At 34.4% G+C, this 40,473-nt stretch carries 42 protein-coding genes, 1 tRNA gene and 2 pseudogenes; 26 read left to right on the top strand and 19 right to left on the bottom strand.

What is annotated here, in order from left to right; genetic code table 11:
* Positions 1 to 167: 167 nt before the first annotated feature.
* Positions 168 to 1,565: an IS1182 family transposase gene (locus HCJ50_RS14425; RefSeq protein WP_185349288.1), complete on the bottom strand. Its 1,398-nt coding sequence runs from the start codon at positions 1,563 to 1,565 to the stop codon at positions 168 to 170.
* 126 nt (positions 1,566 to 1,691) lie between these two features.
* Positions 1,692 to 2,618: a ribonuclease HIII gene (rnhC, locus tag HCJ50_RS14420; protein ID WP_185349314.1), complete on the bottom strand. Its 927-nt coding sequence runs from the start codon at positions 2,616 to 2,618 to the stop codon at positions 1,692 to 1,694.
* Between the two features lie 154 nt (positions 2,619 to 2,772).
* On the opposite strand from rnhC, the gene zapA reads away from it, so the two are divergent.
* The 7 genes from zapA (at position 2,773) to HCJ50_RS14385 (ending at position 11,407) form a co-directional block, all read left to right on the top strand.
* Positions 2,773 to 3,036, top strand: coding sequence for a cell division protein ZapA (gene zapA / locus HCJ50_RS14415; protein ID WP_003747168.1), 264 nt, complete (start codon positions 2,773 to 2,775; stop codon positions 3,034 to 3,036).
* Complete coding sequence (locus HCJ50_RS14410; protein ID WP_185349290.1) at positions 3,036 to 3,578, top strand: CvpA family protein; 543 nt, start codon at positions 3,036 to 3,038, stop codon at positions 3,576 to 3,578. Before zapA ends, HCJ50_RS14410 begins: the two co-directional genes overlap by 1 nt.
* A gap of 90 nt (positions 3,579 to 3,668) precedes the next feature.
* Positions 3,669 to 5,381, top strand: coding sequence for a DNA polymerase/3'-5' exonuclease PolX (gene polX / locus HCJ50_RS14405; RefSeq protein ID WP_185349292.1), 1,713 nt, complete (start codon positions 3,669 to 3,671; stop codon positions 5,379 to 5,381).
* Positions 5,382 to 5,403: 22 nt separating this feature from the next.
* On the top strand, positions 5,404 to 7,761 hold the full coding sequence (locus HCJ50_RS14400) for an endonuclease MutS2 (protein WP_185349294.1): 2,358 nt from the start codon (positions 5,404 to 5,406) through the stop codon (positions 7,759 to 7,761).
* Between the two features lie 78 nt (positions 7,762 to 7,839).
* Positions 7,840 to 8,151: a thioredoxin gene (gene trxA, locus HCJ50_RS14395; protein ID WP_185349296.1), complete on the top strand. Its 312-nt coding sequence runs from the start codon at positions 7,840 to 7,842 to the stop codon at positions 8,149 to 8,151.
* Positions 8,152 to 8,228: 77 nt separating this feature from the next.
* Positions 8,229 to 10,040 (top strand): excinuclease ABC subunit UvrC, encoded by a 1,812-nt coding sequence (gene uvrC / locus HCJ50_RS14390; protein ID WP_185349298.1) that lies wholly within the window; start codon positions 8,229 to 8,231, stop codon positions 10,038 to 10,040.
* A gap of 152 nt (positions 10,041 to 10,192) precedes the next feature.
* The gene (locus HCJ50_RS14385; protein WP_185349300.1) at positions 10,193 to 11,407 is read left to right on the top strand and encodes an aspartate kinase; all 1,215 of its coding nucleotides are present in this window, start codon (positions 10,193 to 10,195) and stop codon (positions 11,405 to 11,407) included.
* 65 nt (positions 11,408 to 11,472) lie between these two features.
* On the opposite strand, the pseudogene HCJ50_RS14380 reads toward HCJ50_RS14385, so the two are convergent.
* Positions 11,473 to 11,968, bottom strand: a pseudogene (locus HCJ50_RS14380) (YslB family protein).
* 147 nt (positions 11,969 to 12,115) lie between these two features.
* On the opposite strand from HCJ50_RS14380, the gene racE reads away from it, so the two are divergent.
* From racE to HCJ50_RS14330, 10 genes are all read left to right on the top strand, one after another.
* Positions 12,116 to 12,928, top strand: coding sequence for a glutamate racemase (racE, locus tag HCJ50_RS14375; protein ID WP_185349303.1), 813 nt, complete (start codon positions 12,116 to 12,118; stop codon positions 12,926 to 12,928).
* A complete protein-coding gene (gene rph, locus HCJ50_RS14370; protein WP_185349305.1) occupies positions 12,929 to 13,675 on the top strand; it encodes a ribonuclease PH in 747 nt (248 codons plus the stop codon).
* A 4-nt stretch (positions 13,676 to 13,679) separates the two neighbouring features.
* Complete coding sequence (locus HCJ50_RS14365; protein WP_185349307.1) at positions 13,680 to 14,291, top strand: XTP/dITP diphosphatase; 612 nt, start codon at positions 13,680 to 13,682, stop codon at positions 14,289 to 14,291.
* 41 nt (positions 14,292 to 14,332) lie between these two features.
* A complete protein-coding gene (locus HCJ50_RS14360) occupies positions 14,333 to 14,857 on the top strand; it encodes a metallophosphoesterase (protein WP_185349309.1) in 525 nt (174 codons plus the stop codon).
* A 110-nt stretch (positions 14,858 to 14,967) separates the two neighbouring features.
* Positions 14,968 to 15,041: transfer RNA gene (locus HCJ50_RS14355), tRNA-Arg, on the top strand.
* A 1,365-nt stretch (positions 15,042 to 16,406) separates the two neighbouring features.
* Positions 16,407 to 16,664: a DUF2599 domain-containing protein gene (locus tag HCJ50_RS14350; protein WP_185349311.1), complete on the top strand. Its 258-nt coding sequence runs from the start codon at positions 16,407 to 16,409 to the stop codon at positions 16,662 to 16,664.
* A gap of 24 nt (positions 16,665 to 16,688) precedes the next feature.
* Positions 16,689 to 17,021: a hypothetical protein gene (locus tag HCJ50_RS14345; RefSeq protein WP_185349313.1), complete on the top strand. Its 333-nt coding sequence runs from the start codon at positions 16,689 to 16,691 to the stop codon at positions 17,019 to 17,021.
* 718 nt (positions 17,022 to 17,739) lie between these two features.
* A complete protein-coding gene (locus HCJ50_RS14340) occupies positions 17,740 to 18,699 on the top strand; it encodes an acyltransferase family protein (RefSeq protein WP_185395759.1) in 960 nt (319 codons plus the stop codon).
* A 473-nt stretch (positions 18,700 to 19,172) separates the two neighbouring features.
* Positions 19,173 to 19,697, top strand: coding sequence for a matrixin family metalloprotease (locus HCJ50_RS14335; protein WP_185349518.1), 525 nt, complete (start codon positions 19,173 to 19,175; stop codon positions 19,695 to 19,697).
* A gap of 22 nt (positions 19,698 to 19,719) precedes the next feature.
* On the top strand, positions 19,720 to 20,340 hold the full coding sequence (locus HCJ50_RS14330) for a hypothetical protein (RefSeq protein WP_185349520.1): 621 nt from the start codon (positions 19,720 to 19,722) through the stop codon (positions 20,338 to 20,340).
* Between the two features lie 55 nt (positions 20,341 to 20,395).
* Here HCJ50_RS14330 and HCJ50_RS14325 read toward each other — a convergent pair whose 3' ends face one another.
* Together HCJ50_RS14325 and HCJ50_RS14320 are read right to left on the bottom strand one after the other, a co-directional pair.
* Positions 20,396 to 20,989 (bottom strand): YdeI/OmpD-associated family protein, encoded by a 594-nt coding sequence (locus HCJ50_RS14325; protein WP_185349522.1) that lies wholly within the window; start codon positions 20,987 to 20,989, stop codon positions 20,396 to 20,398.
* Positions 20,990 to 21,104: 115 nt separating this feature from the next.
* Entirely contained in the window at positions 21,105 to 21,512 is a 408-nt protein-coding gene (locus HCJ50_RS14320) for a VOC family protein (RefSeq protein ID WP_185349524.1), read from the bottom strand.
* A 164-nt stretch (positions 21,513 to 21,676) separates the two neighbouring features.
* On the opposite strand from HCJ50_RS14320, the gene HCJ50_RS14315 reads away from it, so the two are divergent.
* Positions 21,677 to 22,288 (top strand): histidine phosphatase family protein, encoded by a 612-nt coding sequence (locus HCJ50_RS14315; RefSeq protein ID WP_185349526.1) that lies wholly within the window; start codon positions 21,677 to 21,679, stop codon positions 22,286 to 22,288.
* Positions 22,289 to 22,332: 44 nt separating this feature from the next.
* Here HCJ50_RS14315 and HCJ50_RS14310 read toward each other — a convergent pair whose 3' ends face one another.
* Positions 22,333 to 22,593 (bottom strand): hypothetical protein, encoded by a 261-nt coding sequence (locus HCJ50_RS14310; RefSeq protein WP_185349528.1) that lies wholly within the window; start codon positions 22,591 to 22,593, stop codon positions 22,333 to 22,335.
* A gap of 124 nt (positions 22,594 to 22,717) precedes the next feature.
* On the opposite strand from HCJ50_RS14310, the gene HCJ50_RS14305 reads away from it, so the two are divergent.
* Positions 22,718 to 24,130 (top strand): DEAD/DEAH box helicase, encoded by a 1,413-nt coding sequence (locus HCJ50_RS14305; protein ID WP_185349530.1) that lies wholly within the window; start codon positions 22,718 to 22,720, stop codon positions 24,128 to 24,130.
* Between the two features lie 24 nt (positions 24,131 to 24,154).
* A complete protein-coding gene (locus HCJ50_RS14300) occupies positions 24,155 to 24,418 on the top strand; it encodes a DUF3116 family protein (protein WP_185349532.1) in 264 nt (87 codons plus the stop codon).
* A gap of 65 nt (positions 24,419 to 24,483) precedes the next feature.
* Here the strand turns inward: HCJ50_RS14300 and HCJ50_RS14295 are convergent, their stop codons facing one another.
* Positions 24,484 to 25,218, bottom strand: coding sequence for an SDR family oxidoreductase (locus HCJ50_RS14295; RefSeq protein WP_260443084.1), 735 nt, complete (start codon positions 25,216 to 25,218; stop codon positions 24,484 to 24,486).
* A gap of 94 nt (positions 25,219 to 25,312) precedes the next feature.
* Here HCJ50_RS14295 and HCJ50_RS14290 point away from each other — a divergent pair, with 94 nt between their 5' ends.
* Entirely contained in the window at positions 25,313 to 25,729 is a 417-nt protein-coding gene (locus tag HCJ50_RS14290) for a MerR family transcriptional regulator (RefSeq protein WP_185349534.1), read from the top strand.
* A 287-nt stretch (positions 25,730 to 26,016) separates the two neighbouring features.
* Here HCJ50_RS14290 and HCJ50_RS14285 read toward each other — a convergent pair whose 3' ends face one another.
* Positions 26,017 to 26,262 (bottom strand): hypothetical protein, encoded by a 246-nt coding sequence (locus tag HCJ50_RS14285; protein ID WP_185349536.1) that lies wholly within the window; start codon positions 26,260 to 26,262, stop codon positions 26,017 to 26,019.
* Positions 26,259 to 27,460 (bottom strand): annotated as a pseudogene (locus tag HCJ50_RS14280) (MFS transporter). The gene HCJ50_RS14285 and the pseudogene HCJ50_RS14280 overlap by 4 nt, the downstream one beginning before the upstream one ends.
* Positions 27,461 to 27,664: 204 nt before the next feature.
* Here HCJ50_RS14280 and HCJ50_RS14275 point away from each other — a divergent pair.
* Entirely contained in the window at positions 27,665 to 28,324 is a 660-nt protein-coding gene (locus HCJ50_RS14275) for a Crp/Fnr family transcriptional regulator (protein ID WP_185395757.1), read from the top strand.
* A gap of 44 nt (positions 28,325 to 28,368) precedes the next feature.
* Here HCJ50_RS14275 and HCJ50_RS14270 read toward each other — a convergent pair whose 3' ends face one another.
* The 3 genes from HCJ50_RS14270 to HCJ50_RS14260 all read right to left on the bottom strand — a co-directional run bounded on the left by HCJ50_RS14270 (position 28,369) and on the right by HCJ50_RS14260 (position 29,936).
* On the bottom strand, positions 28,369 to 28,560 hold the full coding sequence (locus tag HCJ50_RS14270) for a hypothetical protein (RefSeq protein WP_185349619.1): 192 nt from the start codon (positions 28,558 to 28,560) through the stop codon (positions 28,369 to 28,371).
* A gap of 64 nt (positions 28,561 to 28,624) precedes the next feature.
* A complete protein-coding gene (locus tag HCJ50_RS14265) occupies positions 28,625 to 29,470 on the bottom strand; it encodes a YitT family protein (RefSeq protein WP_185349617.1) in 846 nt (281 codons plus the stop codon).
* 328 nt (positions 29,471 to 29,798) lie between these two features.
* Entirely contained in the window at positions 29,799 to 29,936 is a 138-nt protein-coding gene (locus HCJ50_RS14260) for a hypothetical protein (RefSeq protein ID WP_185349514.1), read from the bottom strand.
* Between the two features lie 148 nt (positions 29,937 to 30,084).
* On the opposite strand from HCJ50_RS14260, the gene treR reads away from it, so the two are divergent.
* The gene (gene treR / locus HCJ50_RS14255) at positions 30,085 to 30,801 is read left to right on the top strand and encodes a trehalose operon repressor (RefSeq protein ID WP_185349512.1); all 717 of its coding nucleotides are present in this window, start codon (positions 30,085 to 30,087) and stop codon (positions 30,799 to 30,801) included.
* A gap of 29 nt (positions 30,802 to 30,830) precedes the next feature.
* Here treR and treC read toward each other — a convergent pair whose 3' ends face one another.
* Together treC and treP are read right to left on the bottom strand one after the other, a co-directional pair.
* A complete protein-coding gene (gene treC / locus HCJ50_RS14250) occupies positions 30,831 to 32,474 on the bottom strand; it encodes an alpha,alpha-phosphotrehalase (RefSeq protein WP_185349510.1) in 1,644 nt (547 codons plus the stop codon).
* Between the two features lie 18 nt (positions 32,475 to 32,492).
* Positions 32,493 to 33,977: a PTS system trehalose-specific EIIBC component gene (gene treP, locus HCJ50_RS14245; RefSeq protein ID WP_185395648.1), complete on the bottom strand. Its 1,485-nt coding sequence runs from the start codon at positions 33,975 to 33,977 to the stop codon at positions 32,493 to 32,495.
* Between the two features lie 116 nt (positions 33,978 to 34,093).
* Here treP and HCJ50_RS14240 point away from each other — a divergent pair, with 116 nt between their 5' ends.
* Positions 34,094 to 34,555: an NUDIX hydrolase gene (locus HCJ50_RS14240; protein ID WP_185349500.1), complete on the top strand. Its 462-nt coding sequence runs from the start codon at positions 34,094 to 34,096 to the stop codon at positions 34,553 to 34,555.
* 36 nt (positions 34,556 to 34,591) lie between these two features.
* Here the strand turns inward: HCJ50_RS14240 and HCJ50_RS14235 are convergent, their stop codons facing one another.
* Positions 34,592 to 35,056, bottom strand: coding sequence for a hypothetical protein (locus tag HCJ50_RS14235; RefSeq protein WP_185349498.1), 465 nt, complete (start codon positions 35,054 to 35,056; stop codon positions 34,592 to 34,594).
* Positions 35,057 to 35,244: 188 nt separating this feature from the next.
* Between HCJ50_RS14235 and HCJ50_RS14230 the strand changes: the two genes are divergently transcribed.
* Positions 35,245 to 36,192, top strand: coding sequence for an alpha/beta fold hydrolase (locus HCJ50_RS14230; protein WP_185349496.1), 948 nt, complete (start codon positions 35,245 to 35,247; stop codon positions 36,190 to 36,192).
* Between the two features lie 116 nt (positions 36,193 to 36,308).
* Here HCJ50_RS14230 and HCJ50_RS14225 read toward each other — a convergent pair whose 3' ends face one another.
* From HCJ50_RS14225 to HCJ50_RS14210, 4 genes are all read right to left on the bottom strand, one after another.
* Positions 36,309 to 37,556, bottom strand: coding sequence for a glutamate-5-semialdehyde dehydrogenase (locus tag HCJ50_RS14225; RefSeq protein ID WP_185395649.1), 1,248 nt, complete (start codon positions 37,554 to 37,556; stop codon positions 36,309 to 36,311).
* On the bottom strand, positions 37,549 to 38,370 hold the full coding sequence (gene proB, locus HCJ50_RS14220) for a glutamate 5-kinase (protein WP_185349492.1): 822 nt from the start codon (positions 38,368 to 38,370) through the stop codon (positions 37,549 to 37,551). The genes HCJ50_RS14225 and proB overlap by 8 nt, the downstream gene beginning before the upstream one ends.
* Positions 38,371 to 38,532: 162 nt before the next feature.
* The gene (locus tag HCJ50_RS14215; RefSeq protein WP_185349490.1) at positions 38,533 to 39,672 is read right to left on the bottom strand and encodes a PrsW family glutamic-type intramembrane protease; all 1,140 of its coding nucleotides are present in this window, start codon (positions 39,670 to 39,672) and stop codon (positions 38,533 to 38,535) included.
* A 78-nt stretch (positions 39,673 to 39,750) separates the two neighbouring features.
* The gene (locus HCJ50_RS14210) at positions 39,751 to 40,146 is read right to left on the bottom strand and encodes a helix-turn-helix domain-containing protein (protein ID WP_185349488.1); all 396 of its coding nucleotides are present in this window, start codon (positions 40,144 to 40,146) and stop codon (positions 39,751 to 39,753) included.
* Positions 40,147 to 40,296: 150 nt separating this feature from the next.
* Between HCJ50_RS14210 and HCJ50_RS14205 the strand changes: the two genes are divergently transcribed.
* On the top strand, positions 40,297 to 40,473 hold a 177-nt coding region (locus HCJ50_RS14205; RefSeq protein WP_185349486.1), incomplete at its 3' end, for a helix-turn-helix domain-containing protein.

The following is a 40,473-nucleotide window of genomic DNA, read 5'->3' as shown; positions in this document are numbered from 1 at the left end:
ATATAAAACACCATTCCAAGCTAAGTTTTCCGCTTAACTTTCTCTAACACCTTGTCCATTTTTTCTTGACTATGTCACCATTCCATTTTAATACAATAAAGAAATCCAACAATTTTTTATTAATTGTTGGATTTCTCAGACTGTAGAAAAACGGAAGTTCTCAAAGGTTAAACAATGAGAACTTTCGTTTTTTTCTGTTTATAGGCAAAAAAATAAAAAGGCATAGCCTTTTTCCATAGCCAGTTAGCCATCTTTTTCAGGTTCATGGCTGCAAAAGTAAGCATCGCTTGGAGAGTTACTTTCGCAAGTCCACGATAAGTAGTCCATCTCATACCATGCTTTTCTTTGGCATCCGCAAAACATCTTTCGATGGTTTCTTTTCTGCGTTTATACCATTTTTTATGCTGTTCTGTGTAACGCAATTCCTCTGATACTTCTAAGTAAGGCTCCCAAAGATGTCGCAGAATTGTTTTTTCCTTTTGTTTATTTTGCGTGCAATCCTTTAATAAGGAACAACTACTACAGTGAAGAGGAGTAGATTTATAAAGACGATAACCATCTCTTGTAGTTCGAACATAAGATAATAACGAGTTATTGGGACAAATATAACTGTCTAAATACTGATCATATAAAAATGCCCGTTTTGAAAATAACCCTTCTTTTCCTTTTGGTCGAGTATAAGGAAGCACCGCTTCTATGCCTTGACTCCAAAGATACTTAGCGATAATTGGTGTCTTATAACCTGCATCAGCAACCACCACCGAAGGCGTCGAAAGGGTGTTTTTTAATTTTTCGATAAGTGGAATTAACTGTTGACTATCGTGAATGTTTCCTGGAGTAATAATAGAACCCAGAATAAAACCATTGGTATCACAAGCCGTATGGAAAGAATAAGCAAATTGTTTTTCTCGTTCACCTTTGACATAGTAGCCGCTTTCGGGATCAGTATTACTTATTTTAATTTCTTTCTCCTCCTGACTTTCTTTCCTGGCGAAAGGCTTTTTTCCTTCGGCAACCCGGCTTACATTAATTTCCTCTTCTAGTACTTCTTGATAAACGCGTGTTTCTTTTCGAACCAATTTTTTATGAAATTTATGTTTATTCGCATTTGCTTTTACATGTGTAGAGTCCACAAAAGCAACTTCAGGTTCGACTAAACCAGCATCCATTGCTTGTTTTAAAATGCGATAAAAAATTTGTTCAAATACATCTGTTTCTGCAAAACGTCGGACATAGTTTTTACCGAAAGTAGAGAAATGCGGAATTTTCTGATTGAAATCATACCCTAAAAACCAGCGATAAGCCATATTTGTTTCTACTTCCTTGATGGTTTGGCGCATGGAACGAATACCAAAAAGATATTGAATGAGGACTAACTTTATGAGGACTACCGGATCTACACTAGGTCTTCCAGTAGGAGAATAAGTATGTTCTACCAATGGATAGATAAAGTCAAAGTTAATCACATTATCTACTTTTCTTACTAAATGGTCCTCTGGGACCAAATCATCTAAAGAAATAGCTACTAATTGATTTCGTGCTTGTTGTTGATGTTTAGAAAGCATTTTTATCACCTCATCATTTTATGTAAGCCTTACCATTATTATAAAACAAAAAAGACTGCAAATAAAATGATTTCTCACTTTGTCTACAGTCTAAAATGCCTCGTTAATCATTAAGGGGTATTTTAGTTAGCTTTGGGCGATTTTTAATGCTTTCTCGGTATTAGCAAAATGTTTTTTGGTATATTTTGCTAATGTTTCCATATCAAAACGCTGGATAATTTCTGCTGCAACGACATCAACATGTGGTCCAGCTCCTTTTGGTAAAAGGATACCAACTTCGCGTGACATTTCGTCAAAAGCTTGGACAAATTTATAACGTGCGATAATGGATGCAGCAGCAACTGACAGATGTAACCCTTCTGCTTTTGTTGCAAAAAAAACATTTTCACGAATTATGTTTGGTTCTTTTGCTAAATAACGGTAGTATGTAGTTTTTTCGGCAAACTGATCGATTAAAATAGCATCTGGTTTTATCGGTGCAATTTTTTTCAAAACATTTTCGAGTGCTCGGTTATGTAGAAGTGCTTTCATTTGACCTTGATTCATCCCACGACTTTGTAGTTCATTGTATTTAGGATTTGGACAAAGTAATACGCTATGTGGAACGACAGGAATAATTTTTTCGGCGATGCGACAAATTTCTGGGTCTTTCATCGCTTTGGAATCTTTAACACCAAGCTCTTTTAAAAGTGGCATCATGGTTTCTTCCACATAAGCTGCACAAACAGTAATCGGACCAAAAAAGTCACCTGTTCCAACTTCATCAGATCCAATAACGTTTTTACTAGCAAAATTTAGTGGTAGAACACCTTTTGATACACTAGGCGTTTTTTTGGTAGCTACCGGAAGAGAGGTAACCCATTTTTTGGCTTCTATTTCGCCATTTACTCCTTGAAACATAACTTTTAAGGATTTATAGCCGGTAATAGATACACCAGGTTTTTTAGCTGCAAAAATGGCACCTGGTGGAAGTTTTGGACTTGAAAAAGGGAGATAGGTTTGTTTCATTTTTTCCATGGTTGTTTGGTTGACTACAATGACAGTATTTGCGATAAAGCATCATCCTTTCAAAGTTCTATTGTAACATACTACGACGAAAGACTGAATATCGTCTAGTTGGGGAGTTGCCTCTTTTCTTTCCCGCTTTTTCATGATAAGATTATGACAAGTAGCGTCTTATATGAACTTGGGCGAGGAGGAATTTCACGTGGCAAATGAGAGAAATAAAGTAGTGACAACAATTTATGGCAGAGAATATACGATTGTTGGAGTTGAAACAGCAGATCACTTACGAAAAGTAGCTCGCGAGGTCGATGAAAAAATGCACGAAATCGGCTCCCAAAATCATGCGCTCGATAGTGGCAGACTCGCTGTCTTAACAGCAGTAAATGCAACTCATGATTATTTAAAACTAGAACAAAAATTCAGAGAGTTGGAAGAAGAGCTAGCTCGAATTAAAGGAAGAGATTAATGATATTAAATGCGATTATTTTAATTATACTTGTTTCTAGCTTTTTTGCTGGATTTCGAGCAGGGCTAATTAAACAATTTATCTTACTAGTAGGCTATATTTTGGCATTTTTTGTTTCGTACACATATTACGAAGATTTAGCGCCACACCTTACATTTATTCCTTATCCGAATGTGGATAGCGCTAGTGGATTATCAACTATACTTCAAGAACTAAGAACAGAGACGGCGTATTATAATGTTTTAGGCTTTGTGATTATTTTTATTATTGCGATTATTATCGTCCATATGTTAGCATCACTTGCCGGCGGACTTACTAAAATTCCGATTTTGCGTCAAATCAATGGCTTACTTGCGGCTGTTATTGGCGTAATTAATGCATACTTATTTATCTTTGTAGCTTTATTTATAATGGCAATTTATCCATCAACTTGGACTGAAAACGTACTTCACGGATCGAGTATAGCACAGTGGATACTTGAAAATACACCAATTCTATCTTCCCAATTTTATGATTGGATGACAGATATTCTGCCAAAATAAAAAGAAACAATCGATACCAGATGTATATTCTTAGCCAATTTTGGATAGGATTGCGCTGGTATTTTTTAATGAATGAAACGGGGGATATAAATGGCCAGCAATAAAAAAGAAATTATTCGTTTGTTAGAAGAAATCGCCACTTATATGGAATTAAAAGGAGAAAATAGTTTTAAAATAGCTGCGTTTCGAAAAGCAGCTCAAGCAATAGAACTAGATAGTCGAAGTTTGACTGAAATAGATGATTTTACCAAAATTAGTGGTATTGGTAAAACAACTGGAGAAATTATTCAACATTTTTTAACGACAGGAGAGTCACCAGAACTTGAGGAACTAAAAAAAGAAGTGCCAGTCGGATTAGTTCCATTACTAGATGTTCCAGGACTGGGTGGTAAAAAATTGTCGCGGCTTTATCATGAACTAGGTGTGACCGATAAAACAAGTTTGCTCGAACAATTTGAAAACGGGAAGATAGAAGCATTAAAAGGTTTTGGGAAAAAATCAGCAGAAAAAATGGCGGAAGCAGTACGAGAAATGGGTGAACGACCAGATAGGTATCCTTTAAATGATGTACTACCTATTATCAGGAAAGTAGAGGGATATTTGGCTAGTTTGGAAGAAATTGATACATTTGCTCAAGCAGGGAGTCTCCGAAGATTGCGAGAAACGGTCAAAGATTTAGATTATGTCATTGCCACGGAAAAACCAGCAGAAGTTCAAAAAGCATTACTAGCATTTCCTCTTATCACAGATGTGACCGGTGCAGGAGATACAAAGGTTTCAGCTGTTTTAGAAGATAAGATAACTATTTCGGTGGATTTCCGTTTAGTAGAAAACAAAGCTTTTGCTACAACGTTACATCATTTTACCGGCTCAAAAGAACATAATATCAAAATGCGCCAACTTGCCAAACAATCAGACGAAAAAATTAGCGAATACGGTGTTGAACAAGCTAACGGAACGATACGCCACTTCGATTCGGAAAAAGCTTTTTTTAATCATTTTAATATTCCCTTTTTACCACCAGAAGTTCGGCGAGATGGTTCAGAAATTGAACGCGTCAATCAAGACACTAAGTTTCTTGAGTTAGACGATATTCGCGGGGATTTGCACATGCATACAACTTGGTCAGATGGAGCTTATGCGATTCCAGAAATGATAGAGGCTTGTATTGCAAAAGGGTATGAATATATGGTGATTACCGATCATGGGAAATTTTTACGCGTTGCAAACGGACTAGATGAAAAAAGACTGCTGGAACAACAGGCTGAAATTAAAAAAGTAGCTGCTAATTATCCAGAAATTGATGTTTATTCCGGAGTTGAAATGGATATTTTACCAGATGGCTCACTTGATTTTAAGGATGAAACCTTAGAACAACTTGATTTTGTTATTGCTTCAATTCATTCGAGCTTTGGACAATCAGAACAAGACATTATGAAACGTTTAAAAACAGCTTGTGAAAATCCATATGTTAGGCTAATTGCACATCCGACAGGCAGAATTATCGTGAAAAGAAAGCCATACCATGTTAATATGGAAGCATTAATTGAACTAGCTAAAAATACCGGAACAGCATTAGAGCTTAATGCCAATCCACAAAGACTAGATTTGAACCGAGCACATTTGGAATTAGCACATAAAGCTGCTGTTCCAATTGCTATCAACACAGATGCGCATGATACAAAGCATTTAGAGTTTATGTCATTAGGCGTTCGTGCAGCCAAAAAAGCTTGGTTAGACAAGTCAGCAATACTTAATACAAAATCCGCAGCAGAGTTTAAACAATTTTTACAGAATAAATAACTAAGAAAAAGAAGGATGACAAATGGAAAAAAAAGTGGAAGCTATTTTAGAGTTTGATAAAATAAAAAAACAATTAACTGAATTTGCTTCTTCTTCATTAGGAGAGCAAGCTATTTTAGATTTATCTCCAGACACAGATTTTCAAGTAGTTCAAAAAGCACAACTTGAAACAGAAGAAGGAGCAAAAATAATTCGTTTACGAGGTAGCGCACCGATTACTGGTTTAACCGATGTAAACGCCCATTTAAAACGTCTTGAAATAGGCGGCAATTTAAATGGACTTGAAATTTACCAAATTGGCAGTAATCTTCGTGTTAGTCGTCAAATGAAGAATTTTATGGCTGATTTGCTTGAAGTAGGAGTAGAATTGCCGCTTCTTGACGCACTTGCAGATGAACTTTTAGTATTAAAAGAAGTTGAGGATGATATTGCGATTTCAGTAGATGAAAGTGGTAAAGTCCTTGATACAGCTAGTGACGCGCTTGGTTCCATTCGACGTACACTTCGTCGAACAGAAGACCGAGTTCGTGAAAAATTAGAATCCTACTTACGAAATCGTAATGCAGCAAAAATGTTAAGTGATGCCGTGATTACGATTCGAAATGATCGTTACGTTATTCCTGTGAAGCAAGAGTATAAGAGTCATTACGGCGGTATTGTTCATGATCAGTCTGCCTCTGGTCAAACTCTTTTTATCGAGCCACAAAGTGTAGTAGACTTAAATAATGAGCGAAAATCCCTTCAATCAAAAGAAGCCCAAGAAATTGAACGTATTTTTGCAGAAATTTCTACTTCACTAGCTGTTTGGAATAAAGAAATTCATCATAATACCTTTATTCTTGGCCGTTTTGACTTTATTCTTGCCAAAGCTCGTTTTGGTAAAGCGATGAAAGCTATCACACCACATTTAAGTGATAAAGGTATTGTTCGCCTTTTAGGAGCAAGACACCCACTACTAGAGGCAGATAAAGTTGTTGCCAATGATATTTATTTAGGAGAAGATTTCACGACGATCGTTATTACGGGACCAAATACAGGCGGAAAAACCATCACATTGAAAACATTAGGATTACTCACTTTGATGGCACAATCTGGGTTACAAATTCCGGCACAAGAAGATTCCACCATCGCTATTTTTGAACATGTTTTTGCTGATATTGGTGATGAACAATCAATTGAGCAAAGTTTAAGTACTTTCTCCTCACATATGACTAATATTGTTTCGATTTTAGCAAATGTAAATCAACAATCACTTATTTTATACGACGAGCTTGGCGCCGGAACTGACCCTCAAGAAGGAGCGGCTCTCGCGATTTCAATTTTGGATGCGAGTCATGCTAAAGGAGCTAGTGTAGTTGCGACAACCCACTATCCAGAATTAAAAGCTTATGGCTATAACCGAGTTCACGCAACCAATGCCTCGGTAGAATTTAATGTTGAAACACTAAGTCCAACCTATAAATTACTAATTGGCGTGCCAGGTAGAAGTAATGCTTTTGATATTTCACGTCGTCTAGGCTTAAGCGAAACGATTATTACCGAAGCAAGAAGTCTAGTGGACACGGAAAGCGCTGACTTAAATGATATGATTTCTAGTTTAGAAGAAAAACGAAATTTAGCAGAAGCAGAGTATGAAGAAGCACATGATCTAGCACAAGGCGCCGATGCTTTACTCAAAGACTTACAAAAAGAAATTGCCAGCTATTATCAACAAAAAGATAAATTAATCGAACAAGCGAGTAATAAAGCTGCCATGATTGTTGAAAAAGCAGAAGCAGAAGCAGAAGAAATTATTCACGAACTCCGCACCATGCAACTAAACGGAGCGGCAGGAATTAAAGAACATGAGCTAATCGACGCCAAAACAAGATTAGGAAAAGTAAAACCAAAAACAATTAATAAAACAATTCCACAATCGCCAAAACAAAAACCCCATGTTTTCCAAGATGGCGATAATGTTCGTGTTTTATCACTCGGCCAAAAAGGTTCGCTCTTAAACAAAATAAATGACACTGAATGGAATGTTCAGATCGGTATTATCAAAATGAAAATTAAAACAAGCGATTTAGAGTTCATTCAACCAGAAAAACCAAAGAAACAACGTATTATCACATCCGTCCAAAGCAGTGATTCCCCAGCCAAAAGCGAGCTTGATTTGCGAGGAGAGCGTTATGAAGATGCGCTCCAAAAAGTAGATAAATATTTAGATGAAGCTTTAATGGCTGGTTATCCACAAGTCGCAATTATTCATGGTAAAGGAACAGGTGCCCTTCGAACTGGAGTTACCGAATACTTGAAAAATCATCGTATGGTGAAATCTATTCGTTTTGGTGCAGCAGCTGAGGGTGGCAATGGTGTGACAATTGTAGAGTTTAAGTAAAATACTGAGCAAAAACATAGCTCGAAATAGGTGTAAATGCTATACTGTGAATACAAAAGTCATAAGGAGTGAATAATCATGGTAAAAGAAATTACAGATGCAACATTTGAACAAGAAACTAGTGAAGGTTTAGTATTAACAGATTTCTGGGCAACATGGTGTGGTCCTTGCCGCATGGTGGCTCCAGTTTTAGAAGAGATACAAGAAGAACGTGGCGAAACACTTAAAATCGTCAAAATGGACGTAGATGAAAATCCAGAAACACCGGGAAGCTTTGGTGTACTGAGCATTCCAACCCTTCTTATTAAAAAAGATGGAGTGGTAGTTGATACAATTATTGGTTATCGTCCAAAAGAAGAACTGGATGAAGTCATTAACAAATACATTTAAAATTATGCTAAAATAAAAGAAGCTTCAGACTAACCAAGTCGAAGCTTCTTTTTAAATGCGTAACTGGAGTTGATAAAATGTCTTCTGAACATATCCAAAATAAATTAGCGCTATTACCTGACCAACCAGGTTGTTACTTAATGAAAGATAAACAAGGAACCATCATTTATGTCGGTAAAGCAAAAATTTTAAAAAACCGTGTTCGCTCTTATTTTTCAGGAACACATGATGGCAAAACGCAACGCTTAGTTCAGGAAATAGTGGACTTTGAATACATCGTAACATCTTCCAATGTAGAAGCCTTGTTACTTGAAATTAATTTAATTAAAAAGCATGACCCGCGTTTTAATATTCGACTAAAAGATGATAAAACATATCCATTTATTAAAATTACCAATGAAAGACACCCACGTTTAATTATCACCCGCCAAGTAAAGAAAGACAAAGGTAAGTATTTTGGCCCGTATCCTAATGTATATGCGGCGAATGAAGTCAAACGAATTTTAGATCGTCTATACCCACTACGGAAATGCAGCACACTACCTAATAAAGTTTGTTTATATTATCATTTAGGGCAATGTCTTGCTCCATGCGTTTTTGATGTAGAAGCAAGTAAATATAAAGAAATGCAAGATGAAATAGTTGCCTTTTTAAATGGTGGCTATAAAAATGTTAAAAATGATTTAAAACAAAAAATGCAAACAGCTGCTGAAAATATGGAATTTGAAAAAGCTGGTGAATTTCGTGACCAAATCACAGCGATAGAAACTACTATGGAAAAACAAAAAATGACGATGAATGATTTCGTTGACCGAGATGTTTTCGGATATGCTATTGATAAAGGCTGGATGTGTGTCCAGGTTTTCTTCATTCGCCAAGGAAAGTTAATTGAACGCGACGTTTCCCAATTCCCTTTTTATAATGATGCAGAAGAAGATTTCCTTACTTTTATTGGGCAATTTTATCAAAAAGCAAATCACATTCCACCAAAAGAAATCTATTTACCAGATGATGTAGATAGTGAAGCTGTACAAGCTGTTGCACCAGATACAAAAATTATCGTACCACAACGCGGCAACAAAAAAGATTTAGTCAAACTAGCCTATAAAAACGCCAAAATAGCCCTAAACGAAAAATTTATGCTGCTAGAACGAAACGAAGAGCGTACAGTCGGGGCAGTAGAGCGTCTTGGAGAAGCAATGGGAATCCCGACTCCATCTCGTGTAGAAGCCTTTGATAACTCAAATATTCATGGAACAGATCCAGTTTCCGCAATGGTGACATTCCTCGACGGAAAACCAAGCAAGAACGATTATCGTAAATATAAAATTAAAACCGTCGAAGGACCAGATGACTATGCAACAATGCGCGAAGTAATTCGCCGTCGCTACTGGCGGGTTCTTAAAGAAGGACTACCTATGCCTGACTTAATCTTAATTGATGGCGGGAAAGGGCAAATTGATAGCGCCAAAGATGTTTTAATCAATGAACTTGGTCTTGATATCCCGGTAGCTGGTCTTGCAAAAGATGATAAACACAGAACGAGTCAATTACTTTTCGGCGACCCGCTCGTTATTATTCCGTTAGAAAGAAACAGTCAAGAATTCTATCTACTACAACGGATGCAAGATGAAGTTCACCGCTTTGCCATCACATTCCATCGCCAATTACGCAGCAAAACAGGCTTTCAATCCATCCTTGACGGCATTCCAGGCGTTGGACCAGGTCGCAAGAAAAAACTACTCAAACATTTTGGCTCAATGAAAAAATTAAAAGAAGCATCCATTGACGAGATAAAAGAAGCAGGCGTTCCACTCAATGTTGCAGAAGAAGTCCATAAACATATCACCGCTTTTAATGAAAAAGCCAAAAACACAGAACAAAAATAAATTTGCGGATTAAGAGTCAATGACATGTTAAAGTTATTGACTCTTTTTACATAAATGAATCAAAGTTGATCCAATCCCTCTTCCCTTCACTACATAAATGCGCTAAAATAAGAATATTGATGTAAAAAGATAGAAAGTCAGGAGGAACGATTGTGGGTTTAGTAGTATTAAAATTTGGCGGAACATCTGTTAGCACCGTAGATAAAATTGGAAAAACAGCCGATCAAGCCATCTATGAGAAAAAACAAGGAAATAAAGTCATTGTCGTCGTTTCTGCAATGGGGAAATCAACGGACAAATTAGTAGCAATGGCCGAAGAAATTAGCGAAGCGCCAGATAAACGCGAAATGGATATGTTACTGTCGACTGGAGAACAAATTACAATTTCACTGCTTGCAATGACACTAAAAGAAAAAGGGCATGATGCTATTTCTTATACAGGTTGGCAAGCAGGTATTGAAACCGAAGCAGTTCATAGTAACGCACGAATTGCGGACATTGATAGTGCACGTATTGAATCAGCGCTGGATGCAGGTAAAATTGTAGTTGTTGCAGGTTTTCAAGGTTTAACTGCAGACGGCGAAATTACAACACTAGGTCGTGGTGGTTCTGACACAACAGCCGTAGCGATTGCATCAGCTTTAAAAGCAGAGAAATGCGCTATTTGTACAGATGTAGTAGGTGTTTTTACAACAGATCCCCGCTACGTGAAAAAAGCCCAAAAACTAGAACAAATTACATATGATGAAATGTTAGAATTAGCTAATCTTGGTGCAGGCGTTTTACATCCACGCTCGGTTGAATATGCAAAAAATTTCCGGATTCCATTAGAAGTAAGGGCAAGCCATGAACAAGTTCCCGGAACAATGATAGAGGAGGATTTAACTATGGAAAATACCAAAGTAGTTCGTGGTATTGCTTTTGAAGATCAACTTACACGTGTAACAATTCATTGGAAACAAAAAGAAGCAATGCGCGTTTCGAAAGTGTTCACAAAATTAGCAGATAATAATATTGATGTGGATATTATAATCCAAGGAATTACAGGATTAGGGCATGGTAATTTGTCCTTTACAATTAAAACGAGCGCACTGCTCTCCACGCTAGCTGTTTTAGAAGAAAGCAAAGAGCTTTTACAAATAGAAAAATTAGAATCTGAACAAGAACTAGCAAAGGTCTCTATAGTTGGCTCTGGAATGGTAAGCAACCCAGGAGTAGCAGCACAAATGTTTGAGGCACTTACCGAAAACAACATTCCCATCAAAATGATTAGCACCTCAGAAATCAAAGTTTCTACTGTAGTTCCAGCAAGAAAAATGGTAGAAGCCGCTCAAGTATTACATGATCAATTTGACTTAGATAAATAAAAAAAGCACTTGAAGTCGCTGATAAACTCCTTAAGCGGAAGTTTTCAGTTACCTCAAGTGTTTTTTTAATAACGTTCATCATTATTAATGGTTTCTTTGCGGTCCCATTTTACAATAATCATTACTTGATTTTTTCGTTTATCCATTTCGTCATAACTTTCTGTATAAAACTCTTTTTGCGCCTGTAGTTGTTCGGCGATAAAACCTGCTTCTAATTTAAAGGTTGGATTTTCTTGAGAATCAAAGCGAACGGCTATCACATCACCTTCTAAAAGTAACCGTAATTCATCGTTCTTTTCTTTCACTATACTAAGTTTACCCCATGAAGCTTTTTCAAAGAAGTCGATAACTGCTTCTAGTGAATTAAGCGGGAATTTACGTGCTAAATCTTTTCCAGCCCAGTACATTATGTGAGGTGCTTCATCTCCAAGAATTTCAGGGATTAAATAATCTCGTAGTAAATCTAACCCAAAGCTAGGAATAAGGACTCTTTCTGAATGTGTATTTTGTTCATTTTCTGTCATTTTTGATAACCCCACTTTCATACACCATTATAACCAAAATCAACCTAAAATGGAAAGCACAACAAAGAAATTTCTATAAAAAACCTTTTTTCATAAAAAAGACTTGCGAAAAAGCGGAAAAAATAAGAAAATGGAAGGTATAGATAAAAAAATTGGAAACTAATAGAGAAATTGAGGCGAGACTGTGAAACAAGCTATTGGATTTATTGATTCGGGAGTTGGCGGTTTGACAGTAGTGCGAGAAGTACTAAAACAGCTACCCCATGAACAAGTATATTACCTAGGGGATACCGCCCGTTGCCCATATGGACCACGAGATAAAGAAGAAGTTCGCCAATTTACTTGGGAAATGACTAATTTTCTAGTAGAACGTGGCATCAAAATGCTCGTAATTGCATGTAATACCGCAACCGCAGCAGCTTTATATGATATTAGAGCAAAACTAGATATACCTGTAATTGGTGTAATTCAACCAGGATCTAGAGCAGCATTAAAAGCGACAAGGAATAATAAGATTGGTGTATTAGGAACAATTGGAACCGTAGAAAGTATGGCTTATCCAGCTGCACTCAAAGGTTTGAACCAACGAGTAGAAGTAGATTCACTTGCTTGTCCCAAATTTGTGTCTGTCGTAGAATCAGGCGAGTACAAAAGCGCGATTGCCAAAAAAGTCGTAGCGGAATCCCTTTTACCACTTAAAAGCACAAAGATTGATACTGTGATTTTAGGCTGTACACATTATCCGTTATTAAAACCAATTATTGAAAATTTTATGGGAGAAGGTGTGGCGGTGATTAATTCCGGCGAAGAAACTGCAAGTGAAGTAAGCGCGTTACTTGATTATCACAATTTATTAGATGCATCCGATAAAGAAATTAAGCATCGTTTTTTCACTACAGGCTCAACACAAATTTTTCAAGATATTGCAAAAGATTGGTTAAGTATGCCAGAAATGACTGTAGAACATATTAAATTAGGAAAACAAGAGGTGCAATAAATGAGAGTTGATGGAAGAGAAAGTAATGCACTACGAAAAATAGAAGTAATCCCAAACTATTTAATGCATCCAGAAGGTTCGGTCTTAATCGCATCAGGAAATACAAAAGTTATTTGTTCCGCAAGTGTAGAATCCAAAGTACCACCATTTATGCGCGGAGAGGGTCGTGGCTGGATTTCTGCTGAATACGCTATGTTACCAAGAGCAACCAATACGCGTAATATCCGTGAATCATCCAAAGGGAAAGTGACCGGTAGAACGATGGAAATTCAACGTTTAATCGGTCGTGCTTTGCGTGCCGTTGTTGATTTAGACGCACTTGGTGAAAGGACTATTTGGCTAGATTGTGATGTTATTCAAGCAGACGGAGGCACAAGAACCGCTTCTATCACTGGTGCATTTATCGCTATGGTGATGGCAATCGCTAAATTAGACGCAGAAGTACCATTTACCAAATTCCCTGTAAAAGATTTTTTAGCAGCAACTAGTGTAGGTGTATTAGAAGAAGGCGGAACAGTACTTGACTTAAATTATGTAGAAGACAGCGCAGCGCAAGTTGACATGAATATTATTATGACCGGAAGCGGTGCATTTGTTGAGCTTCAAGGTACAGGGGAAGAAGCAACTTTCTCTGACGCTGAACTTGCAGAGTTAATTGCACTAGGTAAAAAAGGAATTAGTGAATTAATTGAAATCCAAAAAGAAACACTTGGTGAAAATGTCATAGCAAGGATAAAAGGAGAGTAATCACATGAGCAAAATTATTATCGCGACAGCCAATAAAGGAAAAGCGAAAGAATTTGAAAAAATTTTTGCTAAATTTAATATTGAAGTAGCTACACTTGCCGACTTTCCAGAAATCGGTGAAATCGCAGAAACAGGAACTACTTTTGCTGAGAATGCTGCTCTCAAGGCAGAAACAGTCGCTAGCTTGCTTAATCAAACAGTTATCGCTGATGATTCAGGTTTAATTGTAGATGCGCTTGACGGAGCTCCTGGTGTCTATTCAGCACGTTATGCAGGAGTAGCGCATGATGATGCTAAAAACAATGAAAAACTGCTCACTAATTTACGAGGTATCTTGCCTGAGAAAAGAACCGCCCGCTTCCACTGTACACTTACAGTAGCAACACCTTCAGAGAAAACTCGTTTTTACACTGGCGAAGTAGAAGGAGTTATTGCGGAACAACTATGTGGAACAAATGGTTTCGGTTATGACCCATTATTTTTCTTACCTGAATTTGGCTGTACAATGGCAGAAATTCCGGCAGAAAAGAAAAACGAAATAAGCCATCGTGCAAATGCAATTAAAATGCTAGAAAAAGATTTAGCGGAAGTAGTAGAAAAAGTCAACAAAAAGTGAGAGAATAAGAAACAGTAGGAGCATTAGGGGGAGGAAATAAAATGAAATTACTAGTAGTTAGCGACAGCCACTCAGAACGTGACTGCTTAATACATTTAAAAGAAAAATACGAAAACACAGTTGATGCAATGATTCATTGTGGGGATTCAGAACTAGAGGCAGATGATCCAGCAATTCAAGGGTTCCATACTGTTCGGGGCAATTGTGATTTTGGCGGGGGATTTCCAAACGATTGGGTTGGTGAAGTAGATGGATATCGAATTTTAACGACCCATGGACACTTATATAATATCAAAATGACACTAATGAATTTAAGATACCGTGCTCGTGAATTAAATGCTGATTTTGTTTTCTTTGGTCACTCTCACGAACTTGGGGTGGATATGCTTGATGACACAATTATCTTAAACCCAGGTAGCATTTCACTACCAAGAGGACGTATTCATATAAAAACGTACGCACTCATTGATACTACACCAAATGGAATTCAAGTTCGTTTCATGGATCGTGATGATAACGAACTAACAGAACTAACACAAATTTTTCCAGTAACAAAACACAACTAGGTCAAAAGTCACTCGAAAAAGAAAAAATCCAATAACTTAAAGAAAACCATTGACAAACAAGCAATTTAAACATAAAATGGTATTTGGCTGTTGAAAAAACAGTGCCATTTGTCCTGATAGCTCAGCTGGATAGAGCAACGGCCTTCTAAGCCGTCGGTCGGGGGTTCGAATCCCTCTCAGGACGTTAAAAAGCAATTTAAAGAAATCTCTAAAACATTGAAAGCCCATGATATTTAAGGGTAGATGAATGTTTTAGAGATTTTTTAATATCTTATAATACCCGTTTTATTTCGTTGTTTTTGTGGCATTTGTGGTATCTACATCTGTTTTTAGTGTGAAAAAAGCATCTACTTTGAACTGATTATGTTGACACAAAAATTGATACAGAAACGAGTAAACTGCAAACAGAAGTGAATAATCTACAAACGTAATTTGCCAGTTTTAATCCGTCACAATTCGAACAACAAGAAGTCAAATAAATATAAATTTTTTTATGATAATAAAAGTTTAAAAAAATCCTTTCTGTCAAGGGGTTATTGTGCAATAGTAGCGGTTTAGTTCACGCACCACACATAGAAAATATCATATTCTTAGAAAGAAAAATTAAACTCTTATAAAATCAATTTAATTAGTGAAGTCAGACTACAACCATAAGGATAACTTTGGAAAATCATGTTTAGATTATGCGGAAGAATATAGTTGGCGGAATGGATTTATTGATATTGTAAAGGAGTTTGAAGATGAAAATAAATAATAGTGAATATGGTGGATTTGTTGTTTCTAATAATATTATAAGTGGACAACTGGTTCATTTCAGTTATTGAGAAAAAAATGCTATCCCACAACTGAATGATTGAATATTATATTTTATTATTGATAATCAAGAATATGTAAGTGAGGCGAGTAACTTTAAAATTTAAAATGCAGAATCATTATTTCGGCTTGTTCCTGTTATGGCTGAAATTTTTAGTGCTCCTTATGGAACGGATATAGAATGGTTACATGAAGAAAATGTGCATATAGGATTTTCTGATTTAGTTACCGAAAAAACAACAACGATAGAAACAATACTAAACCAGTAATAATTGTTATAAAAGTAACCCTCATAAAATTTTGTGGAGGTTTTTCATACATAAATAAATATCATTTTATATCAAAACAGACGAAAAAAAAGTTAGAAAATCGCATATATTGTGAAAAATAATTAATTTGTTTGAAAAGTAAGCGATTTCAATGTAATATAGAACTACTAACCAAGAAAGGAGCTAACGATGAAATACTGATAAAACAAACGTTATATAGGAGATTATAGTATTAAAAATAGCGGTTAAATTTAGATAGAGGAATTGAACAAGAAGGAAATTCTATCTATCAAGTTGTTGAATATAGTGGTAGTAATTATCCCTTAACAGCAGATCCATTATTTTGTAGTGATACAATTGATAACACAAGTACCAAATACGATGCAAAAGCAAAGTCTGGAAGGTTTACAGGAATATTCAGAGTTTATGCTAGAACCTGTGCCAAAGTATACTTATCTTCCCATTGGTTGCTTTCTGTTAAAAAAACGGCAATAGGTATTTTCCATACAAGTGCAATCGCTAATGATATGTGGGCAGAAGTAAGAGCTGATTCAAGTTATGTTAATACACCTATTTTGAAAAGAAAAAGCGCTAGTGTTGCTAATCAATTTTACTGTCATGCGATAAATCCAGGAACTGTATGGAAAGCTTCATGGAATTTAGAACCTACACGTCCTAATGTTGGATTACAAAAAACTTATGTAGCACTTTGTTACCCGAATTAAAATACTTAAGGAGATTATACTTATATGGAACCAGTTATTTTTGACCCATGGTACATGCTTATATATTTATTTATTATTATAGGAGTGTTTGGATCAATATTTGCTTTGGTATTAGAAAAATACAAATTCACTTTAGCAGGAAAAGCATTAATAGGGCTCACATTTTTTTCTTTAGCAGTGCTATTTGTGTATGTATTACACATGGCTTTCATGAGTGATGAATTAAATTTGTTATTTTATCAAATAGGAGTATTGGAGGTCTTATTATTCACTCATCCATATATATTCTTGATACTTGCAATACTCTTAGGTGGAGAGAAAAAACCAGTACGAAAATCAAAAAAATTTAATAATTAAATAATACCTTGAAAAGCACAGAATATCTTTCTGAGATATAATTTGATTATAATGAAAAGAGAAAAATATAGGACTTGAAAGATAGAGAGTAGAAACGAAAATTGTTTAAGTAGATTTTTGTTTCTGGTTTTTGTTAGAAATTGAATAATTAACCATTGAGCTAAATAAAGAAGCTATAATTTAGTTGATAAGGATTATTCAAATGGTTAAGCACATAGAAGTTATAAAGTGTTCTTCTGATAAACTTATGACAGATTAATTTTGCTAGTTCCATGCGAAAAGGTAATAAAGAAGATTTTATAAAAGAAAATTTAGTGTTTTATGTGGTAAATTCAACTTTCGTAAATATGAAAAGCTATTTATTTTGTCTGATTATGTTGTTGTAAAATAGTTTGTAATAATAATTGTATTTTAAAGTTGCATTTTATATCCAAGCCATATATCTGAACCATCCCGCTACATAAATAGCATCCATATTAGCTTGAACAATATGTGTTTCTAAATTTATAATCATTATCCATTTTTATCATATTTTATTGCAAGATTGGTTATTAGTATATCTCGTTATCCTATATATAAGTATGGATTTTATGCTGTCTCAAATAGTTTCATATCTTGTAAATAAAGCGCTATGCTATTATACTGTTTTAAATTTTAATCTGAGGTATATTAATTGGGAGGGAATATAATAAATTACATAACTATTGGAGGAGAAAAATTGAAAGAAAAAGGATATGATATTCAAATATCTAATATGAAAGGGCTGCTTATTTTTCTAGTAATGTTTGGGCATATCTTACTAATAGTGGGATCTAAAGAAAAAGTATTGGTTGATATTATTTATGCCTTTCATATGCCAGCTTTTATTTTTATTAGTGGGATATGTACACAAAGAGCAAATTTTAAGAAAATTGGTAAACTTATTGGTATTTTTATTGTATTTCAACCATTATTTTTATTATTAGGGCTGATAATCGGCTATTATCCAACAATTAGCATGAAAACATTAGTTACACCAGCTTATCATTTATGGTATTTATTGGCATTAGCAGCTTGGACATTATTCGCAATTTATGCTAATAAACGTGGGAAATATGCAAAAGATACATTGTTTTTAGTTGCGATTTTGTTAGTCTTAGCGGTGGTTAATAGATATTTTTACGGGACGCAGTTTTTAACAATTACAAGAATACTTAGTTTTGCGCCTTACTTTATAGCCGGATTTTATTTAGGTACAGACGGTTTGGTTAAAGTTCGTAATTTAATTGGAAAATATAAATACATAGGTATAGCCGCTTTTGTAGTATTAATTGGCGCTTCATATTATTTATTTTCAGCGAATTCAAATGCATATTTTTCTTTATTTTCTGTTTTTTCAGACAAAGCAGCATTTAGCGCATCAACAATGGGATATTTAATTAACATAGTTGCATCATTTGCATTAGCATTTTTATGGATTGCATTACTTATTATATTAGTTCCTACTAAAAAAACAAACTTAGTTGTGGTTGGTAATAATACGTTATATCCTTATGTTTTACATCCAATCATAATTTTCTTCATGGTACCAAAGGCAGCTTTTTTTGCAGAACAAACAGCCACATTCCAGTTAACCTTTGCTTTAATGCTTGCTATTTCCATTTACTCTATATTTACTTTGATATTTAAAAAGAAATAAGTATAAAGTTTGTAGGATGATAATTTTAACCCGCTGATTGGCGGGTTTTTTTATGTATAGAATGGAAGTTGAATTATAATTTTTCTCTCAGATAGCACCTCATAAATATACATACATATACATTATTTATTTTCCTTTTTTATTAAAAATAATAGTTAAATTGCTGTATTTAATATGAAAATGGGCATAAATATGATTCAGAAATGAACTTTTTGTGACAATTTAATATAGCTGTGCATAAATTGTAAGTAATGACTCAAATGAAGAATATTTAGAGTGGGAATATCCATTTCATAGACAAGCGAAAATAAAAACTTTCTTAAATTAGCCATCTTTTTTATCAAATAAAATAAGAATATCTTGCTTCTTTACATTTTTGGTTATACATAAAGCTAGGATGTTACAATTTTTTTGAAAACAATATCGAGTTTACCTGCTCTTTATTATTTTAAAAAAAAGGAGGCAACTAAGAAATGCTAAAAAGGAAATTTGTGTTTATTTTGTTCGCTGTTTTTTCTATGTGTGCAGTGCTGTTAAATCCAGTGGAAGGGGAGGCCTATATTCTAAACGGTCAAAAAGCAACTAATCCTAAATTTATTAGTTATTTTAATAATTCATCTATTGTAAAACAAAAAATGGAGGGCTATATGAATTATGCAACAAAATGGAACTATTCTGGCAGCCCGGTGAAATTAGTGAAATGTTCAGGTCCATTCGGAGTTATCATTACCAATTCGTATAGTAGTGAAAGTAATGGAACCTATGCTACGACGTATTACAAGACTAAAAGAAGTTCAAGTATTGTCTATTATGCTGCATTTAAAAAAGCTAGTGATGCAAATAAAAAAGAAACAGTAGTCCATGAAGTAGGGCATGCAATTGGATTATCACATACTCAAGCTAAAAATAATTCAATTTCCGTTATGCGAAAAACGAAATTTAATGGAAAAGCATATCCTTTATCAGATGATAAAAAAGGTATAAATGTAAAATATTAAATAGAAAGAGTGGATGATGTTTATGACGAAGAAAAAAATAACTATTATTAGTATAATCGCCGTTTTTTTACTAAGTGTAGGGGGTTATATCACTTATCAAAAAATGAAACCATCTAACGTTTCTGCTAAACCAAAGGAAATTTCAGTAGAAGCTAAAATTGATGGTTATTCTACAGAAGAAGAGTTAACAAACGCTAGTGATCTGATTGTTATCGGTAAACTTGATAAACAAGGTGATTCCGAAGTGAAACGTAGCGAAGAAGGAGATATTTTAAATGTATATAGAATGTCTGATTTCAAAGTATCGCAAGTAATTAAAGATGCAACCACGCAAAATATAGTAGAAGATTCCATTATCCCAATTTATGAAAATGAAGGTTATGATAAAAAAACCAATACTACTTATCATGTAGCTGGCTATGAAAAAATGGAAATCAATGAAACTTATATGCTATTTTTATCCTATGAAGTAGAGAACAAATATTATATTCCATTAGGCGTTAATTTTGGAAAAATGAATATTGATAGTGAGAAAGAAACGGAATTGTTTGGTGAAAGCGGTGAAACAGAAAAAGAAATTAATGATGTACAAGCCGATGCATTAGATGAATATAAAGAGGAAATAAACGAAGAAAATAACTAAAAAATAAGCGTTGATGGGAGAACTTCAAAAGGCTCCTATCGACGCTTATTAAAATTTAATCTTTAAGCCCTAAACCATCGAATATTTGCTCTTGATATTTTTCAATCCGAGAAATCCGTGTTTTAGATTGCTTTGGAGCTGCAAAAAATAACAAGTATGCTCTTTGACGTCCAGGTGTGAGTGCTTCAAAAGCTTCTTTAAAGGCAGGCAATTCATCAAATCTTGCTTGAAGTTCTTCAGGAATAGGAAATGTTCTATCTTGTTTCACTTCCACTTTTAATCCAGCTGCCTCCACTTCAATTGCGTTTTGAATGTAACTTTTTAAAGTATCCTTCATATCTAAAATTTGTTGAAGGTTGGTAAATCTGATTTGTCTGGCTGCTTGTACATTTTCAGTTTGTTGAATTAAAATATTATCGGGATCGCGTAGAAGAGCTCCTTTCATAAATAGAAGAGCGCAATACTCGTTAAAACCATGAATAAGAAAGATATTACCACCATTTAAAGCATAGCAAGGTTTGCCCCATTTAAACTCTTCTGTTAGTTCAAATTCAATTGCAATTGCTCGTAATGCTTTAAATTCAGCTTGCCAATTACTTGGTTTGTTAAGTAATGAATCTACTTTTGGATTTAATTCAGTTTTTGTCATCTAAGAATTACCTCGTTTCTGTTGATTACCATGCTAAAAATTACTTTTTGGTATGTGTTAGTTTACCTTAATAAGAACGCCTCGTGCAAATTTGCTGAGAAGAAAGTGGCTAATATTAAGATAAATTAAATTGCCATCCTGTACCAAAACGATCAGTAACCTGCCCATATTTATCTGACCAAAAAGTCTTGGCAAGCGGCATAGTGACCGTACCGCCTTCAGCAAGTTGGTTAAATTGCTTGGTTAGTCGCATTTCGTCAGTTGTGTCAATCACTAAGGTAATATTATCACCAAAAGTGAGTGGCATAGATTTGGGAATATCCGAAAACATTACTTTTACACCATCAATGAGCAAACTAGCATTCATAACTAAATCTTTTAATTCGTCATCAATAGGTTCGTTTTCTGGATGAACTTCACCGTATGTCTTTAAATCCATGCATTTAGTCCCAAAAACCTCTTCATAAAACGTAATAGCCTCTTTGGATTGTGTCCTGAAAGTTAAATAAACATTTAAAACCATTGGAACTCCTCCTCGATTTATATTCGTTTAAGTAAGAATTATTTAAGTGGTTTTATTATAGCAGATACGAGTGAAAAGAGGAAAAGTTAAGATAATCATTTACTTGACTTGGAGTTACTTCAGGGTGGTAGACTATAAATAAGCTATATTTTGGAGGGAATTGTATGAAAAAAACATTATATTTAATGCGTCATGGACAAACATTATTTAATGAACGAAAAAAAATTCAAGGCTTTTGTGATGCACCGCTGACAGAACTTGGAATCAAACAAGCCAAAATAGCGGGAAGCTACTTTCAAGAAAATAATATTCAGTTTGATAAAGCCTATAGTTCCACATCAGAAAGAGCTTCAGACACTTTAGAATTAGTCACAAAAATGGATTACATAAGATTAAAAGGATTAAAAGAGTGGGATTTTGGAACATTTGAAGGAGAAAGTGAAGATTTAAATCCAGCACTGCCATACGGGGACTTTTTTGCAGCATATGGAGGGGAACGAGAAAAAGACTTTCAAAATCGAATAGTTACGACGATAGAGAGTATTATGAGTCAAGGGGAGTATGAAGTGATTTTTGCTGTTTCTCATGGAGCGGCATGTGCGCAATTTGCTCGTTACTGGGAGAACACAAGTAAGATTGGCATAATAAGTGGGTTAAAAAACGGGTGTATTTTAAAATTCGAATTTGAAAATGGCGCATTTAGTCTAGTTAACTTCATCAATCATGATTTTGAGAACGGAACACATATCGAGGCAGTTAAAACAGCCACAACTTAAAAAATAGCCTCTTATTAGAAATAGGTTCTAATAAGAGGCTATTTTTATTGAAATAAATTCTTTATCTTATCCAAAAAACCACCAGTTAGTTCATTTGCAGTATCTTGCAAGTTTTCTGTGAGACCACCTGCTTGATCTTGCAAGGTCTCTGTAATATTGGTAGCTTTATCTTGTAGATTTTCGGTTACATTAGTTGCTTGCTCGCCGAGTTCAGAAGCTTTAGTAGTTGCATCTTCTGTCAGTTGTCCTAAATTTTCCAGTGGCAATGACTCCGTTACTTTATTCTGTAAATCCTCTAAATTCATCATTTTCCTCCTTATTTTGGGGGCTTATAGTTCATTTTAGAGGAAAAAAGCAGGAAGTTCAAACAATTTGTATTATCCTTGATGTCCAAATATGATATGATGGGATGAGGAAATGAGGACTGACATGAATAATTTAAAGTTAAGTGAAGAAATTAAACGAGCAATTAATGAGCTAGGATATAAAGAAGCGACCCCTGTTCAAAAAGAAGTAATTCCTGTAGCATTAACAGGTAAAGACATTGTCGCAAAATCACAAACCGGAAGCGGAAAAACAGCTGCATTTGCAATTCCACTTTCTGAACAAGTTATTTGGGAAGAAAATAAACCTCAAGCTTTAATTATTGTGCCGACAAGAGAGCTTGCCATGCAAGTAAAAACAGAATGTACTAATATTGGTAGATTTAAGCGAATTAAAGCAGCCGCAATTTATGGACAATCACCATTTGCTAAACAAAAACTAGAATTAAGTCAAAAAAATCATATTGTAGTAGGAACACCAGGACGATTATTAGATCATATTGAAAAAGGATCACTTAAAGTTGATAAGGTGACACATTTAGTACTAGATGAAGTAGATGAAATGCTTAGTATGGGCTTTATAGACCAAGTAGAGGATATTCTTCAATTTTTACCTAGCAAACGGCAAAATCTATTTTTCTCCGCTACATTACCAGAAGAAATGCAAGCGTTAATAGAACGTTATCAAGTTAATCCCACTGTTATTGAAATTGCTTCCGAAAAAGCAAATCCGATTATCCATATGGAAATGCAAACTGACAATAAAGAAAAAACACTTCAAGACGTTTTAATTACTGAAAATCCGGATAGCACCATTATTTTTTGTAATACCAAAAATCAAGTAGATGAACTAAGTGACTTACTTCAAGTAAATACAGCTAAAATCCATGGGGGATTACGACAAGAGGACCGTTTTCGTGCACTGGATGATTTTAAAAGTGGTAAATCGCGCTTTTTAATTGCCACAGATGTAGCAGGTCGAGGCATTGATGTGGAAAATGTGACGCTAGTAATTAACTATGATTTACCAATCGAAAAAGAAAATTATGTGCACCGAATTGGTCGTACTGGTCGCGCAGGAAATAGTGGCAAAGCAATCAGTTTTGTCAAAACAAACGAAAATCCCTTGCTTAGAGATATTGAATCTATGTTAAATATCACGATTGAAAAGAAACGCAAGCCAACCGTTATCGAAGTAAAAGCAAATGAAGAAGCATTCCGCAAAAAACAACAAAAACGTCCAACTATCAAAAAAGCTCGTGGCGAAAAATTAAATAAAAATATCATGAAACTTTATTTTAATGGTGGGAAAAAGAAAAAAATTCGTGCGGTAGATTTTGTAGGTACCATTTCCAAGTTGGATGGAATCACATCAGAAGATATTGGAATTATAACTATAGAAGATCAAGTTTCATTTGTAGAAATTCTCAACGGAAAAGGTCCTGCTGTGCTTGAAATGATGCGCTCACGTAAAGTAAAGGGCAGGAGGCTAAAAGTGAATGAGGCAAGAAAACGATAATTTAATGAAAAGAAGGTTGCTGGCATGGAAAGACCTAGAAATGATCTTATTTTTATGGTGTTAAATATCGTTAAAAATCCAGCCTATAATATAAAATCATTAACCATTAATTTCTTGGAAAATGACATCGTTGGAGATGCTACTCGAAATGAGCTCCTCTACTGCACCTATTGGTTGGAATTTCACGGTTTTATCCAGCGTGATAAGAATAACCTTCAAAAAAAGTATTATAGCATCACCAAACAAGGAGACTTTTTACTGCAAAAAATAAAAAATGAATCTTCATAGTTTGTTCATAGTCTATTCATATTTATTCGGTATATTAAAAGTAACCTTTTTTTCAAAATCATATCTCACCTGACAGCATCCGCCTCCCTACTAAAAGCGGATGCTGTTATTTTTATGCAATAATGATAGAAAAATGAAAATGCTTCTGCAATACTTTCAGGTGAAATAGCTAACTTTCTAATTTCTTTAAGTCCGTTTATACTGTCTTCTTCTGTAATATCTGCTCCTAATTCAGTATCTGTCACCCCAGGAGCCAGTAGGGTAAGTTTGATACGTCCATCAAGTTCTCTTCTAAGACCTTCATGAATTGCACGAATAGCAAATTTTGTTCCAGCATAAATAACGCCTGTGGGTTCTGAATTATAACTAGCCACTGAACCTGTTGTGATAATCTGACCATCGCCTGCTTCAAGCATAATTGGCATAACGGCTGCTAATCCATGTAAAACTCCTTTGATATTCACGTCCACCATTTTATCCCATTCATCAGTTTTAAACGATTCTACATGAGATAATGGCATAATTCCTGCGTTGTTAAACATAACATCCACTTGACCAAATGTAGCTAATGCTACTCGAACTAATTCATCGACTTCTTCTTTCTTTGTGACATCTGTCATGGAATAAGTTGCTTCACCACCGTTATCGACAATTGTTTTGACAATCGTTTTTAAGCGCTCTTCACGACGGGCTCCCAAAACAATTTTCGCTCCTTTTTTCGCTAATAGTAAAGCAGTCGCTCTACCAATACCACTACTTGCTCCTGTAATTACAATAACTTTTCCTTTGATATTAGACATATATGATATTCTCCTTCCTTAATATGATACAATAAAAGCATAGCACCTTAGAGTGAGTCTCAGTCAAGTAAATATAAGTAGGAGCATGAAAAATATGTCTTATACAATTAAAGAAGTAGCGACAATAATGAATATCTCTGCACACACATTACGATTTTATGATGATCATGGATTATTTCCTTTTGTACATCGGGATAAAAATAATGTACGTCAATTTTCTGATAAAGACCTGGAATGGGTATATGTTGTTCAATGTCTGCGAACAACTGGACTTCCCATTGAGCAAGTGAAGCATTATATAAATATGTGTGTTGAAGGTGACGCAACAACAGAAGAGCGTTACAACCTAATGTTACAACAACGCGAGGTCATGCAAGCTGAATTGCAAAAAATTGAAAAACAATTGAAAATGCTTGATTATAAAACGCAATACTACCATAATATTTTATTTAATGAGAAAAAAGATTTGCATAATCCTTTCATTTTTGATAGTCCTATACAAGAAGTGTAAGATTAATTTTAATGCTAATTACGTATATAGCAATGTATCTGTTTAGTTTTTTTGAAGTGCTATCAATTGTGAAACACTCACTTTCGAACTATTACTTGCACGAATTGATGAGATAATTATTCATGAAAGAATCCCAATTGAAGTACACTATAAATTCGGCTTAAGTGATTTAGGTGTATTTACTGAAAAAATGGTATGAAAAAAGAGGCATGATTTCAATGCCTCTACTGAAATGAAACTATACTTGCTTATGAATAACTACCATTAGCGCAATGCTTTTGCTAATATCATGAAGTGGTAAAGTAGTTTGCTTGCCATCTACTAATTAAATCTTTGGCATTCTCTGTGGATAACTTTTTGTGGCCGATAATTTGTTCTTTAACAATTTCTAAGCTTTCAAAGTGATCAATTATTCGCTGTGCAGGGTTATTAATATATACATCACTTAAAAGAATGGAAGCTGTTTTTTCTGTCTCAGCAGCGCGAATTCCAACGATATATCCAGCTGCTGTAACTAATAATAATTTATTCATATTTCTTCGCTCCCTTGTATTTGTTCTACGGTCTTATGAACCGATTTTTAGATAAAAACATATAAATGAAAATGCAGGAAAAGGCAATCAAACCAGCGATAATATAAATGCCTTGAAAAGATAAAACATGATGAATTTCTCCCAAAATATATGGACCAATCCCTAAACCTAAATCAAGCCCAATAAAGTAAGTAGAAAGCCCAATTCCAATTCGATGTGGTTCACAAACTTTTAAACAAACTGCTTGTCCATTAGACATAAAAGTACCATAACCGAGTCCAATCATTCCCCCAGAAATTAATAAAACTAAACTAGAAGAACTCATACTAAGAACAACTAAACCAACTGCTAAAAATAGGTAACTAGGATACATTACATATTTTTCCCCTTTAGCATCAAAAATTTTTCCAGACATGGGTCTTGTGAAAGTAATGACTAATGCATAAACTACAAAGAAAAAAGTACCAGCGCTAACTAAATTAATTTCTTTTGCATATGAAGCTAAGAAAGTAAGCACACTTGAATAAGAAATCCCCATTAAAAAGGCAATGAAAGTTATTGGAATCACTTTGTACTCGATAAAACTTTTTACAGTCCAAGTTTGTAAAGCTTTCTTGTGTTCTGAAGTTAATTCGATATTTTTAATTGGAAGGGAAAAACATAAAATAGTTGTTAAAAAGACAATAACTGTAGAAAAAATAATAATAGTATAAAAACTAGTGTTGCTTAATAAAATCATCCCAATAAACGGTCCAATAGCAGCGGCTAAGCTTGTACTAAGACCATAATAATTAATTCCTTCCCCATTTCTAGAATTCGGAATATAAGCTGTTACAATCGCGTTGGTGGCAGTCGATGTTGTTCCGTACGCAAAGCCATTTAAAAAACGAATAAAGAACATTACCCCAATAGTCGGCATATATATGTAAGCCATCGTAGTTATTAAGAAAAAAATAATCCCATATCTTAAGACTTGTTTTCGCCCAAACAACTCTAGCTTTTTCCCCATATATAATCGTGCCAATAAAGTGCCAATAATATAGATGCCAGAAGCAAAGCCTGCCTCAGCAAGTGATGCATTTAATTCTTCCTGAGCAATCACAGCGATAATAACCATTAGTAAATAATATACAAGATATACAACGAAATTAATCAAGGTAATCAGTATAAAACCCTTATTAAATAGTTTTTCTTTCATAAATAAAATCCCTCTCTACTTGTAATTTGCTATTTATCTTAGCAACAAGCCATATTATAGGTGATTTTATTGTAATGCACTTTTTAATTTGTTAAATCTTTCTGATATAGACAAATATATATAACATATGTTGAAAAAAATGGTAATATTATTTTGTATGATTAGTAGGGCGTTTGGAGAAAAAGACGAAAAGGAGGGGGAGAAATGGATCATGACATTCTAAACAACTATGTTAGCTCCAATGACTTCCAAGTGATTACTAGGAGAAAACGAAAATATTTAACATATGAAGGACTTGAAGATTCCTACGTTTACATATTAAAAAAAGGCATTATTAAAACCAGCATTATTTCAAGAGATGGTCGGGAATTTAATTTAGTATATATCAATAAAATGGACATTGTTTCCCTATTAAAAGATGAATATTCCCAGTTTGCAAATGCACCATTTAATATTCGGGTTGAATCAGATAGCGCGGAGCTTTACCAAGTAGATAGAGTTCTGTTTTGGCGTGATGTCAATCAGGATAATGATTTGCAGTTTTATGTAAAAGATTATTATCGGACAAGATTATTACAATCTATAAAAAAAATGCAACAAATGTTGATGAATGGAAAATTAGGCGCAATTTGCACTCAATTATATGAGTTGTATACTTTATTTGGTGTTGAAATAGCAGAAAATCAATTTTTGATAGACTTTTTAGTTAGTAACGAAGAAATTGGTCATTTTTGCGGGATAAATTCAGCAAGCAGTGTTAATCGTATTTTTCAGCAATTAAAAGCAGAAGGGGTTATTACAATGAAAAATCGCTATATTATTATAAAAAAAATTGATGTTATCCAAGAAAACGTCATTTTTTAAAAGAAGGTATTAGAAAAGCACTACAAATTGCTTGCAGTGCTTTTCTAGCCCTTTTTTTTCGTATAGCGGATTTTTAATGTAACTATTCCGATGATTATTAATAAAAAGCCAACCATCAAATTCTCCCAGTCACTAAAATCCCAGAAAATCGAAATGCCGATATTTGATAGCCCTAAAAAAACAAAAACCAAGCCAACAACAAGTAAAAAACAATACGCCGGTTTAGATATTTTCATAAGGACGCCTCACTTAATTAGAATAATTTCTTCATCATTGTATCATAAGTTTTGCTAAACGACATTATTCACTAGTAATTTGTTTTGTAAATCCTTCGCCAACCACACTTTGTACATCGTTTATTATAAAGAAAGCTTTTTCATCATATTTATTAACGATTTTTGTAAGGGGGAGAAGTTGATCGCGACTAATTACAATATAAAGAATTTTTTTATCTTGACGCATATAAAAACCTTGACCATTGAATAATGTAATTCCGCGTTCTAAGTTTGCATCAATTTCTGCTGCAATATCTTCATAATGGTCAGAAATAATTGTAACAGATTTCTTCGGATTATAGCCTTCTAAAATGAAATCAAGTACTTTTGTTGAGATGTAGAGGGAAACCACTGTAAATAACATGTTTTCAAAACCAATAACAAATACAGAAGGAATAACGACAATTAAATCAAAGAAAAGTAATGCATAACTTGTATTCCAACCAAGATATTTATTAGCAATTTTCGCTAAAATAGCACTCCCAGCAGTTGTTCCACCACCGTTCATAATAAGTCCCATACCAAGTCCCATCATAATCCCAGCAAAAATTGCAGCTACGATTGTCTGATTTGCAACAAATGCAAGAGGTTCCGAAAAATGTAGAAATAGTGAGGTAAAGCTGATGGCAACAATTGTCCAAACGATTGTCATGCGGTCCAAAAATTTATAACCAATAATAAGTAAAATACCATTAAATATTAGCGTTGTTATAGCTGGTGTCCAATCGAATAAGTAATAAAGCATCATCGTTAGTCCCGTAACCCCGCCTTCACCAAGATTATTCGGAATCGCAAAGACATTGACTGCAAGCGAGAAAATCAGTGCTCCCACGATAATTTTTGCAATGTTCCAACCTGTTTTCTTTTTCATTTACATTTCTCCTTTCCACACAAAAAAAGACCCAAGAATACCACCAAATCGGCACTCTGGAGTCTTTTTATAAAAAAAGCATTAACTGACATCCCTGTCATTAATTGTCTCACCATAAAAAATTGCTATTCATTTCAACACAATTTAAAATATAACATAAAAAATAACGACCTTCAAGCAGTTTGAAGAAAAAAAGTTAGCCAAATATAGCTAAAAATGGCATTAAATTAAGTAAAAATAAACCTATTAGAACGCTAATAACGATTTTAATGACTAGTGGTTTTTCGCTTGCTGCTTTTTTCATTTTGTTCCCCCCCTTAACTCACGCTTACTTTGCCCAGTGCACAAATTCATTTTTAAGTGGCATATAAGTGGTAGTTTTTTTCTTATAAATTTGATAAGCAAATAAAAATCCTAAAAATGCTGGAACGATAATTGCGATAATAGTTAAAATAACTTTAGTCAAAAAAATTACCTCCTCTTATTCAAACACTTGAACAAAACTGTCTACTCATAGTGTACCAAATTTCACGTGATTTTGGTAATAAAGTGAGTTAATGAATTTCGGTTACAATTAATAATAAATGTGCTACAATTACGTTGGGTGAGTTAATTTGAATAAGAAAAATAAATTTTTTGATATTTATCTAGAACTAGAACAAGATATTACATCTGGTGTATACCCAGCAGGAACATTACTACCTAGTGAAAATGTTCTAGCCAAGCGCTTTTCGGTATCTCGTGAAACGATTAGAAAAGCATTGGTTTTATTACTCGAAAATGGGTGCATTCAGAAACTTCAAGGAAAAGGGTCTGTTGTACTTGATCGTGAGCGTTATTCATTTCCAGTTTCTGGTCTCACAAGTTTTAAAGAATTACAAAAATCAGAGCATATGAATGCCACCACAAAAGTCATAAAAAACAAGCAAACAACTTTGCCAAGTCAGATAGCTGATTTTGCTGGCCTTCCTAAGGATACTAAATGTCTGGAGATTCTTAGAGTTAGATATTTAGAAGAAGAGGCGACCATATTAGACTATGATTATTTACTAGGTGGAGAAACTGAGCCAATTGCAACTAACATTTTAGAAGATTCGTTATACCAGTATTTAGAGAATGAAAAGGGCTATGAAATCAGTTATGCGCAAAAAGAGATTACAGTGGAACCATTGAATGCGAATGATAAAAAATATTTAGCTTTGCATGGTGATACGCATGTTGTAGTTGTGAAAAGCACTGTGTTTTTAAAAGATACAACACTATTTCAATATACAGAATCACGGCACCGAATGGACAAGTTTCGCTTTATTGATTTTGCACGTAGACGATAAAAAACCGAGAAAATCTCTCGGTTTTTTTATTAAAGCAATGTTAATGTTTCATAAGGAGAAAGTTCCATTATTGGAGTGATTTCTGTTCGGTGATAGTTTGAAAGTAAAATCTGAGCGTTTAAAAATTCGTTCGGAATAACAATGGATTTTTTCCTTGTTCCAAAGTAGTGAATGGAAAGCAATGTAGCTCCATCAGTTGATCGCGTGTAAGCAATAATATTCTCTTCATTTGTAAACGCTGGTGTATAATCGCCAGTTTGAATAACAGGGTGTTTTTTACGCAAAGCAATTAATTTTTGATAGAAATAAAAGATACTTGCTTTATTAATCAGTGCTTCCTTAACGTTTATTTTTTTTGCATTATCAGCTACTTTTAGCCAAGGAATTCCAGTAGTAAAACCAGCATTTTTAGTGGTATCCCATTGCATAGGTGTTCGACTATTATCTCTCGAGCGCTCCTTAATAATGGACATTACTTCTGTTTCACTAAATCCTTGTTCTCGCAGAATATCAAAATGGTTTAGCGTTTCAATATCTACATATTCATCTATAGTAGCAAATTTCGGATTCATCATCCCGATTTCCTCTCCCATATAAACAAAAGGAGTTCCCCTCATAAAGTGAATAGTCGCTGCAAGTAGGGTAGCTGAATGGTAGCTAAATTTAGGATCATCCGAAACAAAACGTCCAAGCGCTCTCGGTTGATCATGATTATTCCAAAATAGTGCATCCCAACCATTTTCTTTAGACATGGCAACTTGCCAAGTATGGAAAATCGATTTTAAACTTGTAAAATCAACTTCAGCTAAACGCCATTTTTCACCATTTGGGTAATCCACTTTTAGATGATGGAAATGAAATACCATGGATAGTTCTTTTTCTGTTGGATTACTATAACGAACACAATTATCAATATCGGTGGATGACATTTCACCAACTGTAATAATCGGTTTTTCGCCAAAAGTAGCTTGATTTAATTCTTTTAAATAATTATGAATACCTGGTCCATCAGTATAGAAACGACGTCCATCACCTTCAAAATCATCCTCTAAAAATTTAGGTTTTGCAATAACATTAAGCACATCTAATCGAAAACCTTCGACACCTTTATCTATCCAAAAATTAACTACATCATATAATGCTTTTCGAACATTTGGATTAGCCCAATTTAAATCTGCTTGTGTGACATCATATAAGTGCAAGTAATAGTCTGTCGTATCAGGCAATTTTTCCCATGCACTGCCTCCAAATTTAGATTCCCAGTTTGTAGGAGGGGGGCCATTTAACTTACCTTGACGGAAAAAATAAAAATCTCGATAATAAGGATCCCCATCTAGTGCTTTTTGAAACCAAATATGTTCTGTTGACGTATGATTTAGTACTAAATCTATCATAATGCCAATATTTCTTTTTTTAGCTTCAGAAATTAATGTTGTGATATCATTCATTGAACCAAACAGTGGATCAACTGCAGTATAGTCTGCTATATCATAACCATTATCATTTTGAGGAGAGGGGTAGAAAGGATTAATCCAAATCATTTCTATTCCCAATTGTTGTAAATAATCAAGTTTTGCTGTAATACCTGGAATATCACCAATCCCATCACCATCAGTATCGTAGAAAGATTTCGGATATACTTGATAAATTGTTTTTTGAGAAAAATTTTTCATAAAGAAATGCCTCACTTTTTAGTTGGTTGTTTTTGCTGTTTTCCGATACTCATTGTTACCAAAAGTACGAATTGGCTCAGTATCTACTTTATTTAGAATATTATATTTGCGGAATAATATAGTAAGGATAAATGGAACAACTATCGTAATCAACATACAAATTGCAAAAATTGTAAAATATTTTGGATTAATTGATAGAATACCTGGAATCCCACCGACACCAATAGAATTGGCCATTACACCACTTGAAACAGAAACAACGGCAGCAATCGAAGACCCTATCATTGCAGCTACAAATGGATATAAATATTTTAAATTAATCCCAAACATGGCAGGTTCAGTTACACCAAGATAGCAGGAGATAGTCGCTGGAATGGAGACTTGTTCTTCTTTTTTATTGCCACGATGTAAGAAAATTACTGCTAAAACTGCAGAACCTTGCGCAATATTAGAGAGAGCGATCATTGGCCAGAGATTGGTACCACCAAATTGGCTCATAAGTTGTAAATCAATCGCATTTGTCATATGATGCAAACCAGTAACGACCAGAGGCGCATATAAGAAGCCAAATAAAGCAGCGAATAGCCAGCTTAGCCCACCAGTTAATCCCGCATATACTACGTCCGAGATGGCATCACCAATTTTCCAACCAATTGGTCCAAGGATGACGTGAGCCGCTAAAACAGTGGGTACGAGCGCAAAAAACGGAACAAATATCATGGAAATTGCATTTGGAATAAATTTTCGTAGCCAAATTTCAAGATAGGCCAACATAAATCCAGCCATAATTGCTGGTATAACTTGAGCTTGATAACCAATCATTTGTACTTGAGCAAAGCCAAAATCCCAAACTGGAATATCGCCAGCTTTTGTCTCAACAACACTGTAGGCATTAAGTAATTGTGGGGAAACAAGTGTTAAACCAAGTACAATCCCGAGAATTTGTGTTGTTCCCATTTTCTTTGCAATAGACCATGTAATTCCAACAGGTAAGAAATGAAATACCGCTTCGCCTATAAGCCATAAGAAGCTATAAACACCAGCCCAAAATGGATAAACATCTACAATTGTTTTTGTACCTTCTTCTAAAAATTTAATATCACCAATAACATTGCGGAAACCTAAAATTAGTCCCCCAACCACAATAGCTGGAATTAATGGAGTGAAGATTTCTGCTAGACCAGCAAGCATTCTTTGCAGTAAACTCATATTTTTCTTTGCATCTACTTTGGCATCATCTTTATTAACGCCTTCAATACCACTAATTTTTGAAAATTCATTATAAAAAATAGCAACATCATTACCAATAATTACTTGAAATTGCCCAGCCTGTGTAAATGTCCCTTTTACAGCTGGAATGTCTTCAATTGCTTCAATATTCGCATTATCTGGATTGTGTAAAACGAAGCGCATCCTTGTAGCGCAATGCGTAACGGATGAAATATTTTTTTTACCACCAATTAAATCTAAGAGCGTTTTTGCATCTTTTTGATAGTCAACCATAAAACTTCCTCCTTTTTAACTTGTATATACAAGTTGTTCGCCATTACTATACTATAAAAAAATTGAAAGCGCAACCACTTTTTCTATGATAAAATAAAAAAGAAGGGGTGAATTTAATGAAACATATTAGAACGGCGGCAATTATACAGCATAAAGACAAAATTTTACTACATTCAGCTCAAAATGAAAATTATTGGACACTTCCAGGTGGAGCGGTGGAGGAAGAATCTACAAAAGAAGGGTTAATCCGAGAAATGATGGAAGAATTAGGTGAAGCAGTCGAAATTAAGGAGTTAAAAATCATTGCGGAAAATCAGTTTTTCTATCGGGGGAAAAAAATCGATAGTGTGGAGTTTTACTATCAGGTTGAATTATTACCGAAAAGTCTTTTAATTGAAAAAGAATCATTTGTAAGAACAGAAGCATTTGGACAGTTTGGAGATCAGCCATATGAGTTAATGTTTAAATGGTTTAATCTAAATCAGTTGGATAATCTAATACTATTACCAGCGTTTCTTGCTACTGAATTACAACAAATGGAACCAAATCAGATGAAACATATTGAACAGCTTACATAAAAAAACCACGAAATTTGATTTTCGTGGTTTTTACGTTTATTTTGTTAAAGAAACAAGTGTAATTTCTTTTTTACTAATATCTAAAAATGGTAATTTAACTCTTGTATCCAAGCAGTAAGCATTATAAAGTAATGGTTTTAAGGTGGTAGTAGAACTTTCTACTTGTCTGACGAAGCTACCAATCTCTTGATATAAAATCTCGATATTTTTTAGACTACCAATTTTGGAATCAATGCGGTTTTCACTAACATTAACATTAGAGTTAGTTACTTTTTCATTAAATTCATCATTGATTGCATCTTTTGTACGTTCTATTCTGGTAAATCTTGTATCTTCCCAATCAATTTCAATAATGTGACAGTCATCAAGCTGTAAAAAATCACCAGTCCAAAGTTTTCCATCAATTTCGACAATCATTTTAGTTTCTGGGAAAATCTCTTTATTACGGTATTTTTTTAGTAAATAATCATACATTTGTAATTGCGCTAAACAGTTATCCATGTGTGTCATCTCCTTATGGCAATAGTATATCATATTGTGATTATGTGAACAATCTTATCCATGTAAATGAATAGTTAGAACTGTAACTTTTTAACTAGTTATACAAAAGTCCTAATATAATTGCTTCGAATAGTGAAAATAAATCCTCGATGTTATACTAAATATAAGATGAGCTGGGGGGAAGACTTATGTATAAAGAAATAAAATTAAAAGCAGCTGATGGATTGAATTTGCATTTACATATATGGGATAAAGTAGAAAATCCAGTCGGCATTGTTCAAATTGTTCATGGAATGGCTGAGCATGGTGCAAGATATAGCCTATTTGCAGAACGTTTAAATCAAGCTGGTTATATAGCAGTTGCCGATGATCATCGTGGTTTTGGTAAATCTGCTATAGACGAATCTGACTTAGGTCATTTAGACGGAGAATCAGGTTTTAAAGATATGCTAGAAGATGAAGTAATGGTAAAAGACTATTTAATGAAAACTTATCCAGAGTTAACTTATTTTATATTTTCACATAGTATGGGGAGTTTTTTAATGAGAAATTTTGTTGCAAAATATGAAGCAGATGGAGTAATTTTTTCAGGTAGTGGTTTGCAACCAGATGTATTACTAAAAATGGGGCAACTCATTACAGCGAAGCGAATTAAAAAAGATGCAATGAAACGAAGCGGCTTTCTCAATAAGTTGGCATTTTGGGGATATAATAAACCATTTAATGAAAATCATCGTTTCAGTTGGCTTACAAGAGATGTATCTAGTTATAATGCATATGAAGAAGATCCATTCTGTGGTCCTGTCATTGGAACAACAGGTTTCTTTCACAATCTGTTTGAAGCAGTGAAAATTAGTCAACAAACAGAAACATATCAAAATGTGCCCAAAACATTGCCGATATTATTACTATCAGGAAGTGACGATCCAGTGGGACATTTTGGAAAAGACATACCCAAAATTGCTTTAGCCTTTGAAAAAGCAGGAGTAGAAGATGTAACATACAAAATATATGAAAATGCCCGACATGAATTGGTAAATGAACTTTGTAAAGAAATTGTTTTTCAAGACGTAATAAATTGGATGAACAATAAAATAAAACAAAGAGGCTGGGACATAACTAAATCTCCGCAATAGAAGTTAGAAAATAGAAAAGCAGAAATCATTGTATAGAGCCATTTCGAAAAATGGGATAGACATGATTTCTGCTTGTTTTTCATTTTAGAGACCCTTTTGTTTCAGCCTCTTTGTTTTTAATTTCTAATTTGCCCATCTCCAAAAATGATATATTTAGTAGATGTTAGTTCTGCTAATCCCATAGGACCACGTGCATGAAGTTTTTGTGTGCTAATACCAATTTCTGCACCAAAGCCCATTGCAAAACCGTCAGTAAAGCGAGTAGAAGCGTTGATATAAACAGCAGCAGCATCAACTTTTTGGTGGAACGATTGGCCAGTCGCATAATCATTTGAAACTATTGCTTCTGAATGTTTGGTACCATATTTATTAATGTGCGTAATTGCCTCATCAGCGGAATCAACTACTTTTATAGCTAAAATAAAGTCTAAAAACTCATCTTCCCAGTCAGATTCTGTTGCTACTTTGGCATCAGTTAAGATTGCTCTAGCTCTTTCATCAGCTCGTAGTTCTACTTGATATTTATTTAGTTCGGCTTCCATTACTGGTAAAAATTTCTCAGCAACATCACGATGAATGAGTAAAGTTTCAGCAGAATTACATACAGAAGGACGAGAACATTTTGCATTTACTAAAATATCAATTGCCATTTGTTGTTCAGCGCTTTTATCTACATATATATGACAATTTCCAGTACCAGTCTCAATCACAGGAACTGTAGCATTTTCAAGAACAGTTTGAATTAATTTAGCTCCTCCGCGCGGGATAAGTACATCTAAAAAACGATTAAGGCGCATCATATCTCGAGCTGTTTCTCTTGAGGTATCTTCAATTAATTGGACACTAGCGCGCGGGAAACCTGATGACTCAATAGAATCTTGAATAACAGACATTAAAGCTGTATTGGAGTTTATTGCATCGCTTCCACCACGGAGAATAACAGCATTACCAGTTTTAAAACAAAGCGCAGAAGCATCCACAGTGACATTTGGCCGAGATTCATAAATAATCCCTATAACACCAAGTGGGACTCTTGTTTTTCCAATTGTTAATTCTGCTTCATTTTTCCACATATGGATTACTTCACCAATAGGATCACTAAGCGTTACTACTTGCTGAACAGCATCTGCTATTTCCTTGATACGCTCCTCAGTTAAACGTAATCTATCAATCATCGTTTCTGGTGTTCCTTTTTGCCGCGCCCGGGTAATATCTTTCTCATTTTCTTGAAGGAGTTTGGCTTTGTTTTTTAGCAAATCGGTACTTAATTGCAGTAGCGCTGTATTTTTTTCTTTTGTACTAGCCTGTGCTAAAAATGTTGCAGCTTCTTTTGCAGCCATGCCTTTTTTTATGAGTTCAGTCATGCGAATATTCCTCCTTTGGGCTAGCGAATAGTGTTCCAATTGATTTGCCTTGCATAATATCAAAAATAATGGCAGGATTTTTTCCATTGGTTAAAATCATTTTTTGACCAGCATTGATGCAGTAGGAAGCAGCTGAAAGTTTTGTTAACATACCACCAGTTCCAAATTCTGATCCTTTTCCTCCAGCAAGTGTTTCCATTTCAGGGGTAATTTGTTTTATTTCTGAAAACATAACTGCATCTGGATTTGTTGATGGATTCGTTTCATAAAAACCATCAATATCAGATAACATAATAAGTAAATCCGCTTTAACTAACTTAGCTACGATTGCAGAAAGGAGGTCATTATCACCGTATTTTGTAACATGCTCAAGTTCCTCTACAGCCACGGTATCATTTTCATTAACAATGGGGATAATCCCGCTGTTTAAAAGACTTTCTAGTGTATTCATCACATTTTCACGACTAATAGGAAAGTCGGTCACATCACGAGTAAGCAAAACTTGTCCAACCACTTGTCCATATTCACCAAAAAATTTACTATAAATATGCATTAACTCGCTTTGACCAACGGAAGCAACTGCTTGCTGTTCTGGAATAGTAACTGGTCTAACCGGGAGTTGCAATTTGTGACAGCCAACTCCAATTGCACCAGAAGAAACGAGAATTACTTCTTTTCCTTCATTTCGTAAATCAGATAAAACCATTGCTAATTTTTCAATAGTGCGTAAATTAATATGGCCATTTTCATACATCAATGTACTTGTACCAACTTTAATTACTAATCGCTTGCTATTTTTCAAAGATTCGCGCATTTCTATGACCCCTCTGCTAAATAGATAATACTTCTATTTTACATGAAAATCGGGATATGTCTACATTAGTTATCGTTTTAAAAGCAGAATACCCAGCTTCATTTCTTAAAAATGCATATAAAAAGAGTGCTAAGAAGGTATTATTCTTAGCACTCTTTAAAATTATTTAGCTGTTTTACTTGCAGCGGATATAGCAGATACTTGTTTTAGCCCTCTACTAATTAGCTGTAAAATAACAAACCAAACAATGATAATTAACACAATTTGTTTAAATGCAATTGCTGGAAGTGGGTTTAACGGACAATCCCATACAAAATGAAGTAAAATCGGGATTATAAATAATTTCCAGAATGTACCAGTAAAGATATGTTGCATACCTAGTTTTTGGTCTCCTTTAGCAATAACAAGCGCTGCCCCAGTTATTGCTGCCCAAACCACATGACCACCGATAGACTGCCAGCCGCGACTGAAAATCACATTAATCATTGTTTCGCCAGCAATATGAATATCTTTAAATAAAAATGCAGCATCCACACTATAATTAAATGCATAACCGAGCGATTCAAAGGCAGCAAATCCAGCGCCAACAGCTGCTCCAATTAGTAAACCATTTAAAATATATTTAGAATTTAACGAGCGAATGAATAGTGCTACAATAATCATTTTTCCAGTTTCTTCAATAAAACCAACTAAAAGAGCATTAAAATAATTCAATTTACCAACTGGAATAATCGAATAAATAATAAGTGTTGCAACTAATGCTGCTACTCCTCCGATAAAGAACATGCGAACAACATCAAAAACACTAATATTACGAGGTGCATTCGTTTCAAAAAAGAATAGTAACACGGAAAATGGTACAGCGAATGAACCAATCACCATAAGACCAGGGATAGTATTGCTATTATCAAATAAATATGTACATGCAAGAAGTAAGAAATAAGTGATGATTAAAACTAAGAACACTCTTGCGAATACCCATGGATGTGGCCAAGTATGCGGAATGTCACTAGTTGCTGGAGTGGTATATTTTGTCCCAGCGATAAATACTTTTTCTCCTTCTTCTTTAGTGTGTTTTTTGAAAACAGACGAAAATAAGTCTCCAATTTTTAATTCTGAATTCCCGCGGCTTTGAACACGTTGGTGCAATTCGGTTTGTTTAAAGGCTACCCACTCTGGATGAGGGGATTTTTGAACTAAGGTAGTGTCGTTGATTTCCTTTTTTTTGTACAGAGTAACCATCTCTAGATTAGTAAAAGGTCCAACTTTCTGTTCATTCTTTTTGAAGTACCATTCTGACAAATGAAACTCCCCCTTTGTATTTTATTTTTACAACTTTAATTATTCCCGATAATAAAAGTTGTTAAACAAAATTAGCAATTAATTATTTAATTTTTTTGCTTGCTCGTAAATAAAATCAAGGGAGTCAGCTAGATAATGTGTAGTTTTATCTGTTAAAGGTTGACCGTCAAACTTTAAGTCATCTTCATATTTTAAATCTTCACTAATTTTCATGATCCTTTGTGCAATTTCTTTTTCACTCTCAAGTTCACTAGGCGCATACGTCGGTAAGCTATGTTGCCCTAGTAAATAATCAACACTAACATCATAGAGTGTGGCAATTTGTGTGACCATTTCCAAATCTGGTTCGCGAATACCATATTCCCAATTGCCGTAAGTAGATGGTGCTTTTAAACCAAGTCTTCTAGCTGTTTCTGCTTTCGACCAACCTTGTTTTTCTCTGAGCAGTGTAAGTCTATTACTTAAATTTGGCATTGTTTCACTCCTTTTTGTTCGATTATACAATATCTTACTCAATTTAGCTATAATTTAACACAAAACGAATTATTTTGCAATTGACATACCCTTACCGAGTTGGTATTATTGTATTAACAACTCAAACTGTGTAGATAAGGAGAAGATAACATGAAAACAGTAGACACTAGAAGCATTAATACGGATAAAATTCGAGAGCTACGATTACAACGGGGAATTACACAGGCTTTTATCGCAAGGAAGATGGGATACAAGTACACTAGCGGTTACAGTAACATAGAAAAAGGAACAGTAAGACTTTCACATCAAAATGCCGTTATTTTAAGC

The organism is Listeria immobilis, from assembly GCF_014322765.1.
Classification (GTDB): Bacteria; Bacillota; Bacilli; order Lactobacillales; family Listeriaceae; genus Listeria; species Listeria immobilis.
The sequence above is the reverse complement of the archived record's forward strand: the minus strand, read 5'-3'. Positions and strand labels throughout refer to the sequence as shown.

What these genes read in the sequence shown, in the direction of transcription:
- HCJ50_RS14425 (WP_185349288.1), bottom strand. Translation starts at nt 1,565, where the DNA reads ATGCTTTCTAAACATCAACAACAAGCACGAAATCAATTAGTAGCTATT.
- HCJ50_RS14410 (WP_185349290.1), top strand. Translation starts at nt 3,036, where the DNA reads ATGATATTAAATGCGATTATTTTAATTATACTTGTTTCTAGCTTTTTT.
- polX (WP_185349292.1), top strand. Translation starts at nt 3,669, where the DNA reads ATGGCCAGCAATAAAAAAGAAATTATTCGTTTGTTAGAAGAAATCGCC.
- HCJ50_RS14400 (WP_185349294.1), top strand. Translation starts at nt 5,404, where the DNA reads ATGGAAAAAAAAGTGGAAGCTATTTTAGAGTTTGATAAAATAAAAAAA.
- trxA (WP_185349296.1), top strand. Translation starts at nt 7,840, where the DNA reads ATGGTAAAAGAAATTACAGATGCAACATTTGAACAAGAAACTAGTGAA.
- uvrC (WP_185349298.1), top strand. Translation starts at nt 8,229, where the DNA reads ATGTCTTCTGAACATATCCAAAATAAATTAGCGCTATTACCTGACCAA.
- rph (WP_185349305.1), top strand. Translation starts at nt 12,929, where the DNA reads ATGAGAGTTGATGGAAGAGAAAGTAATGCACTACGAAAAATAGAAGTA.
- HCJ50_RS14365 (WP_185349307.1), top strand. Translation starts at nt 13,680, where the DNA reads ATGAGCAAAATTATTATCGCGACAGCCAATAAAGGAAAAGCGAAAGAA.
- HCJ50_RS14360 (WP_185349309.1), top strand. Translation starts at nt 14,333, where the DNA reads ATGAAATTACTAGTAGTTAGCGACAGCCACTCAGAACGTGACTGCTTA.
- HCJ50_RS14345 (WP_185349313.1), top strand. Translation starts at nt 16,689, where the DNA reads ATGGAACCAGTTATTTTTGACCCATGGTACATGCTTATATATTTATTT.
- HCJ50_RS14335 (WP_185349518.1), top strand. Translation starts at nt 19,173, where the DNA reads ATGCTAAAAAGGAAATTTGTGTTTATTTTGTTCGCTGTTTTTTCTATG.
- HCJ50_RS14330 (WP_185349520.1), top strand. Translation starts at nt 19,720, where the DNA reads ATGACGAAGAAAAAAATAACTATTATTAGTATAATCGCCGTTTTTTTA.
- HCJ50_RS14325 (WP_185349522.1), bottom strand. Translation starts at nt 20,989, where the DNA reads ATGACAAAAACTGAATTAAATCCAAAAGTAGATTCATTACTTAACAAA.
- HCJ50_RS14320 (WP_185349524.1), bottom strand. Translation starts at nt 21,512, where the DNA reads ATGGTTTTAAATGTTTATTTAACTTTCAGGACACAATCCAAAGAGGCT.
- HCJ50_RS14315 (WP_185349526.1), top strand. Translation starts at nt 21,677, where the DNA reads ATGAAAAAAACATTATATTTAATGCGTCATGGACAAACATTATTTAAT.
- HCJ50_RS14310 (WP_185349528.1), bottom strand. Translation starts at nt 22,593, where the DNA reads ATGAATTTAGAGGATTTACAGAATAAAGTAACGGAGTCATTGCCACTG.
- HCJ50_RS14305 (WP_185349530.1), top strand. Translation starts at nt 22,718, where the DNA reads ATGAATAATTTAAAGTTAAGTGAAGAAATTAAACGAGCAATTAATGAG.
- HCJ50_RS14300 (WP_185349532.1), top strand. Translation starts at nt 24,155, where the DNA reads ATGGAAAGACCTAGAAATGATCTTATTTTTATGGTGTTAAATATCGTT.
- HCJ50_RS14295 (WP_260443084.1), bottom strand. Translation starts at nt 25,218, where the DNA reads ATGTCTAATATCAAAGGAAAAGTTATTGTAATTACAGGAGCAAGTAGT.
- HCJ50_RS14290 (WP_185349534.1), top strand. Translation starts at nt 25,313, where the DNA reads ATGTCTTATACAATTAAAGAAGTAGCGACAATAATGAATATCTCTGCA.
- HCJ50_RS14285 (WP_185349536.1), bottom strand. Translation starts at nt 26,262, where the DNA reads ATGAATAAATTATTATTAGTTACAGCAGCTGGATATATCGTTGGAATT.
- HCJ50_RS14275 (WP_185395757.1), top strand. Translation starts at nt 27,665, where the DNA reads ATGGATCATGACATTCTAAACAACTATGTTAGCTCCAATGACTTCCAA.
- HCJ50_RS14270 (WP_185349619.1), bottom strand. Translation starts at nt 28,560, where the DNA reads ATGAAAATATCTAAACCGGCGTATTGTTTTTTACTTGTTGTTGGCTTG.
- HCJ50_RS14265 (WP_185349617.1), bottom strand. Translation starts at nt 29,470, where the DNA reads ATGAAAAAGAAAACAGGTTGGAACATTGCAAAAATTATCGTGGGAGCA.
- treC (WP_185349510.1), bottom strand. Translation starts at nt 32,474, where the DNA reads ATGAAAAATTTTTCTCAAAAAACAATTTATCAAGTATATCCGAAATCT.
- treP (WP_185395648.1), bottom strand. Translation starts at nt 33,977, where the DNA reads ATGGTTGACTATCAAAAAGATGCAAAAACGCTCTTAGATTTAATTGGT.
- HCJ50_RS14240 (WP_185349500.1), top strand. Translation starts at nt 34,094, where the DNA reads ATGAAACATATTAGAACGGCGGCAATTATACAGCATAAAGACAAAATT.
- HCJ50_RS14235 (WP_185349498.1), bottom strand. Translation starts at nt 35,056, where the DNA reads ATGGATAACTGTTTAGCGCAATTACAAATGTATGATTATTTACTAAAA.
- HCJ50_RS14230 (WP_185349496.1), top strand. Translation starts at nt 35,245, where the DNA reads ATGTATAAAGAAATAAAATTAAAAGCAGCTGATGGATTGAATTTGCAT.
- HCJ50_RS14225 (WP_185395649.1), bottom strand. Translation starts at nt 37,556, where the DNA reads ATGACTGAACTCATAAAAAAAGGCATGGCTGCAAAAGAAGCTGCAACA.
- proB (WP_185349492.1), bottom strand. Translation starts at nt 38,370, where the DNA reads ATGCGCGAATCTTTGAAAAATAGCAAGCGATTAGTAATTAAAGTTGGT.
- HCJ50_RS14210 (WP_185349488.1), bottom strand. Translation starts at nt 40,146, where the DNA reads ATGCCAAATTTAAGTAATAGACTTACACTGCTCAGAGAAAAACAAGGT.